The organism is Buttiauxella sp. A111 (assembly GCF_014189855.1).
Lineage (GTDB): Bacteria > Pseudomonadota > Gammaproteobacteria > Enterobacterales > Enterobacteriaceae > Buttiauxella > Buttiauxella selenatireducens.
Window position 1 is genome coordinate 115,344 of record NZ_BJFN01000002.1, and the last position, 57,671, is coordinate 173,014.

Sequence of the window (57,671 nt, forward strand, 5' to 3'; positions counted from 1 at the left end):
GAACACGCACGTGGTCATCATATTTCTCACCAAACAGAGCCATTGCACCTTTAGCTTTAGCCGATTCCAAATCCATTACATTGGTTTCGATAGGCAAGTTGCGACGAATCTGGGCGTTGACGATATCTTCAACTGCGCGAATTTCAGTCGGTTTCATACCTTCAAAATGCGAGAAGTCGAAACGCAGGCCTTTGTCGTTAACCAGAGAACCTTTCTGCGCAACATGCGTGCCCAGAACCTGGCGCAGTGCGGCGTGCAGCAAGTGAGTTGCGGAGTGGTTCAGACGAATGCGTGAACGACGCGCTTCATCAACTTCAGCTTTTACGCTGTCGCCTACTTTCACAACACCCGAGACGACTTTGCCCAGATGACCGATTGCCTGGCCATACTTCTGCGTATCACTTACGGCAAAGTCCACACAGTTGCCTTTGATTGCGCCTTTGTCACCAACCTGGCCACCAGATTCTGCATAGAATGGTGTTTCATTGAGCACCACAACAGCGTCCTGGCCTGCAGTCACTTGTTCAACGGCTTTACCATCAACAAACAGTGCGGTGACTTTAGCGTTCAAATCAGTGTGATCATAACCTTTGAAAGCGGTAGCTGAGTCTACGCGGATCATGCTGTTGTAGTCAGCGCCAAAACCGCTGGACTCACGTGCACGACGGCGTTGTTCTTCCATCGCAGCTTCAAAACCAGACTCGTCTACTTTCAGGTTACGCTCACGGCAAACATCAGCAGTCAGATCCACCGGGAAACCGTAAGTGTCGTACAGACGGAAAGCCGTTTCACCGTCCAGCGTATCGCCCTTCAGTTTCGCAAGTTCTTCATCCAACAGCGCTAAACCACGCTCAAGTGTACGAGCAAACTGTTCTTCTTCAGTTTTCAGAACCTGTTCAACCAGTGCTTGCTGACGTTGCAGCTCTTCACCCGCCGCACCCATGACGTCAACCAATGGGCCAACCAGTTTGTAGAAGAAGGTTTCTTTAGCACCCAGCATATTGCCGTGGCGAATTGCACGACGAATGATACGGCGCAGCACGTAGCCACGACCTTCATTGGACGGCGTCACACCATCAGCAACCAGGAATGCGCAAGAACGAATATGGTCAGCGATTACACGCAGCGATTTGCTGGTCAGATCGGTTGCGCCAGTGACTTTGGCAACAGACTTAATCAGTTGGCTGAACAGATCGATTTCGTAGTTGGAGTTAACGTGCTGCAGAACAGCTGCAATGCGCTCCAGACCCATACCAGTATCAACAGACGGCTTAGGCAATGGCAACATGGTGCCATCTTGCTGACGGTTGAACTGCATGAATACGATGTTCCAGATTTCGATATAACGGTCGCCATCTTCTTCAGCGCTACCCGGAGGTCCGCCCCAAATATGGTCGCCATGGTCGAAGAAGATTTCGGTGCATGGGCCGCATGGGCCAGTGTCACCCATCTGCCAGAAGTTATCAGATGCGTAAGCTGCACCTTTGTTATCACCGATGCGAATAATACGTTCGCGCGGGACACCAACTTCTTTTTCCCAGATTTCAAACGCTTCGTCGTCAGTCTCGTAAACCGTGACCCACAAACGATCTTTTGGCAGGTTAAACCACTGTTCGCCGGTCAATAATTCCCATGCGAAGTTGATGGCATCGTGTTTGAAATAGTCACCGAAGCTGAAGTTACCCAGCATTTCAAAGAAAGTGTGGTGACGTGCAGTGTAACCGACGTTCTCCAGATCGTTGTGCTTACCACCGGCGCGGACACAACGTTGAGACGTTGTTGCACGGGAATAGTTACGCTTGTCGAGACCAAGGAATACATCCTTGAATTGATTCATCCCGGCATTGGTAAACAGCAAAGTAGGATCGTTATTCGGAACCAGGGAGCTACTCGCTACAACCTGGTGACCTTTACTATGGAAAAAATCGAGAAACGCCTGACGGATCTCAGCGGTGCTCTTGCTCATAATTATCCTGAAATCAAGCTAACGAGGAGTTGCAAACCTGACATAGCCAATTTTAATGCTTTGGCCTTGACCTGTTTACCTGGAAAAAGTGGGAATAAGATAAGTTTTCTTATCAGGGAAGTAAAATTTCTCTTGTGCCTAATCGGTAAAATTTCAGGGGTTGCTCCGTATATACCCAAAATAATCGGAGTTGCATCACTAAAACGCCAAAGGTGTTTTAGAACAGCGCTTGCTCTGGCCCCAACGGGCGAAGCCGCAGGTCGAGTAACGGGGCAAACTCATTAATACCCAGGAGCTTAAGTGACTGGGGTAAGTGAGTGCAGCCAATGCAGATGCAGCTTCAAGTATGACGGGTATAAACGCTCTGGATATCTTCCATAAAGAACCCACGGTACAGCAGAAAACGCTGCACTTTAGCTCGTTCTTTCCATTCTGTAGGAAGTTGCTCACCAAATTTTCGCTCGGCGATTTCTCGAGCCATCTCTTGCCAGTCGATTTCACAATTGAACATTGCGGTTTCACTCGTATCGCGGGCAATGCCTTTGCTCTGTAATTCCTGGCGGATACGCTGCGGGCCATATCCTTTACGGGCACGGCTAGCAATGAAGCGTGACGCAAACTGCGCATCGTCCAGCCAATGGTGTTCATAACACCAGGCAATGACTTTTTCGATATCTTCTGGCGTGAAAGGATCTTCCTCAGATTTCGGCTTTCCAGGGAAAGTGGGTTGTGCGGACAGTTTACGGCGGAGTTCTTGTTCGCTGTGATCGCGCATCGCGAGGATACGAGTCGTTTTATCCAGCAAACGGGAGTAAGGGCTGCGACGAGGAGTAGAATCAGGCATAGCAGATAACCTGTTTGAGAGAAAAGTGGGGGAGCGCTGATATACGTATGAGCAATATTAACAAGGGCTGCCGTGGCAGCCCTTGTTGGGATTTAGAAGTCTTCGTTGGTTTCTGCGACGTCTTTGTCGTGATCGTCAACGACGAAATCTGGCGTACCGTCCTGATTGTTCAGCAGCATCTCGCGGAGTTTCTTCTCGATTTCCACGGACATCGGCTTGTTCTCTTTCAGGAAGTTACTGGCATTTGATTTACCCTGGCCAATCTTCTCACCGTTGTAACTGTACCAGGCGCCCGCTTTTTCAATCAGCTTGTGTTTCACGCCCAAATCAACCAGCTCACCGTAGAAGTTGATACCTTCGCCGTACATAATCTGGAATTCAGCTTGTTTAAACGGTGCAGCAATTTTGTTTTTGACCACTTTAACGCGGGTTTCACTACCCACCACGTTGTCGCCATCTTTAACCGCACCAATACGGCGGATATCAAGGCGGACAGAAGCGTAGAACTTCAGTGCGTTACCACCCGTAGTGGTTTCTGGGTTACCGAACATCACACCAATTTTCATACGAATCTGGTTAATGAAGATCAACAGCGTGTTCGACTGCTTGAGGTTACCCGCCAGTTTACGCATTGCCTGGCTCATCATACGTGCCGCAAGGCCCATATGAGAGTCACCGATTTCGCCTTCAATTTCAGCTTTCGGCGTCAGAGCGGCAACGGAGTCAACCACGATAACGTCAACGGCACCAGAACGTGCCAGCGCATCACAGATTTCCAGAGCTTGCTCGCCAGTATCAGGCTGGGAACACAGCAGGTTGTCGATATCGACGCCCAATTTTTTAGCGTAAATCGGATCCAGAGCATGCTCGGCATCGATAAACGCACATGTTTTACCTTCACGTTGAGCGGCGGCGATAACTTGCAAAGTCAACGTCGTTTTACCAGAAGATTCTGGTCCGTAGATTTCAACGATACGCCCCATTGGTAAGCCACCGGCTCCCAGAGCAATATCCAGTGAAAGTGAACCGGTAGAGATCGTTTCCACATCCATGGTACGGTCTTCACCCAGACGCATGATGGAGCCTTTACCGAATTGTTTTTCAATTTGGCCAAGTGCTGCCGCTAACGCCTTCTGTTTGTTTTCGTCGATAGCCATTTTTACTCCTGTCATGCAGGGTGATACACGAGTGCGCCACGCTGCTTACTATGCTGTTTTGTTGTGCCAATTATACTGTATGGTCATACAGTATCAAGCTTATTTTTGAGAAATTCTTCCCACAGGGTTTGCAGCGCATATTCAGTGGCCTGACGGCGAACGGCATCACGGTCACCGTCAAAAAGTTGATGGCGAGCGACAGTGCCATCAAGCTTTGAACTGAAACCAAACCACACAGTGCCAACAGGTTTTTCTTCGCTGCCACCATTTGGCCCCGCGATACCACTGACGGCAATCGCGTAATCTGCAGAAGCCGCATATAACGCCCCCTGCGCCATTTCACGCACCACAGCTTCGCTCACCGCGCCGTGGGTTTCTAGCGTGCCATTATCAACACCAATCATTTGGTGCTTAGCCTCATTACTGTAGGTAACAAAGCCGCGTTCAAACCAGGCGGAGCTACCTGAAACATCAGTAATCACCTTCGCAATCCAGCCGCCGGTGCAAGATTCCACCGTTGTGACGGTGGCTCCAAGTTGCCCAAGCGCCTCGCCCAACTGGTGGCTTAATTGACGCAATGTTTTCTCTGTCATACTGGCTCCGATTGTAGACATATCGCTGGGTGACACGATAGCACTTAACGACACTTTCAGAGGATTACATTAAATAACGCGAGGCGCTTCCAGAGAATAAAACGGCCAGCGAATGCTGGCCGACGACATCATTTCATGCTGTTGGCGATAGCTTCCACGTTATGCTTGAAAGCCATCTCGTAAGTGCTCGCGGGGCCGCTCGCGTCGGAAAGTGCCTCAGGGTACAACTCTCCACCCGGTTGTGCGCCACTTGCTGCTGCGATTTGTTTTACCAGACGAGGGTCCGTCTGGTTCTCAATAAAGTAAGTTTTGATGTGCTGACTTTTGAGCAGTTTAATGAGCCCTGCAACATCACTGGCATTCGCTTCAGCTTCGGTCGAGAAGCCCACGGGCGCCAGGAAAGTCACACCATATTGCTGGCCAAAATAACCGAATGCATCGTGGCTGGTAAGCACTTTACGGTGCGATTTGGGAATAGATTCAAAGCGTGTTTTTGCCCAGCTATCTAATAATTTCAGGCGCGTGACATACTCGGTGCCGCTGTCCTTTATTGCAGTGGCATCTTGAGGGTCCGCCGCTATCAGAGCCTTCATAATATTTTGTGCGTAGACTGCCCCATTTTCAGCACTGTTCCAGGCATGCGGGTCAGTAATTTGTTTACCATCATCGATCATACTGCGCGTGGAGATACCATCAGAGGCAACAATGATTTTGCCTTTATAACCTGAAGCACGCACCAGGCGGTCCATCCACCCTTCCATTCCCAACCCGCTTACGATTACCACATCAGCCTGGCTTAACGCCACGCTGTCTTGCGGCGATGGCTCAAAGCTATGTGGATCGCCGTTTGGCCCCACCAGGCTTTTTACCGTGACATGTTCACCGCCGACTTGTTTTGCCATATCGGCGAGCACCGTGAAACTTGTCACCACATTGAGGTTCTTCGCTAATGCCGCCTGGCTGGAACAAGCCAACACCAATGACATCATCATCCCAAAACGTTTCATTTAATCCCCTTGCTTGTTGTTATCCAGCCTCGACACAGGCTTCGAGCCAGCCCGCTGCGCGAACCGAAAATGATTGAGATAAAGAAGCCAACGCTCGCCGTCAGAACAATAGCAGGCCCTGCGGGTAGCGCGGCTGCAAAGGACCATGCCAGCCCAACCCATGCCGACAACAAACCACAGGCAACCGCAATGAATATCGCGCCGGGCAGAGTTTTCGCCCAGCAGCGCGCTGACACCGCCGGTAACATCATCAGTCCGACAGACATCAACGTGCCGAGAATTTGAAATCCAGCGACAAGGTTAAGCACCAGCAGCGCGAGAAACACGCCGTGAATAAGATGTGGAGCGAAGCGGTTATTGACCTGTAAAAAGCTGCGGTCGAAGGTTTCCATCACCAGTCCGCGATAAAAAGCCGCCAGAATGAGTAACGTCACGCTGGCAATCACGCCGACAAAGATCGTTGCCTGACCATCGACAGCCAGGATTGAGCCAAATAAAAGGTGCAACAGGTCAACACTGGAACCACGGAGCGAAATGAGCGTGACGCCTAACGCCAGCGAGCCAAGATAGAATCCCGCGAAACTGGCATCTTCTTTAAGTTGGGTCCGAGAGCTCACCAGTCCGGAAATTAATGCAACCAGCACGCCCGCGACAAAGCCGCCGATACCCATCGCAACCAGTGACATTCCCGCCAATAAATAGCCCACTGCCACGCCAGGTAGGATAGCGTGGGAAAGCGCATCGCCAACCAGACTCATACGTCTTAGCAGCAAAAAGATCCCCAGCGGAGCGGTACTCAGTGAGAGTGCCAGGCATGCGACAAGCGCACGGCGCATAAAACCGTAATTGATAAACGGCTCAAAGAAGAAGTGATAAATCATGCGGATAACACCAGATGAGTACCAAATTGCGAATAGCGAGGTAACACTTCAGCAGTCTTTCCCCAATGGAAATGATCTTGTGCGAGCAATAACACCTGTGGGAAATGCCTGCTGACGCGTTCGTTATCATGCAGCACTGCCAGGACCGTTTGGCCTGTCTGATGCATTTGGCAGATTAGCGACATCAGGAAATCGCTGGTTTGCGAGTCGACTCCGGTAAACGGCTCATCAAGTAGAACCAATGGCGCGTTTTGCACCAGTAAACGTGCGAACAGCATTCTCTGAAACTGGCCACCAGAAAGCATTTCAATAGGCTGTTTGCTGTAGGCGCTCAAACCCACTCGCTCGATGGCATCAGCTATCCGCAGGCGGTTTTGGCGATTCAAGGCTGAAAACAGATTGCGGGCCGGCCACGCCCCCATACACACCACATCGTAAACTGTGGCAGGAAACTGTCTTTCCATTTCAGCAAGTTGTGGCAACCAGGCAATACGCGGGACGATACCGTCGGTAAACCGCAGCTGCCCCGACACCGGTGCCTGTAATTTCAGCAGCGTTTTGAGTAACGTCGATTTCCCTGTGCCGTTCGCACCAATAATGGCGGTCATACTCCCTTTTGCAATCTGACCCGTTAGTGCCGGTGTCACCGCCCTTCCCTGATATCCCAGCACCAATTGATTTAGCGTGATCATGCCAGTGCAATCGCCCAATGAATGGCCAGCCATAAACCGGCGAGCAGGATTAAGACGGCGCAAAACCGAACTGGCGCAGCCACAGTTAAAAGTGTCCGTAAAGGGAGCATTGCGGGGTAAACCCTTCAATTTGATTTGTTATAACATAACATAAATTAAATTGAAGACGATGTAAATTCCTGATCGACGATCAGGAAAAACCTTCATGACAAGTACCGGGGAAAGTAGACCCCGCCTCAGAACAAGGCGGGGAAAAGATTACTGAACGCGGGCCAGCGCTACAGCCTGACCTAACTGCCAGACAGCCATTGCATAATGCGTGCTGTGGTTATAACGGGTGATGGTGTAAAAGTTCGGTAAACCGTACCAGTACTGATAACGATCACCCATATCCAGGCGCAGCAAACTGGCTTCCTGATGGTTCCCCAGAGAAGCGGTCGGGCTTAAGCCTGATTCCGCCAGCGCGGAAACGGAGTACTTAGTCTTAAAGCCGTTTGCTAATCCCGGCACCTGGCCGTTAGCAGGAACAGCAACCAAATCACCTTTCACCCAACCGTGGCCTTTGAAATAATTTGCCACGCTGCCAATCGCGTCTTCGGGATCCCACAAATTCACATGGCCGTCGCCGTTGAAATCAACCGCGTATTCCTTGAATGCCGTAGGCATAAACTGACCGTAACCCATCGCCCCAGCAAAAGATCCTTTCAGCGCCAGCGGATCGTCACCTTCTTTGCGCGCCATCAGCAGGAAGGTTTCCAGTTCGCCAGAGAAGTATTGAGCACGGCGCGGATATGCGAAGGATAATGTCGCCAGAGCATCGATGATGCGTGTTTTGCCCATTACGCGACCCCAGCGAGTTTCCACGCCGATAATCCCAACAATGATTTCAGGAGGAACGCCGTAAACCTGGAAAGCCCGTTTCAACGCATCATCATATTGATTCCAGAACGCGACACCATTTTGCACATTATCCGGCGTGATAAATTTGCCACGATAGCGTAACCATGCGCCATTCGGGCCCGGAGGCGGCGCAGTTGTCGGTGCCTGTTGGTCCATTAAACGCAGCACATAATCCAACCTTTTGGCTTGAGACAGCACCTCATGCAATTGTTGACGGTCAAAACCATGCTCACTCACCATTTTATTGATGAATTTCTCAGCTTCAGGATTATTGGCAAAATCCCCCGTCTGCATAAACACATCATGCTGTGGCTGCAACAAGAAACCACCCGAAGGCGTGCCTGTTTGCTGTTGCTGAGTTTCAGTTTTCGGTTTACTGCTACACGCGGCAAGGAAAACAACAAGTGGAAGTAACGCGGCGGAGTAACGCATGTGTTGGGATGTCCATATGACTGACGACGAATGAGTATTCCTTATGGTAAATCAAATTTGTGCTTCTGAAAAAGAAGTCTGTTCTGCGGGAGATTATCGGTGTACATGATGGCAAAGGCTGACAAGGCAGCCATAAACGCAAGCTATTAAATATATGAACAAAAAAGGATGACTTGCCGTCGATGGCGACGTTTCCTCATAACCTCTACACTCCTGTCTCACCCTCCAAAACAGCTCCTGCACTTTAATGCCTTCGGGCAGAGGAATGCTCTTTGCCATTTTTGGACGGAGATAATCGCTAACCATCGCCCTTCCAGCAGCGTTTTCGCGAAAGGCTTCTGTATACCGGCCACTAAAGGAGGCCGGTATTTTAGTTAGCCAAATATATTAAAATATGCACTGAAAATTGAAACGACAATAATGCCGATAAGGATCCGCGATATTCGCATATTCTTACCCAGCAAATAATACATAACACCAAAAGCAGCCATAGGTAGCAGGCAAGGCATAATATCATTAAGGATATTTTGCAAAGGAACGGCGTATTCCCCCTCACCGATAACAAACGGAACCTTCAATGAAACCATCGTGGCCGTCATTCCTCCAATGACCATCAGGCCTAAAATGGCTGCTCCATAAGTAATTTTCTGCATCATTCCGGTTTCTTCTACTTTTTTGAAGAAATCAGCCCCCAACCTATATCCTCCGATCAGGCAGAAATAGCGAATGAAATAATGAGGAACGTTAAACACCAGTAAAAAAAGTAAAGGCCCAAGAATATTACCTGATGAAGCCAACGAAATGCCTAATCCAGCAGCAATGATCCGCAGCGTTCCCCAGAAGAAAGAGTCACCAATGCCCGCCAGTGGCCCCATCAGCGAAGCTTTTACAGCATTGATGGAGCTAGCATCGAAATCATCGTCAAGCATCCGCCTTTCTTCCATCGCTGAAGATATCCCCAAGGGCAGCGTAGACAGATGCGGTGTGGTATTAAAGAATTCCAAATGTCTGACCAATGCATCAGAGATCTCTTTATCCGTTTTGCACGTTTTACGAATAATGGGCACCATGGCAAAGGTATATCCCATGTGCATCATACGCTCGTAATTCCAGGAGGATTCCATGGTCAATGAACGGAAATAGACTTTCCACAAATCTTTTTTAGTTATGTTGCCATTAGAATTCGTTGTCATCGACGATCTCCTGTTTTTTGGATGAACTATTAACGAGTACAATCGCGAGGAATAAACCGAACAGCGCAATACCCACCAGAGGTAGCTTTAAATATGCCGCCAACAAGAAACCAAAGAAAAAGAAAGGGAAAACTTTTTTATTGATGATCATTCTGGCCAGCATGGCAAAGCCCAGAGCAGGAAGAATACCGGTCGCAATGGTCATCCCCGTCAAAATGGTTTCTGGGATCGCGTCCAGTATTGCACTGACTACCGGCGTGCCGACATAAAAAGCAAATCCGACGAGAATCGCAAAAGGAACCGAACAGGCAAGTGTCGAATAAATATGCATCCTGACTACGCCACTAATATTGGCTTGCAATGCATGTTTGTCTGCCTGACGGCAAAATATAGGCAGCACAAAGATATAGACCGCATTTTGCAATACCAGTACCAGGGTGGCGATTGGCACCGCTAACGCCACGGCAGTGGCCACATTTTGCCCCGAGGCAATAGCAAATGCCGTACCCAAAATACCACCCGAGGTGACATCAGGCGGATTGGAAGCACCAATCTGGAAAGCACCCAGCAGCACCAGCTCAATTGCCGCACCAATCATGATCCCTTTAGTGACATCCCCCATAATCAGACCGACTAAAGGCCCCATGACTATTGGACGTCGGAGCATCGCCGTACCAAAGATCGAATCCAGGTAACCTACGCATGACAACCCTCCGAGCAAGAAAGACTGCATCAAAAGACTCATATACGTTATCTCATCCCAGTAAGGTAATTGCTTTTAACCTGGCATCATTCGGCACTTGCCGAATTTCCAGTTCGACATTCTTTTGATCCAGAGTTCTTAATTCAGCCACATCTGTTTCAGTCACAAATATCGCTTTCGATATCTGACGCGCTCCCGGTATAGATTTAATTCCGCCCAGATTAATACTGGTTATCTTGTCACTTGCCATCGCCAGGCGATACGCATCGTGAATGGAAGCGACGACAATAAACAGGTTATATTTCTCAGTAACCCCACTATTGAGTGCATCAATAGAGTCCTGGATATTTTTTATCACCAGTTTTACGTTATTAGGCCGAGCCAATTTCATCGCGGTCATTTTTAATTCATCGCTGATGATTTCGTCATTGGCAATTAAGATGCAATCGGCTTGCAGAGAGGCTGTCCAGGCAAATGCCACCTGACCATGTAATAAACGATGATCAACCCGTAATAATTTAATCATGCTTTTTTAACCCTCATCATAATTTGTTCTACATGTTCCGCACACACATCTCCGCTATCTTTAAAAGTATCTTTAAAGTAGCTACCCACCACAGCACCTGAACTTAATCTTAGTTTTTGCTGGCAATTTTCAGCAGTGACTCCTGCACCAATAATCAACGGGAAGTCGCCAATAATGTCGCGAAACGCCTGAATTTTACTTTCATCTGTTTCTTGACCAGTGGCATCACCGGTCACCACAATTGCATCACATCGTTGCATTCCCAGCAGCAAGTCTTCTTCAAGGCTACGACCAGATTTATAGGGCTGATATTTGAAACGCACACCACCAAAAATAGCGACATCAGAATTTTTGCGATTCTCAGCAATAAAATCGGCAAAAGCTAAATCATCTTCTGGTGTTAAATGCCCTGCGACTGAATCCAATTGAATAAAACTTGCATGGTATTTTTTTGCCAGTTCAAACCCTTGGCGATCATCGTCTAATAAATTAACACCATACATAATATTTACCGCGTGGCTGTCGAGATATTGTAATACACGTTCAACTTGTTCAGGTGAACCGAAATAATTCTCAACAATAACAGCACTTACACCATTTTCACGGTAGATTTCAATTTCGCGAAGGGCTCGTTCAAAAACTTCCTGATCGTTATCACCTTTCAAATGCAGCATTGCGAGGATAAATTTTTCATCACCAAACATGGTCTGTATTTTATTGTTCATAACACCCTCCTGTTCTAGAAATCATCTACTTTCTGGTTATTATTCAACATTGTATCGTTATAATATTGAATAGTTTCCTTCGCATCCTGAAGTGCAATTCTTATCAATTCAGCAGTATCATTAATGTCCGGACTTTCGAGAATTAATGAAATCAGCAGTGGCAAATTAAGTCCGGTAACTAAGTGCAAACGAGGATCATTTAAATAGGTGATGAATTCATTATTCACACTGCCTTTGGAAATGTCAGTGATAACAACAACTTCATCGTGACAACCCAAACTAGCGAAATATTGTTGCACCCCGAGCTTTAAATCCGGCACATCATCGGTGTAAGCACATAGAGTAGAAATATGTTCATTTTTCCCAACGACCATTTCTAACGAGTCTCTGATTCCATCAGCAAACCGGCCATGACTGGCAAATAAAAACTTACGCATCTACGCTCACTCTCCTTATTGTTAGTAGCTGTATCGCCGTCGTTTTAATGATTGGTCTGATTGATAGTTAGCAGGAATCATGCCACTTAGTGTCAAACTAGTGGCAAAACTGGAGGAGTCATCTGGAGGAATCGATATAAACTTGTTTTAATACAATAGGTTAAATAAATTACTCTGCTGTGACAATATCGTATATATACCCTATTTCACTTAGTGGTATTGTGACACTATAGATATCTTCTATGACACTAAAAGCATTTTGAATCATACACAGTATTTCTTTTTGACACTCTTCCAGCAGCCCTTGCTCGGGATAACTTTCGATAGGGACCTGGCGAATCAACCGCTCCAACATGCAACTGACATGCACGTACAGATTGATTTTCTTCTGATTCTCAAGACGCTTTTTCAGCAGGATCTCCAACGTACCAATACAGCTATCCAGATGCTCAAGGATTTTCCCTGTATCGAGAATAGTCAATTGAGCAATCACGCGTTTCAACGAGAAATTATGCACTAACCGATCGTTGATAGTCTGTATCATTGCAGCATCGGCTAACCCACGGAATACCGTATCCAGCCGGATATCTCCTCGGCCACTGATTAAATCTTCCAGCGAGATATAGGGAATAAAAGGAATGCAGGGATCTGCGGTTCCGACGATAGCAATAATATCGTAAAACTGAAACAGCGAATGGCGTGACGATTCTGAAAGTAACAGGGAGTAATCATAGGCAATAACATCTACCCCAACTTCTTTAGGAATACTTTCTTCGAGAAGAGTTTGCAAATGATGTGCAGTTCCCATTCCAGTGTAGCAACTGGTAATAATAGTTGGTCGCTTGACCTGTTCGGAATAGATAATTTTACTATCATTCTTTTGATAAACTGTTACCGCCTCAACAATCTCTTCTAAAGATGTATTGTTTAGCAACAACTCTCCGACATGTAATGCCATAGCAGTAGAAACATTATTAATGATAGCGACGGGGAAATGAATATTTTTATTAAACTCAGTATAAATATCCGTTAATGACCCCATATCCACTAAAATAACCAACCCTCTGGACATATCATTGTCACTGATATACTGAAGAATATTATTGGCAATATCTTTAATAGAGGTATCGATAGGCATATCGAAAGAAGAGAAAATATTCTCACCCAGCAATCGATTGACAACATTGGAGATGCTGCTTGCTGTAGCATAACCGTGTGCCAGAATAACAGCTTTGGTTCTCGGAGAACTCAGCACCATTTTCATGCTTTTTAGGTATAATGAGAAAAAGATCTCATCTTCCATGCTGATACTAACATCCAGCCGATGCTCGATCAAAACGGATAGTTTTCGCGCAATCAGATTTTCTTCCACCATATTATGAATAATATAATGGTGTAACTTCTCCAGCACATGCTTTTGCTCCGAAATGATCTCACTACCTTGCTGATTTTTAAAAAATAGATACCACGCTAAACCATGCTCGCAGTTACCATTAAATTGTACAGAGTATCTACTTTCAATCTGTTGAATAATATCTTTTATAATACTTAGATTAAAATGAACAATGGGGTGGTTATTTTTTGTTGTCTGGCTAAAAATGATCTTATCAAATAATAACTCAATTTCCCTGAATGCTTCTGGCAAAAATAAATCAGCATCTTGCATATGAAACACAGTCAGTATTTTATGCCAAAATTCATTAATCGCGCTTGCCAGGGGTAAAGGAGTTTGAACTAATTGCGCCAGGGTTGTTGCAGGAGTAATAGTAACCGACTTTTCCTGTGTGACATATTCAGATAAAACACCTTGCGCAAAGAAATTCTCTGGCAAATCTTTTAAATGCACCGATATTGAACGGTCAGAAAAAAGCTTTGAATATATTCCAGCTGTCAGGCAGGTGATAGTATTTTTTAACTCTCCAATATTACCAGAATAAGTATGACGGACCAGTACTTCCAGCACTTGTGAGGAAAGCGTAATTTCTCGCTGTAATAATTTTGCTTCATGCATAAAAAAAGCGAAGATAAAATTCCGCTTTTCAGCAATTCCTCGCTCGTCCAGTGACGGGATAGCAATACTCAACGGGATACGACGCATGAATGTATCCAGAAAATGCGCTTTTGGGGTGGCTGTGGTGGCAAAAACCAGACGAACCTGAGCACTTAATTCCCGGCCGCTTTCCCCCATCCGACAAAACCGGCCTGTATCCATGAAAGTGAACAATTTTTCCTGATTTTCTGCGGGAAGCCGATGAACTTCATCAAGAAATAACACACCACCATCTGCTTTTTGTAGCATACCGTCAGTGGTTTTATCCGCACCAGTGAATGCTCCTTTCACATAACCAAATAAATTACTGGATAATAATTCAGGGTTGTTAGCATATTGCGCACAGTTAAAAGTCACGAACGGAGCATTTGCAGGCAGGATGTTGCGGCTCACCGCCTGCTTCCAGGCCAATTGTGCAAACATGCTTTTACCACTGCCCGTTGGGCCATACAACATCACCGATAACCCGTGCGGCGGATAGCAAATCGCAGTATTCAGCCTCTCTATTACCGGCTTTAAGCTGGTTTGTGCACCAATCAACTCGGCAAAAATATCCTGTTGTGCATGCTGATGCCCCTGGAGCTCCTGCAGGCTAGAAAACACAACCTGGCTAACGGCAAAAAAACGCGCTTCAAACACGGATTTATGTAAGAAATAAACGGGGCGGGTGTTGATTTTAATTAGCTGATTTTCTTCCACTAATTGATTTAAGTAGTGGCTTATAGTGTTGCGTTTCACATTGAAGTGCTGCGACATTGATTGAGAAGTATGAAATTCATCCAACATACTAAAAGCAAAATTTCGGGTTTCTTCAGCCAAAAACGCACAGATATCATGTTTTAACACAACAAGGCCTTTAAGTTAGCTCGCACTCATTTCAGGATTCAGTTTGCATGATACATGGAGTCGTAAGCGAACCGCAAAGCATCAATTCAACATATTGATATGTAATTATTTTTATGTTTATCTCAAGCCAAATTTTTGATGACTGATTAACATGATGGTTGAAGCTTTTATCATGTGAGCGACCTCTGACTGTGGGTTTATTGAAACTGGAAACCAGACTGCACTTTTGAATCGTTTAAGCTATTGCAACGTCATACCTGTGATTGCAAACCAGGTTTGCGAGGAGTTTCCAGATTTTAGCTGTGACAGCAGATTGGGCACTGGGCTAATATAGCGCCAGAAAAGGTATTTTTACCTATAGCCTTACAAGTGATACTTAACGAGAAAAATAAAATCACAAATAACCTTTAATTCAATGGATTAGATAGAAAAAACATTATGAGCACTACGGATAACTTTGACGGCCACACCCCGATGATGCAGCAGTACCTGCGCTTGAAAGCACAGCATCCTGAAATCCTGCTGTTCTATCGTATGGGTGACTTTTACGAACTTTTTTATGACGATGCGAAACGCGCGTCGCAGCTGCTCGACATATCCCTGACTAAGCGTGGAGCATCCGCTGGGGAACCCATTCCAATGGCAGGTGTGCCACATCACGCCGTCGAAAACTATTTAGCTAAGCTTGTGAACCTGGGTGAGTCGGCTGCCATCTGCGAACAGATTGGCGATCCAGCCACCAGTAAGGGGCCGGTTGAGCGTAAAGTGGTGCGCATTGTCACCCCCGGCACCATCAGCGATGAGGCTCTGTTACAAGAGCGCCAGGACAATCTGCTCGCGGCTATTTGGCAGGACGGAAAGGGTTTTGGCTATGCCACACTCGACATTAGTTCAGGTCGTTTTCGTCTGTCTGAGCCGGAAGATGTCGAAACGATGGCGGCAGAACTTCAACGCACAAATCCTGCCGAACTGCTGTATGCGGAAGATTTTGCAGAAACGCGCTTAATTGAAGGCCGTCGCGGTTTGCGCCGTCGCCCATTGTGGGAATTTGAAATTTCAACCGCACGCCAGCAGTTGAATATGCAATTTGGCACACGAGACCTGACCGGTTTTGGTGTCGAAAACGCCCATCATGCATTGTGCGCAGCCGGTTGCTTGCTGCAATACGTTAAAGATACGCAGCGCACATCTTTGCCGCATATTCGCTCCGTTACCATGGACCGCCAGCAAGACAGCATTATCATGGATGCGGCAACGCGACGTAATCTGGAAATTACCCAGAACCTTTCTGGTGGCTTTGAAAATACGCTGGCTTCGGTGTTGGACTGCACGGTTACACCGATGGGCAGCCGCATGCTGAAACGCTGGCTGCATATGCCTATCCGAAATGTCGATGTCCTGCAAAAACGCCAGCAGACCATTGCCGCGCTACAAGACAGAACCGCTGAAATCCAACCGGTGTTGCGTCAGGTGGGCGATCTGGAGCGTATTCTGGCACGTCTGGCATTGCGCACTGCACGCCCACGTGATTTAGCCCGTATGCGCTACGCCTTCCAGCACTTACCTGAACTGCGCGAACTGTTAAGCGATGTACCAACCGAATATGTCCAGACGCTGCGTGAGAATATGGGCGAGTTCACCGAGTTACGTGAGCTACTCGAACGCGCCGTGGTCGAAGCGCCACCCGTGCTGGTACGTGATGGCGGTGTTATCGCACCAGGCTATAACGAAGAGCTAGACGAATGGCGAGCACTGGCTGATGGTGCAACGGATTATCTCGACAGGCTGGAAATACGTGAGCGTGAAAAACTCGGTCTGGATACGCTGAAGGTTGGTTTCAATGGCGTACATGGTTATTACATCCAGATTAGTCGCAGCCAAAGCCATCACGCGCCGATTCATTATGTTCGCCGCCAGACGTTAAAAAACGCCGAACGCTATATCATTCCTGAGCTGAAAGAGTACGAAGACAAAGTGCTGACCTCAAAAGGGAAAGCGCTGGCATTGGAAAAGCAGCTCTACGATCAGTTGTTCGATGCGTTGTTACCCCATCTTGAAGCATTGCAGCAAAGTGCCACCGCCCTCGCAGAACTTGATGTGCTGGTAAACCTGGCTGAACGCGCTTATAGCCTGAATTACACTTGTCCACAATTGACGGATAAACCGGGAATTAAGGTGGTTGGCGGTCGTCATCCGGTTGTTGAGCAGGTTCTTAGCGAACCCTTTATCGCCAACCCGTTAAGCCTTGCACCCCAACGACGAATGTTGATTATTACCGGGCCGAACATGGGCGGTAAAAGTACTTATATGCGCCAGTCTGCGCTGATAGTGCTGCTGGCTTATATTGGCAGTTTTGTTCCTGCGCAGCAGGCTGAAATTGGCCCGATCGACCGTATATTCACCCGCGTCGGTGCGGCAGATGATCTGGCTTCCGGGCGTTCAACCTTCATGGTGGAAATGACCGAAACGGCAAATATTCTGCATAACGCCACTGAACACAGCCTGGTGCTGATGGATGAAATTGGTCGTGGGACTTCCACCTACGATGGACTGTCGCTCGCCTGGGCGTGTGCCGAAAGCCTGGCAAACCGCATCAAAGCGCTAACGCTTTTCGCCACGCACTATTTTGAGTTGACGACGCTTCCAGAAAAAATGGAAGGTGTGGCGAACGTGCATTTGGACGCAATTGAACACGGTGACACCATCGCGTTTATGCACAGCGTGCAGGACGGTGCAGCGAGCAAAAGTTATGGACTGGCCGTAGCAGCGCTGGCAGGCGTGCCAAAAGAGGTCATAAAGCGTGCGCGTCAGAAACTGCGTGAGCTTGAGACCGTTTCGAATAATACAGCGGCCACTCAGGTCGATGGTACTCAGATGTCGTTGCTGTCTGTTGCGGAGGAAACTTCACCTGCGGTAGAAGCGCTGGAAGCATTAGATCCCGACTCTCTGTCACCACGTCAGGCGCTGGAATGGATTTACCGGCTGAAGAGTCTGGTGTAGATTTCAGCATCAGACGCACTCACCCCAGTCCTCTCCCCCAGGAGAGGTAAAAACTGCAGAAAAAAAAGCGGTGGCCTGAATCCAGGTCACCGCTTTTTTACTTGATGAGTCGATTACTCGCGGAACAGAGCTTCGATATTCAGCCCTTGAGTCTGCAAAATCTCACGCAGACGACGTAGACCTTCAACCTGAATCTGACGAACACGTTCACGAGTCAGGCCGATTTCACGACCCACATCTTCCAGTGTTGCAGCTTCATAGCCTAACAGACCAAAACGACGAGCCAGCACTTCACGCTGTTTAGCGTTCAGTTCAAACAACCACTTAACGATACTTTGCTTCATATCATCGTCTTGTGTGGTGTCTTCCGGGCCGTTGTCTTTTTCGTCAGCCAGAATATCCAGCAGCGCTTTTTCTGAATCGCCACCCAACGGGGTGTCGACCGAGGTAATGCGCTCGTTGAGACGCAGCATACGGCTAACATCATCAACCGGTTTATCCAGTTGTTCGGCAATCTCTTCCGCACTCGGCTCATGGTCGAGCTTATGGGAGAGTTCACGCGCCGTACGCAGATAAACGTTCAGCTCTTTCACGATATGAATCGGTAAACGAATCGTACGGGTTTGGTTCATGATTGCCCGTTCGATGGTTTGACGAATCCACCATGTAGCATACGTTGAAAAACGGAACCCACGTTCTGGGTCAAACTTCTCAACGGCACGAATCAGCCCAAGATTCCCCTCTTCAATCAAGTCCAGCAGAGCCAGACCACGATTGCTATAACGACGGGCAATCTTTACCACCAGACGCAAGTTACTTTCAATCATGCGGCGGCGGGAAGCGATATCACCACGCAGAGCGCGGCGGGCAAAATACACCTCTTCCTCGGCTGTTAATAGTGGAGAGTAACCAATCTCCCCAAGATAAAGCTGAGTTGCGTCAAGCACACGCTGCGTGGCCCCCTGCGACAACAACTCCTCTTCGGCTATGTCGTTATCACTGGGTTCCTCTTCTACGAGGGCTTTCTCGTCAAAGACCTCAACTCCATTCTCATCATATTCCGCGTCTTCATTTAACTCGTTAACTTTCAGCGTATTCTGACTCATAAGGTGGCTCCTACCCGTGATCCCTGGGCAAAGCACCTTGCACTTCGTCTTTTAAGCGGTCTCTGCGTTGGCTGCCTTCGCTCACCCAGGTCACTTACTTTTGTAAGCTCCCAGGGATTCGCTCAGTTGCCGCCTTGATACCACTTAAACGACTTTGTGCATGAAAGTACTTTGCCGGCTTATCGCTGCGGTAAGTAACGCAGCGGGTTGACGGATTTCCCCTTGTAACGAATTTCAAAATGCAAACGTGTTGAACTGGTTCCGGTGCTACCCATGGTAGCTATCTTCTGCCCCGCCTTGATTTCTTCTTGTTCCCGGACCAGCATTGTATCGTTATGGGCGTAGGCACTCAGGTAATCATCATTATGTTTGAGGATGATTAGATTACCGTAACCACGCAGCGCGTTACCGGCATACACCACTCGCCCGGAGGCGGTAGCAACAACAGCCTGGCCTTTGCTGCCTGCGATATCGATCCCTTTATTGCCACCTTCAGTAGCAGAGAAGTTCTCAATAACCTTGCCTTCAGTCGGCCAGCGCCAGGTCGAAATTGGCGCGCTATCGGACGTGCTGCTGGCAGTTGGTACAGTAGTCGTAGAGCTAACCACAGGTGCCGTAACCGGTGCTGTGACGGTTGTCGCAGTACCTTTATTATTCGGCAACATTTTGTTAGCACTCTGTTCACCTGAATCCTCAGAATACGTAATTACTGGTTTAGAAGCAACCACTACGGCGGTTTTTTGCGCAGCGGTAGGCGTGACGCCTTGAGCACTCGCATCGGCCGCTGTCACAGCGTTTCCACCCGTAATTGGTGCGCCAGATGCATTACCAATTTGCAGGGTTTGGCCCACGTTCAAGCCATACGGCTCGGGGATGTTGTTGCGTTGGGCTAAGTCACGGAAGTCATTTCCGGTGATCCACGCAATATAGAAAAGAGTATCGCCACGTTTAACGGTGTATGTGCTACCGCCGGTATAGCTACCTTTCGGAATAGCGCCATATTTGCGGTTATAGACAATGCGCCCATTTTCAGTCTGTACCGGTTCGGAAACGACCGGCTGCGTTTGCACTGGCTGAATTTGTGGAGTCTGGCTTTGGGTGGACATTTTCGGTGGTGGAGTCACCAACATGCCACCGGAAGAATTGCTGTTGGCATTGCCGTTACCGCCCACCGAACTGATAGGCGCCTGGGTGTTATTGCTGGTACATCCCGCTAACCACAGGCTCACCAGCGACAAAGCTGCTATACGGCGTAAAGTAAAAGTTGGGCTTCCCGCGCTCATTTATCCCCCAAAAAAACAATCATATGCTTATGAAAATACGGCAGAACTGGCGCTTACGGCCAGATGTCAAAATCTCGTTGCGCGTAACGTTACGCCAAAACTCTTAGAAAAAAACAAGATAGTTCCAGGTTATGCCAATTCACCCTTAACTAAGGGTACAAAACGAACGGCTTCTACCGTATCAATGACAAATTCCCCACTCAGTCGACGAACGCGCTTCAGATACTGCCGATCTTCGCCAACCGGGAGGACTAAAATTCCACCTTCGTCCAGCTGCGACAATAATGCGCTGGGGATCTCCGGTGGTGCTGCCGTAACAATAATAGCGTCAAATGGACTGCGAGCATGCCAGCCAAGCCAACCATCACCATGACGGGTTGATATATTGTGCAGATCGAGCTGTTTTAAACGTCGCCTTGCGTGCCATTGCAGGCCTTTGATGCGTTCAACTGAACAAACATGATGCACCAAATGCGCCAGGATGGCGGTTTGATAACCCGAGCCGGTGCCGATTTCCAACACGCGAGATTCGGGCGTCAACTCAAGCAACTCGGTCATTCTTGCAACCATATAAGGTTGCGAGATAGTTTGGCCGGAGCCAATGGGTAATGCTGTGTTTTCCCAGGCTTTGTGCTCAAACGCCTCATCGACAAATTTTTCCCGTGGCACCTGCGCAATCGCATCAAGAACCTTCTCGTCCTTGATGCCTTGAGCGCGCAGTTGTGTGATAAGGGCTTCTACGCGTTTGCTTACCATTGCTCATCCACTCCTGATTTGCTCAACCAGTGACTGACCACCTCACGCGCGCTGTGAGCAGTAAGGTCAACATGCAATGGTGTTACCGAAACATAGCCTTCATCGACGGCCGCAAAATCGGTATCAGGGCCTGCATCAAATTTGTCGCCTGGCGGTCCAATCCAGTACAGCGTATTCCCGCGTGGATCTTCTTGTGGAATAACTTTGTCTGACGGATGGCGGCTACCGCAGCGCGTAACACGAATGCCCTTGATTTGATCAAGCGGCAAATCCGGTACGTTAATATTTAAAATACGGCCGGTGCGCAGCGGTTCACGCAATAAAGCGCGCAAAATTGAACAGGTCACAGCGGCCGCTGTTTCGTAATGTTCATAGCCGTTTAACGAAACAGCCAGTGCCGGAATGCCTAAGTGCCGCCCTTCCATCGCGGCCGCAACGGTGCCGGAATAGATAACATCATCGCCCAAGTTCGGCCCGGCATTAATACCAGAAACCACAACATCCGGGGCTGGGCGCATCAGTGCGTTAACGCCAAGATAGACACAGTCCGTTGGCGTGCCCATTTGCACGGAAATATCACCGTTCGAAAGCGTGAAAGTGCGCAATGAAGATTCGAGCGTCAGTGAGTTTGATGCCCCACTGCGATTACGGTCAGGGGCAACCACCTGCACATCAGCAAATTCCCTTAGTCGGGCCGCCAGAACTTGAATGCCCGGCGCATTGACCCCGTCATCGTTACTCAAAAGTATTCTCATAATGGATTTACAAAGCTTCTTTTTATATGAAAAAGATAAAACCACATGTTGGTTCCCGGCATAACGACTTTACGCGTTCTTTTAACCTTCAAAAATCTTCCCAACCTGTTGTTTTATCCCATTCTGCTGATTTTAGTGCACCCGTAATGAAATTGTTGCCGTTTTTGTAACATTCACTACAAAGGCCTGTCCAGGTAACACTATACAATCCAAAGTTGACTAAATCACCCTTTGCGGCCTGAGGTTAACTCAGTTAACAAAGCGTTACAGGTAAACCCAAGACATGAACCTGATCCTAATTTAGAGCAAAAAAAAGCGGGTATGATGATTACCCGCTGTGGAATGATTTTGCCGTTACTCTGCAATATCGACGTAATTGCCCGGTGCGTTCATCAATTCGCGCACCACGCTCGTCGCAAAACTCCCAGCAGGCAGCCAGAAAGTCAGCTCGACAGTGATGTCATCCCACCAGTTCCAGGTGAGATCTTTAGGCATCAGCAACATGGCTCGACGCGCCGCTTCGACTCGCTCACGCACCAACAGTGACTGCAAATCGGTTTGCCCGGCAACGCATTGCTGTTCAAACTCCAGAGCCGCATTTTGCGTACCCCAAGGACCATCACCGGGGAGTGGCGCAGTAATCAATAACTCACCGTCATCTACACGTTTTTGCAGAACAGGCAGCTCTTCTTGCGTTGCAACAAACCAACTGCCCCGCCCGGCTAACTGTAATGCATCACCCTCGATAACCTGGTTAAACTCTGGCTTCTTCAGTCGCTCGCTCACGACCTGGTTAAACATCGCGCTACGAGCTGCTGAAAGATAAAAGCTACGCTTATTGCGGTCACGAATGGGTGCATTGCTTTGCGCCCAGCGCACTGCCTGATGCAGGTTATTGCCACCCAACCCGAAACGTTGGCTGCCAAAGTAATTCGGCACACCATGATGAAGAACGGCATTAAGCCGTTGTTCCATCTCAGCGCGGTCGCTGACATCGCGCAGCACCAGCGTGAAACTGTTTCCCTTCAGCGCACCTAAACGCAATTTACGTTTATGGCGCGCGTATTCCAGAACCTGGCAGCCTTCAAGTTGGAACGCACTCATATCCGGCATTTCTTTGCCCGGAAGACGCACGCAAAACCACTGTTCTGTCACCGCATGCTTGTCTTTCTGACCGGCAAAGCTGACTTCGCGGGCATGCACTTTCAAAAACTTAGCCAGTGCATCGGCTACAAAGCGGGTGTTGCAGCCATTTTTCAGGATGCGTAACAGTAGATGTTCACCTTCACCATCCGGCCCAAAACCCAGGTCTTCAATGACCACGAAGTCTTCTGGATTAGCTTTGATTAAACCTGTGCCCTGCGGCTTACCATGCAGCCAGGTCAGATTATGCATGTCCATTATTTACGTGCCTTATGTAACAGCGCGACCGCTTCGCAAGCGATACCTTCACCACGCCCCGTAAAGCCGAGCTTTTCTGTCGTGGTCGCTTTAACGTTCACATCATCCATATGGCAGCCCAGATCTTCGGCAATAAACACGCGCATCTGCGGGATGTGCGGTGCCATTTTCGGAGCCTGCGCAATGATAGTCACATCGACGTTACCCAGCGTATACCCTTTCGCCTGGATACGGCGCCAGGCTTCACGCAGCAATTCGCGGCTGTCTGCGCCTTTAAATGCGGGGTCGGTATCCGGGAATAATTTACCAATATCTCCTAGTGCGGCAGCACCCAGCAGAGCATCAGTTAATGCGTGCAAAGCGACATCGCCATCAGAGTGGGCGAGCAGGCCTTGTTCGAACGGTACGCGCACACCGCCAATGATAATTGGGCCAACGCCACCAAAAGCGTGTACATCAAAACCATGTCCAATACGCATTACTTTTTCTCCGTTTGGGTTAACCGCGTGAGGTAAAACTCCGCCAACGCCAGGTCTTCAGGGCGAGTCACTTTTATATTATCGGCGCGGGCGCTAATTAATTCGGGATGGAAGCCACAATATTCGAGTGCCGAGGCTTCATCAGTGATTGAGGCATGTTCATCGAGTGCGCGTTGCAAGCAGCTGCGCAATAATTCCAGAGGGAACAGCTGAGGAGTTAACGCATGCCAAAGGTCTTCTCTGTCGACCGTGTGGGCAATCAGGCTTATCCCCGGCTCGCCACGCTTCATGGTGTCACGCACGGGAGCGGCCAGAATAGCGCCTATTTTGCTGGTCTGAGTAATCGCCAACAAACGCGTCAAGTCATCCAGATGTAAACAGGGGCGTGCCGCGTCGTGCACTAAAACCCACTGCGCGTTATGCACCACATTTAATCCAGCGAGTACTGAGTCAGCGCGCTGCGCGCCCCCCTGGATAACCGTTACATTGGGGTTTGAAGCGAGAGGCAATGAGGCAAACCAGCTATCAGTAGGGCTAATAGCAATGACGACATGAGCCACGCGTGGATGAGCCATCAGGCTTGCCACCGCGTGTTCAAGAATAGTTTTATCGCCGATTTTTAGATATTGCTTAGGACATTCCGTTTGCATGCGGCTGCCGATACCTGCTGCCGGCACCACGGCAATTACGTCCGGGGAGGAGTCTGCCATGTAGATTCACTTACGCGTTATTGTCGATTGTTCTGCCCTGCATTATTGCCCAGGCGCTTAGAGCTATCGGGAACCAGGCGGTAGAAGGTTTCACCCGGTTTGGTCATGCTTAATTCATTACGTGCGCGCTCTTCAATAGCTTCCTGGCCGCCATTAAGATCGTCAATTTCGGCAAACAGCTGATCGTTACGCGCTTTGAGTTTGGCATTCGTCGCCTGCTGTGCAGCAACGTCGTCATTCACTCGCGTCCAGTCATGCACACCGTTTTTTCCAAACCACAGCGAATACTGCAGCCAGACCAACAAGGCCAGCAATAGTAGCGTTAGTTTACCCATCCTGCCCCCTGAAAAACGGCACAATCATCGCACAAAATTTTAGCGGGCTCCGCTTTCGGTACAAAGCGAGCCTTCATATTTGCGGCAGAATTTATCACAGATTGCGACGACATGCGCGTTTGCAGGTGAGTTAGCGGCCTTGCAGTCATAAATAGTCTGTTACGGTTTGGTGATTATTTAAAAGTTAGCCCATTAGCCACAAGAAAAGCATGCCAAACATCAGGCCCACCGCTAACACGGTCACAATGCAGCTGATAAGCAAACGTCCACGCAACAGAGAGTGTAGAGCAATCCCCACGATGACAGCGACAGGTAAGAGTGCCAGGAAGAATGGCCACGTATACAGGAAGAAAAAGAGAGTATTTGGGCCATAGATCAGGAAGGGAATACCCAACGCAAGCAGCCACGCCAAAAAGCCGATGAACGCCCCAGTTAAAGACCAGGTCGTCTCTTCGGTACTGGGGCCAGGTTCAGCCGATGTAATAACCAGGTTGGTGCCATTGCGCATAACGAATCCGTAAACCCTGCAAGCCAGGCACATGAGGCGCCCGGCAATGTTCTAGGTTTTGATAATAACGTCACGACGCAACAGGTCTAATAATTGGGCAATCAAATTTGTTACCAATTGTTCGCCGTCTAAGTGTATTTCCGGGCGTTCTGGCACCTCATAAACCGAGTCAATTCCGGTGAAATTTCGTAGCTCTCCGGCACGGGCTTTTTTGTACAAACCTTTTGGGTCACGCGCTTCGCAGATAGAAAGTGGTGTATCAACAAATACTTCGATAAACCGCCCTTCACCCACACGGTCACGAACCATCTGGCGTTCTGCACGATGAGGCGAGATAAACGCAGTCAGTACCACCAACCCGGCATCTACCATTAAGTTGGCAACTTCGCCGACGCGACGGATATTTTCTTTACGATCGGCGTCGCTAAAACCGAGGTCACTGCACAAACCGTGGCGAACATTGTCGCCATCGAGTAAGTAGGTGCTCACACCAAGCGAGTGTAACGCTTCTTCCAGCGCGCCCGCGACGGTGGATTTTCCCGAGCCCGAAAGTCCGGTAAACCACAGCACGACACCACGGTGTTGGTGCAGCTTTTCACGTTGCTCCACCGTAACCGGATGCGCATGCCAGACGACGTTGTCGTCGTGCTCAGCCATTATTTGCCTCCCAGCAAATCACGCGCGCCCCAGTGAGGGAAATGACGACGCACCAGGGCATTGAGTTCTAGCTCAAAGGCGCTGAAAGCTGAAGGCTCTTGATAAACCTCTTGTTGTGGCTCGCGCACCATACCGGCACCGACCGTCACATTGGTCAGGCGGTCGATGAAAATCAGCCCGCCGGTAACCGGATTGTCCTGGTATTTATCCAGTACCAGAGGCTCGTCGAAAGTGAGATCGACGAGGCCGATACCATTCAGCGGCAAACTCTCAACAACGCGCTGCGTCAGGCTATTAATTTCAACCTGATAATGGATGTTGTCGACGCGCGCACGGGTCTTCTTGCCTGCAACTTTAATGTCATAGCTTTGGCCCGGCACCAGTGCTTGTTCAGCCATCCACACCACGTCAACTTTCGCCGTTTGTACCGCAGGCTGCACATCGCTGGCATCGACCAGCAAATCACCCCGGCTGATGTCGATTTCATCTTTCAATACTAAAGTGATGGCTTCGCCCGCAGCGGCTTGTTGCAAATCTCCATCAAAAGTCACAATTCTCGCAATGGCTGATTCGACGCCCGACGGCAGAACTTTAACGCGTTGCCCGACGGTCACCACGCCGGATGCCAGCGTTCCCGCATAACCCCGGAAATCCAGATTCGGGCGATTCACATACTGTACAGGAAAACGCATCGGCTGCTGTTCAACCACACGCTTAACTTCAACCGTTTCCAGAAGCTCCAACAACGTTGGGCCGCTGTACCAGGGCATACTGCTGCTTTGGGTCGCCACGTTATCGCCTTCAAGCGCCGACAGCGGCACAAAGCGAATATCCAGATCAGCAGGCAATTGCTCAGCAAAGGTCAGATAGTCTTGTTTGATCTGCTCAAATCTCTCTTCGCTGTATCCCACCAGATCCATTTTGTTGACCGCCACAACCAAATGCTTGATCCCCAACAGCGTGGAGATAAAACTGTGGCGACGCGTTTGATCCAGCACACTTTTGCGCGCATCGATCAATAAGATCGCCAGATCGCAGGTTGATGCACCTGTGGCCATGTTTCGGGTGTACTGCTCATGTCCCGGAGTATCAGCAATAATGAATTTGCGTTTTTCGGTAGAGAAATAGCGGTAAGCCACATCAATTGTGATGCCCTGTTCGCGCTCGGCTTGCAAACCGTCCACCAGCAAGGCCAGATCCAGTTTTTCACCCTGAGTACCGTGACGTTTGCTGTCGGTATGCAGCGATGAAAGCTGATCTTCATAAATTTGGCGCGTGTCATGCAGCAGACGGCCAATCAGCGTGCTTTTGCCGTCATCGACGCTGCCGCAGGTCAAAAAGCGCAGCAGGCTCTTGTTTTGCTGAGCGTGCAGATAGGCTTCTACACCACCCTCATCAGCAATTTGTTGTGCAATAGTCGTGTTCATCTGGCGGCTCCTTAGAAATAACCCTGGCGTTTTTTAAGCTCCATGGAGCCAGCCTGGTCGCGGTCAATTGCCCGCCCTTGACGTTCACTGGTGGTCGAAACCAGCATCTCTTCTATGATCTCCGGCAGCGTTTGCGCTTCGGATTCCACGGCACCGGTCAGTGGCCAGCAGCCCAGGGTACGGAAACGCACCATTTTCTGCTCAATCACTTCACCCGGCTGCAAATCGATACGGTCATCATCCACCATCAATAACATGCCATCGCGCTCCAGCACCGGACGCGGCGCGGCCAGATATAACGGAACGATGTCGATATTTTCCAGGAAGATGTATTGCCAAATATCCAGCTCGGTCCAGTTTGAAAGCGGGAACACGCGAATGCTTTCACCTTTATTAATCTGGCCGTTGTAGTTGTGCCACAGTTCAGGGCGCTGGTTTTTTGGGTCCCAGCGATGGAAACGGTCACGGAACGAATAGATACGTTCTTTGGCACGTGATTTTTCTTCATCCCGACGTGCGCCACCAAAAGCGGCGTCAAAACCGTACTTGCTCAGCGCCTGTTTCAGCCCTTCGGTTTTCATGATGTCAGTATGTTTGGCGCTACCGTGCACAAATGGGTTAATCCCCATCGCCACGCCTTCCGGGTTCTTATGAACCAACAATTCAAAGCCGTAATTCTTCGCGGTACGGTCACGGAAATCGTACATTTCGCGGAATTTCCAGCCGGTATCAACATGCAGCAGAGGGAACGGAAGTGTGCCTGGATAGAAGGCTTTACGGGCCAAGTGCAACATCACCGATGAGTCTTTACCGATGGAATACATCATAACCGGATTGGAAAATTCGGCGGCAACCTCACGGATGATATGGATGCTTTCTGCCTCCAGCTGCCGTAAGTGTGTGAGTCGTTTTTGGTCCATAACCATCCCTTAACCGAGGTTAGTACGGAGGGTCATGGCCCGCCGTTTAAAAATTCATGGGGAGACTATACGGCGGTGGTTTATTTGTTATGAAATTACGAATTGGAATGAGTTGTTCCACAAAGGAATAACGTTGCGGGAAAGTAAATTACAAAATGTGCTTAACCAACGTGATAGCGTGGGTTTCAGAGGATTTGAAATTGTGTAACGTCCATCACAGTTTCATACTATACGGGCAAAAAAATTTCCCATTTAAAAAGGACCCACTATGTTTTCCGCATTGCGCCAAACGCTTACCAGCCTGGCGTTAGGGATTTGCTGTACCTCACCGGCATTTGCAAACACTTCTCCACCAGGTGAAATCGCCGGACAACAAACGCGCCATATCGCCACAATGTTTCCCGGGAGAATGACAGGTAGCCCTGCGGAAATGATGGCCGCGGATTACCTCAATCAGCAATTTAGCCAGCTTGGCTACCAAAGTGATATCCGCCGTTTTAACACCCGTTATCTGTACACCACTAAAGATGGTCATCAGAGCTGGCATAACGTCAGCGCAAGCTCAGTGATTGCTGCACGGGAAGGTATTAAACCGCAGCAAATTATTATCATGGCGCATCTCGATACGTATTCGCCGCTCAACGATAACGATGTGAATAACAACCTTGGTGGTTTGACGCTACAGGGCGTGGATGACAATGCTTCAGGCCTTGGCGTGATGCTGGAACTCGCCACCCGCCTGAAAGATATCCCGACACGTTATGGCATCCGTTTTATCGCTACCAGCGGTGAAGAAATTGGCACCTTGGGTGCGGAAGATGTCCTGAAACGCATGACGGCCAGCGAGAAGAAAAATACGCTGCTGGTGATTAATCTCGATAACCTGATTGTCGGCGACAAACTCTATTTCAATAGCGGTAAATCGACGCCGGCGGCCGTCAGCAAACTCACGCGTGACCGTGCATTAGCGCTGGCGCGCCAGCTGCATGTTCAGGCGACGACCAATCCAGGCGCGAATGCCAAATACCCAAAAGGCACGGGCTGCTGTAGTGATGCAGACGTGTTTGATAAAGCTGGGATCCCGGTGCTATCGGTGGAAGCGACCAACTGGTCACTTGGCAAAAAAGATGGCTATCAGCAACGGGCAAAAAGTAAAGCGTTCCCTGATGGAAGCAGTTGGCATAATGCCTTGATTGATAACCAACAATATCTGGATAAATGGTTACCGCATCGCATCGAGAAACGCAGCCATGATGTCGTGCGCGTGATGCTGCCATTAGTAAAAGAGTTGGCGAAAGCGGGGAAATAAAGGGGGCGATTCCCGCAGTCAGGGGAATCGCATTAAATTACTCGTGCAGCCCACACTCGCGCTTCAACCCAAAGAAGCGCGTTTCTTCTTCCGCCATGCCTTCTTCCCACTTACGTGTGGTGTGGGTGTCGCCAACGGAGAGATAACCCTGATCCCACAACGGGTGATATTTCAGGCCATTAGCGGTCAGATACTGGTAAACCGTGCGGTTTTCCCAGTCGATGATCGGCAGAATTTTAAACACGTCACGTTGAATCGCCAGCACGGGTAAATTCGCACGACTACCCGATTGTTCACGGCGTAAACCCGCAAACCAGGTTTGCCCGTTCAATTCACGCAGTGCCCGGTTCATCGGCTCAACTTTGTTGATGTCATTGTATTTTTCAATGCCTTCAACACCTTGTTCCCACAATTTACCGTAGCGAGCTTCCTGCCAGGCCGCACTTTCCTTCGCACTGAATACTTTCAGGTTCAGCTTCAGCTTGTCGGTCAGTTCATCAATAAACTGGTAGGTTTCCGGGAACAGATAACCGGTGTCGGTCAGGATAACCGGAATATCCGGAAACTGGCGGGTGACCAAATGCAGACTTACCGCCGCCTGAATGCCAAAGCTTGAGGACAGCACAAACTCGCCAGGCAAGTTTTCCAGCGCCCAACTTACGCGCTGTTCGGCGGTGAGTTTTTCAAGCTGAGTGTTGGCCTCGGCCAACGCCATCACGCGTTCGACTTTGGGCAATTCGTTCAGCGCTTTTAAATCGAGTACCGACATACGTGCCTCGCTTGTTAATATTGACCCTCACCCCGGCCCTCTCCCTGAGGGAGAGGGGGAAAATCAAAACCATACACTGTTTAGTCCCCTCTCCTGGGGGAGAGGGTTAGGGTTAGGGTGAGGGCGAAGGGGAAAATTAGTCCCACAAATCCCGAGCCGGATCGAGCACCGGACGAATAATCCCAGCGCGAATGGTGAAATCACCAAAGCCTTCATTCGCTTCACGCTCTTTCGACCAGCGCCCAACCAGTTCATCAATAGATGCCAGAATCTCGGGTTCAGTAATATTTTCGCGGTACATACGCGGAATACGTGTGCCGATACGGTTACCCCCGATATGCAGGTTGTAGCGCCCAGGCGCTTTACCCACCAGGCCGATTTCTGCCAGCATCGCGCGTCCACAGCCGTTCGGGCAGCCAGTTACACGCGTCACAATGTGTTCATCTGGCACGTGGTGTTTTTCCAGCACTTCTTCAACTTTAGTCACAAACTGCGGCAAGAAACGTTCAGCTTCAGCCATTGCCAGTGGGCACGTCGGGAAGGCGACGCAGGCCATCGAGTTTTCACGTTGTGGCTTCACCGCGTTCATCAAGCCGCTTTCTTTCGCAATTTTCTCAATCGCAGCTTTCTCAGAAGCAGGAACCCCTGCGACGATCAGGTTCTGGTTGGCGGTCAGGCGGAAGTCACCTTTGTGGATCTTCGCGATCTCCATCAGCCCTGTTTTCAGCGGACGATCCGGATAATCCAGAATGCGACCATTTTCGATAAACAGCGTCAGATGCCATTTATCATCAATTCCTTTCACCCAACCAATGCGATCGCCACGTCCGGTAAATTCATACGGCCGAGTCGGCTCAAAGGTGATGCCCGCACGACGCTCAACTTCAGCTTTGAACACGTCAACGCCGACGCGCTCAAGGGTGTATTTAGTTTTTGCATTCTTACGGTCGGTACGGTTGCCCCAGTCGCGTTGCGTGGTGACAACGGCTTCCGCTACCGCCAGCGTGTGTTCCAGCGGAATGTAACCAAACTCGCTCGCGGTGCGCGCATACGTCGCTTTGTTACCGTGTTCAATAGACAAACCGCCGCCCACCAGCAGGTTGAAGCCCACCAGTTTGCCGTCTTTGGCAATCGCGATGAAGTTCATGTCATTGGCATGAAGATCGACATCATTCTGCGGTGGCACGACGACCGTGGTTTTAAACTTACGCGGTAAATAGGTTTCACCCAGTATTGGCTCTTCATCGGTGGTAGCGACTTTCTCTTGATCCCACCAAATTTCAGCGTAAGCACGGGTGCGCGGCAGCAAGTGTTCGGATAGCTTTTTCGCCCATTCGTACGCTTCCTGATGTAGTTCAGACTCCACCGGGTTTGAAGTACACAACACGTTGCGGTTAACGTCATTGGCGGTTGCCAGCGCATCCAGCCCGACTTCGTGCAGCATTTCGTGAGCCGGTTTCACGTTCTTTTTCAGAATGCCGTGGAACTGGAAAGTCTGGCGGTTAGTCAGACGAATGCTGCCGTAAATGGTTTTGTCTTCGGCAAATTTATCAATCGCGCGCCATTGCTCAGTGGTGATGATCCCACCCGGCAGACGGCAGCGCAGCATCATGGCGTGGCGCGGTTCGAGTTTCTGTTCAGCACGTTCAGCACGAATATCACGATCATCTTGCTGGTACATACCGTGGAAACGGATCAGCAAAAAGTTATCGCCTCTGAAGCCGCCAGTCAGCCCGTCCTGCAAATCCTCTTTAATAGTGCCGCGCAGATAATGACTTTCGCGTTTCAGACGCTCGGCGTCAGACAGCTTGCCTTCGACCACTAATGGTCCTGGGTGTTTTTCGCTCATTAGTAGACATCTCGCTGATAACGGCGCTCAACGCGCAGCTCACTTAAAAATTCATCGGCCGTTTCAGCGTCCATACCACCGAACTCGGCTACCACTTCCAGTAATGCATGCTCAACGTCTTTTGCCATGCGATTCGCATCGCCGCAGACGTAAATGTGGGCACCTTCTTTAATCCAGTTCCACAGTTCCGCGCCTTTTTCGCGCAGTTTATCTTGTACGTATATTTTGTGTTGCTGGTCGCGGGACCAGGCAAGATCGATGTTGGTCAGCAGGCCATCTTTGACGTAGCGCTGCCATTCCACCTGATAGAGGAAGTCGTCGGTAAAGTGTGGGTTACCGAAGAACAGCCAGTTTTTACCCGTTGCACCGTCGTTTTCACGCTGCTGCATAAAGGCGCGGAACGGGGCAATACCCGTACCTGGGCCAATCATAATGACCGGTGTTTCCGGGTTAGCTGGCAGGCGGAAGTTATCATTGTGTTCGATGAACACACGCACTTCGCCGTCTTCTGCAAGACGATCCGCCAGGAAACCGGATGCGCCACCGGTACGGGCACGGCCTTCGATGTCATAACGCACCACGCCAACGGTAATGTGAACTTCGCTTTCGGCTTCAACCTGTGAAGACGCGATGGAGTACAGACGCGGCGTCAGCGGGCGCAGCAAATCAATAAGCTGTTCGGCCGTTAATTCTGCCGGAGCGTAACGCACCATATCGACAATCGGTGTGCTTTGAGCGAAGTGTTGCAGTTTTGTTTTATCGCCCACCAAATCCAGCAGCGCCGTGTTGCGGGTAACCTGAGCGTATTTCTCAACGATATTCGCGGTATTGATGGTCAGCTCAAAGTGCCACTCCAGCGCTTCACTCAGCGGCAGCGTTTTGCCATCGACCGTGACGCTCTCGTCGCCTTTTAGCCACAGCAATTCAACCAGTTCTTTTACCAGTGCAGGATCGTTTTGATACCAGACGCCCAGTGCGTCGCCAGGCTGGTAGCGCAGGCCGGAATCGCCGAGGTCGATTTCAAAGTGGCGCACGTCTTTTTCTGAATCACGGCCCGTTATTTTCTGATTCACCGCCAGTGACGCAATCAGCGGCGCTTCTTTGGTGTATGGACTGGTGAAAACTTCGTTCACCGCGCCTGTCGAGGTCAACGCGGCTTGTGCCGGAGTTTCTGCAGGTACTCGGGATTTCAGAACATCGACAATTTTTGCACGCCATTGCGCTGCTGCGGGCTGGAACTCAACATCAGTATCCACGCGATCCAACAAGCGCTCACCACCGAGTTCCGCAAGTTTGGAGTCAAAGTCTTTACCGGACTGGCAGAAGAATTCGTAAGAAGTATCACCGAGGCTAAATACAGCAAACGCTGTACCGTTAAGTTTCGGGGCTTTTTTCGAGAACAGGAACTTGTGCAACGCAACCGCTTCTTCTGGTGGCTCACCTTCGCCCTGCGTTGACGTCACGACAATCAGCAGCTTTTCCTGGGCTATTTGTTTGAATTTATAGTCGCCCGCGTTCACCAGATTGACGTTCAGTTTAGCTGCCAGCAGATCATCTCGCAGTTGTTCGCTGACGCGGCGTGCGTTCCCGGTTTGGGAAGCTGAGATCAGTGTGATAACCGGTACTTCAGCCGCAGTTGGCGGTGCCGCAGCAACAGTGCCCGGTTGTTGATTGATCATTCCCCAGAAATAGCCCGATATCCAGGCCAGTTGAGTCTGCGAGAAATCTGTTGTCGCCGCCTGGAGGCGTGCCAGTTGCTCCGGGGTTAGCGGCAGCAATGCGGTCGGTGGAGCCTGAGTTGTCATGCGTTGTGGGTTCCAGTAGCAAAAGATCCGTTTTTAAACATCAACGGTAAAAAGCATTCATAGGGTAAGGTTAACCATCGGGATAATAACAATTAAAGAAGGGATAGAAATAACAAATAACAAAAACGACTAACCACTTTTACGGGTAATCCATAACGGCAAAAGTAATTAACTAACGTGTTGAAAATTAAAAATAAAAATAACAATTCTCGAAAATCATAATTTGAATTCGTCCTTCACTGTTTTAGCTAATACAGTAAAAACATACCCTATATCAATCGAGTTGCAGGTAGGCGGCAAGGGAGCAAATCCCCAGGAGCTTACTAAAGTAAGTGACTGGGGTTTGTGAGTGCAGCCAACACCCCTGCGACTTGAATGATGACGGGTATAGTCGTTTCCGGTACTATGCCGCGTTATTTTGAAAGAGACTCCATCATGTCCACTACCCTGTTTAAAGATTTTACCTTCGAAGCCGCTCACCGCCTGCCACATGTCCCTGAAGGCCACAAATGCGGTCGCTTACATGGGCATTCATTTATGGTGCGCCTGGAAATCACTGGCGAGGTTGATCCGTATACCGGCTGGATTATGGATTTTTCTGAGCTGAAAGCCGCGTTTAAACCGACTTATAACCGACTGGATCATTACTATCTGAATGATATTCCAGGTCTTGAGAATCCGACCAGCGAAGTACTGGCGAAATGGATTTGGGACGAAATGAAACCGATTGTGCCGCTGCTCAGCGCAGTAATGGTGAAAGAAACCTGTACCGCCGGTTGCGTGTATAAAGGTTAAAAGAAAGGCACCGTAAAGGTGCCTTTCTCGTTTTAAGCGATGTTCAAATACTTGTGCGTCTGCATTGAAAGCCGCCAGTTACGGGCGATACAGGTTTCGATACACAGGCGCGTCGCGTCTTCTTTCTGGCTGATAGGCTGCAGGGCGATAACACGTTTTTTATCATCCACCAGAGTTGCCAGCAATTCGTCGAGCGCTTCAATATCACGCAGTCGACCCACGGGATGCTTAATCTCGTCGGCACGTTCCAAAGCTTGAGAAAGCACGTCGTAGCCACCACGCATATTCACTTTCGGGGATACCGTTACCCAGGTTCCCGCAGTACAACGCACTTCGTGCGTGCCGCTTGTTTCAATCTGGCAGCTATAACCGTGGTGCTCAAACAACGCGGTAAGCGGAGTGAGATCGTGAATACACGGTTCTCCTCCGGTAATGACCACGTGGCGTGCGGTGTAATCCTGACGCTGGAATATCGCCAGCAAATCTTCTGCGCTGGCATTACCCCATTTATCGCTCTCTTTGGTTTTGGCGAGAATACTGAACAGAGAGACTTCACGATCTGCGAGTTTATCCCAGGTGTGTTTAGTATCGCACCACGCGCAGCCCACCGGGCAACCTTGCAGGCGAATGAAGATGGCGGGCACACCAGTAAAATAGCCCTCCCCTTGCAGGGTCTGGAACATCTCGTTAATCGGGTACTGCATAGTCATCTCTGATAATTGTTCTAAAAAGTAATTATCGCAGATGTAGCGGTTGAGATCATGCGTAACGGTGTAACGGGCCCAATCAGGGGGAGACTGGACCCGTTACGGCTACCACTAACTAACGGTCGCGATAGCGTTTACGAAGCGGCGCGTAATTTGTTGGGGACGCGTTATCGCCCCACCCACCACGACCGCATGAGCACCCAAAGTCAGGCAATGTGCAGCCATTTCAGGTGTTTCAACATTGCCTTCAGCAATCACTGGCACATCAACGGCTGCCAGAACATCCCGCAGGAACTGGCAATTATTATGCGCAAGAATTTGCCCTTTTGTTTCTGATGTATAGCCGTGGAGCGTCGTGCCGACACAATCAAAGCCGAGTTCAGCCGCTGTCCGTGCTTCCTCAACAGTAGCAATATCAGCCATTAACAAAAGATCGGGATACTTCTGGCGAATAGCGACGACCAGGCTCTGCAAATCATGTGCACCTGGACGCTCATGTCCTGTGGCATCCATCGCAATCATCGCCGGTTTTGCGGCCATCAGCTCATCCACTTCTTTGAGCGTGGCTGTGATGTAAACATCACTGCCCGGATAGTCACGCTTGATGATGGCAATAACAGGTAAATCAACGGTATCCATAATTGTCTGTACATCAATAAGACTGTTCGCTCGAATTGCCGCAGCCCCACCTTGCGCTGCCGCCAGCGCCATTCTCGACATGATGAACGCGCTATGTAACGGCTCGTTTTCCAGTGCCTGGCAGGAGACAATCAGTTTTCCCTGAATTTGTAACATCATGGATGGTTTCATAAGGCTAGCAGTTCCTCTACTTCGTTTTTAATGATGGTGACGTGCGGACCGTAAATAACCTGCACTCCATTACCGCGTTTAATAACGGCTCGGGCTCCTGTTTCTTTCAACAGAGCTTCGTTGATGAGTTCGCCATCGTGCAAAGTGACGCGCAAGCGTGTGGCGCAGCAATCAAGCTCAACAATGTTCTCTTTGCCACCGAGTGCCACGATAACTTGTGCAGGGCGTTCGCCTTCAGCAACCTGAACGTTGCTTTCACTACCTGCATCCTCACGGCCTGGCGTTTTGAAGTTAAAACGAGTAATCACAAAGCGGAACGTGAAGTAGTAGAGGAAGAACCACGGAATCCCCACCAGCGGCACGTATAACCAGTGAGTTTTTGCCTCACCCTGCAACACGCCAAACAAGATGAAATCAATGAAGCCGCCAGAGAATGTCTGACCGATGGTAATGTGCAGAATATGCGCCAGCATGAAAGCCAGGCCATCGAATACAGCGTGAATCACATACAGTACAGGTGCGATAAACAGGAAAGAGAACTCGATTGGCTCGGTAATGCCTGTTAAGAACGAGGTCAACGCAGCAGACAGCAGCAAACCAGCAACACGTTTGCGGTTTTCCGGTTTCGCGGTGTGGTACATCGCCAAACACGCACCAATCAGGCCGAACATCATCGTGATGAAGCGTCCGGACATAAAGCGTGACGTTCCGACATAAAACTGCTGAGTATTCGGATCGGCCAGCTGTGCGAAGAAGATGCGTTGCGTTCCTTCAACCAGGTGACCGCCAACAATCTCGGAACCACCCAGCGCTGTCGTCCAGAATGGCAAATAGAAAATATGGTGCAGGCCGAACGGGCCAAGCATGCGCAGCACGAAACCATAAATAAAGGTGCCCAGATAACCTGTGGCATCCACAAGCCCACCCATTCCAAAAATGAGCTTCTGGAAATGAGGCCAGATAATTGTCATCGCGGCGCCGACCAAAATGGCCACCAGAGAACTGATTATTGGCACAAACCGGGAACCGCCAAAGAACCCCAGGAATTGTGGCAGAGCAATTTTGTTATAGCGATTGTGCAAAAGGGAAGTGACAATCCCGATGACCACACCGCCAAATACCCCCGTTTCAAGGGTCTGAATACCCAACGCCATCCCCTGCCCAACGGCACCGGGGTTGGTTGCAGCCAATTTGCCACCCAGGGTAAGTAACGCATTGATGGTGGCATTCATCACCAGATAAGCCAGTAACGCCGCAAGCCCCGCAGTACCTTTATCGCCCTTCGCCAGGCCAACGGAAACCCCAACGGCAAACAGCACGGCCAGGTTGGCAAAAACAATTGACCCTGCGCTGGCCATGATCGTGAAAATGCCCTGTAACCAGGCAACATCTAAATAGGGATAAGCCGCTACGGTGTTCGGATTTGATAACGCCCCGCCAATCCCCAGCAAAAGCCCAGCAGCAGGAAGTACGGCAATGGGTAACATAAAGGACTTTCCGAAACGTTGCGCTTTTTCAAACCAGCCCCCTGACGAGGCTCCACTAAAAACTGACATAAATTTTCTTCCTGCTGAGTTGTTGTGGTGAAAATTATTACCACAACAAACAACAATCACTGAAAATTATTACCACCAGTAAGATCCAGCTCACAATTAATCGAATCTGCTAGTACTCCAGGGGGGCTTTACTCCACACTATGGGCAGTTTGAATCAGGTTGTGAGATGAGTCCGATGACAGAGAATGGGAATTTATTACTGCACTTGCGCCAGGGTTTGCCAGGCTTTAGCCCAACATTGCAAAAGTTGGGGGATTACATCCTTTCACAACCCCAGAAGGTGCTGTATCTGACCATCACCGAGCTTGCCCGGGAAAGCGAAACCAGCGAAGCCAGCGTCACTCGCCTGTGTCGCCATTTAGGCTGTAAGGGATATACCGAGTTCAAGATGGCCTTAGCGCTGGATGTTCAGCAACAACAGCCACCCGCTCCCGCAAGCGAAGACAGCATTGGTGAACTGGTGGAGGGGTCGGTGCAAGCACTCAGAGATACCGGAAAGCTCTTGAACCGAGATGTTCTGCATCAGGCGGGAATCGCCCTTCACGAGGCGGCTTCAGTGCAAATTTATGGCGTCGCAGCCAGCGCGATCATCGGTGATTATTTACACTACAAATTACTGCGAATGGGCAAATATGCGCAGCTGTATAGCGATATGCATCGTGCTGCGATGAACGCAACTACGCTTAGCGAGAGAGATTTTGTGGTGGTCATTTCCAGCTCGGGTTCCACCAAAGATTTGCTTCATGTAGTGAAGCTTGCCAAAAACCGTCATGCCCGCGTTCTGCTACTGAGCAATACTTTGCGCAGCCCACTTGCCGATCTCGCCGATTTACTGCTGGTTGCGGCAAAACCTGAAGGACCATTGAGCGCTGGGGCATTAGATGCCAAAGTGGGGGCCATGTTACTGGTGGAAGTGTTAGTCAGTGAGCTGGCAAACCACGATAGCCGGTACGCAGCCACCAGTCAGCAAACGGCCAGTGCAACACTGCCACTGCTTATCTAATTGTAGAAAACCCAATCCTGACAAGCGCAATAACCTGTTATTTGTAAAGGCTATTGTGCTTACCATCACAACAATCACCCTTCCCTTGTCAGTAAGTCACTCGGCTTGATCATCGTCATGTTGCCAATCATTTCCCGCTTTTAGCATCGGAGAGCAGCACTCTCTCACTGACATAAGGAAATGATTTATGGAAGGTTCTGTTGATCCCAAAAATGCACGTGTTGGACCTGGTGCCTATGTCGCTTTGCTCTTCGCGATGGTGTTCTTTTCCGGCCTATTGGGCGGTAAAGAGTGGTGGGGTGTGTTTGACTTCACCACGCTAAACGGCGCATTTGGCAAGGTAGTGACCGACGTCACTCCGCAAGGCGATACCGTTGAAGTCGCGAAATCAGCATTTCGCGGAAAAGGCGGACACGGCGCAATGGATGGTTTTCTGTTCGCTTTTGGTCTTATCCCGGCCGTTATGTTCGCTCTGGGCATGATAAACGTACTGGAACATTACGGCGCGCTGAACGCGGCCCGCAAACTGCTCACTCCTCTGTTACGCCCACTGCTCGGCATCCCTGGCTCTACCGGTCTTGCGCTGATTGGCAGCCTGCAAAGTACCGACGTTGGCGCTTCTTTGACGCGCGTATTAGCTGACGAAGGCCAAATCACGGAAAAAGAGAAAACGGTGTTCACGATGTTCCAGTTTTCTGCCGGTGCGATGATCACTAACTTTTTCTCATCAGGTGCGGTGCTGTTCACCTTGCTGGCCGTTGACGGAACACATGCCGTTCCAGCCTCAATTGGCTTGTGCGTTGCGGTGATGTTCATTATGAAAATTGTTGGCGCCAATCTGATGCGCCTGATTTTAACGCTCTCTGAACGTAAGCAAAGTGCCGAGGTGCAACATGGCTGAAACCACTAAACCGATGATCACCGATGTCTTTGTTGCCGGTGCTCGTAAAGGCTGGACCATCGCAACAACCAGCACTCTGCCTAACGTTCTGATGGCATTCATTATTATTTATGCGCTGGAGCTTACCGGTGCGTTAGCAGGCATGGCCTGGCTATTTGGCCCGGTCATGAAAGTCTTTGGGCTGCCGGGTGAAGCAGCAGCCGTGCTCATTGGCGGTTGGATGTCGATGGGCGGTGGAATCGGTGTTGCTATCAGTCTGTTTGAGAAAGGTATTCTCACCGGCAGCCATCTGGCCATTCTCGCTCCCGCCATCTACCTGATGGGTTCACAGGTGCAATACGCAGGACGCATTCTCGGCGTAGTAGGCATCCCAGCCAAACGCATTCCTTTAATGATTGCCCTTTCGGTGCTGAATGCTTTCGGTGCCATGTTAATCATGCGAATTATGATTTAGGAGTTAACCATGGAATTAAAACAGTACCTTCAAGAGCTAAAGAAGGTCGTTAATATCGACTGTGGAACAGCAACGATTGATGGTGTGGCTCAAGTAAGCCAGATATTTCAGCAATGGTACGAGGCCGAAGGTTGGCAATGTGACAGCATTCCTCTGGGCGATAAAGTCGGTCCAGGCCTGTTTGCCACCAACAAGCCGGATGCCACTCAATACGATGTGCTGCTTGTCGGCCATATGGATACCGTGTTCCCAGAGGGAACCGTTGCAGAGCGTCCGTTCAGTATTGAGGGAAATCGAGCCTTTGGCCCCGGTGTGTCAGATATGAAAAGCGGGTTGCTCAATATTCTTTGGGCGCTACGTGGAATGGATAAAGCCACACTGCAACGGCTGTCCATTGGTGTCGCCATGAATCCTGATGAGGAAACCGGTTCGGTGCACTCTCATCACTGGATTGGCGAACTGGCAAAACGTAGCCGCTGTGTGCTGGTCTGTGAAGCTGCAAGGGCTGACGGGTCTTTGGTGAAAGCGCGTAAAGGGATTGCAGGCTATAAACTGACGTTTAAAGGCGTCGCGGCGCATGCCGGTAATGACCCTGAATCAGGCCGCTCCGCTATTAAAGCATTGGCGCGTGCCGTTCTGGAAATCAGTGATCTGGCGGATATCACCAAAGGAACCACCATTAATACGGGTGTCATTTCCGGAGGCGTAGTGCCAAATATCGTGCCTGACCATGCGGAGATGATTGTTGATGTCCGCTTCCAGGATAACGATGAATATGCGCGCGTACATGCGGCAATTGAGGCATTCGGCAAACGCGAATTCGAGCGAGAAGTGAAAACCTTCGTTCAATTGCAGTCTCAAAAACCAGCCATGACGCCCTCTGCCGAAACAGAACAACTCATGCAACTGGTTGAACAAGCAGGGGCCGCAGAAGGTATCGACGTGCGCTGGAAGTCCGTCGGTGGCGGTTCCGATGCGAACCATACCGCAGCGTTGGGGATCCCTTCGCTGGACGGTTTCGGGCCAATAGGGGCTGGTTTCCACAGTGCGTCTGAGTATCTGGAACTGGACAGCATTGAGCCAAGGATCCGCTTACTCAAGCGGGTGATTCAGTCGCTATAAACGCAAATGGCCGGGATATCCCGGCCATTTTTAGTTAATCGCTAAGCTTACTTCTTGGTTTTAAAATCAATCACCATGCGGCCTTTGATTTTACCGTCTTCCATTTCTTTGAAAATAGCATTGATATCTTCAAGTGGGCGCATTGTGACTTTAGGCACCACTTTCCCTTCAGCAGCAAACTGGAAGGCTTCAGCTAAATCATGACGCGTTCCAACTAATGAACCTACCACTTCGATACCATCGAGTACCAGACGCGGAATATTCAGGCTCATTGACTCTGATGGCAAACCCACAGCAACAATACGTGCACCGGCACGAACGGCGTCTACCGCTGAGTTAAACGCCGCTTTCGCCACAGCAGTCACGACCGCTGCATGTGCGCCACCCACTTTTTCCTGGATGACTTTGGCTGCATCTTCATTGCGTGAGTTGATGACTAAATCCGCACCACACTCTTTGGCGAATTCCAGCTGAGCATCATTCACGTCGATGGCAATCACTTTGGCATTAAAGACATTTTTCGCGTATTGCAACGCGAGGTTGCCAAGGCCGCCCAAGCCGTAAATCGCAATCCACTGGCCCGGTTTAATGTGCGAGACTTTTACCGCTTTGTACGTAGTCACGCCCGCACAAGTCACGCTACTGGCAGCAGCAGACTCGAGGCCATCAGGTACTTTTACCGCGTAATCAGCAACAACGATGCACTCCTCAGCCATACCACCATCGGCGGTATAACCCGCGTTAGTGACGCTGCGACACAGAGTCTCGTTGCCGGTGTTACAGTATTCACAGTTTCCGCATCCACGGAAGAACCAGGCAACGCTTGCGCGATCCCCCACTTTCAGGGACGTCACGCCAGGGCCAACCGTCTTCACTACGCCAATGCCTTCATGCCCCAGCGTAATGCCTGTAACGTCACCAAAATCTCCATTTTTTACATGCAAATCGGTATGGCATACGCCACAACATTCCATCGTCAGCAATGCTTCGCCGTGTTTAAGGGCGCGAACGGGTTTATCAATGATCCCTACAGAGTGGTCTTTATTCACAACTGCTGCTTTCATGTCGGTCTCCTGACCTGTGAGTGAAAAGTCCCCGTAAGCCTGGTCGACAGGGGAGGAATCTGCAAACTCTACCCTCTAGCGGATACGTAAATTGTTCAGGGGCCGACAAAAATAGAAATAAAAAAACCCGCCGAAGCGGGTTTTTTGTAAGAATTTAAAGCAGTAACGAATTACTGACCTTTAACTTCTTTCAGACCGTTGAACGGAGCTGGTGTGCCCTGTGCAGCCAGTGCTTCTTCGATACGAATCAGCTGGTTGTACTTAGCAACACGGTCAGAACGGCTCATAGAACCAGTTTTGATCTGGCCTGCAGCAGTACCAACAGCCAGGTCAGCGATGGTAGCATCTTCAGTTTCGCCTGAACGGTGAGAGATAACTGCAGTGTAGCCAGCATCTTTCGCCATTTTGATCGCAGCCAGAGTTTCGGTCAGAGAACCGATCTGGTTGAATTTGATCAGGATGGAGTTAGCGATACCGTTGTCGATACCACGTTTCAGGATTTTGGTGTTAGTTACGAACAGATCGTCACCAACCAACTGGATTTTGTCGCCCAGAACTTTAGTCTGGTGCGCGAAGCCATCCCAATCAGACTCATCCAGACCGTCTTCGATAGAAACGATTGGGTACTGTTTGGTCAGATCTTCCAGGAATGCAGTGAATTCTTCAGAGGTGAAAGCTTTGTTGCCTTCGCCAGCCAGAACGTATTTACCGTCTTTGTAGAATTCAGAAGCAGCACAGTCCATAGCCAGAGTAATGTCTTTACCCAGCTCGTAACCTGCAGCTTTAACCGCTTCAGCGATTACAGCCAGTGCTTCAGCGTTGGAACCCAGGTTTGGCGCATAGCCACCTTCGTCACCAACAGCAGTACCCATGCCTTTAGATTTCAGAACTTTAGCCAGGGTGTGGAAAACTTCAGAACCCATACGGATGGCTTCTTTCAGAGTTTTCGCACCAACTGGTTGAATCATGAACTCTTGGATATCAACGTTGTTATCAGCGTGCTCGCCACCGTTGATGATGTTCATCATAGGCAGTGGCATAGAGAATTTGCCTGGAGTGCCGTTCAGTTCAGCGATGTGTGCATACAGCGGCAGGCCTTTAGAGGCAGCAGCAGCTTTAGCAGCAGCAAGAGAAACAGCCAGGATTGCGTTAGCGCCGAAGTTAGATTTGTTTTCGGTACCGTCCAGGTCGATCATGATCTTATCGATGTTTGCCTGGTCTTTCGCATCTTTACCAGTTACAGCCGCAGCGATCGGGCCATTAACTGCAGCAACGGCTTTCAGAACGCCTTTGCCCAGGTAGCGAGATTTGTCGCCATCGCGCAGTTCCAGCGCTTCGCGGGAACCAGTTGAAGCACCTGATGGTGCAGCAGCCATACCTACGAAACCGCCTTCCAGATGAACTTCAGCTTCAACAGTCGGGTTACCACGGGAGTCGATGATTTCACGACCGATGACTTTAACGATTTTGGACATTAGATTTTCCTCAGTACAAGTTAAACTAAAACTCCAGACAAACAACGCGCGAAACATTCGCGCGTTGTCGTTCTAACTTTCTGCTTACTTCGCCTGACGCTTTTGGTACTCACCGGCCGCTTTAACAAAGCCTGCAAACAGTGGGTGACCATCACGCGGGGTCGACGTAAATTCCGGGTGGAACTGGCAAGCAACAAACCACGGATGATTTGGCACTTCGATGATTTCTACCAGTTGGTCATCACCGGAACGGCCCGCAACGCGCAGACCTGCTGTTTCAATTTGCTTCAACAACATGTTGTTGACTTCATAACGATGGCGATGACGCTCAACGATTGTCGGTTCACCGTACATCTGGCGCACCAGACTACCATCGGTCAACTGACACTGCTGGCCGCCAAGACGCATAGTTCCGCCTAAGTCGCTCTTTTCAGTACGAACTTCAACGTTACCTTCTTCATCTCGCCACTCGGTGATTAAGGCGACCACCGGGTATTTACAGTCTGGCACAAATTCAGTTGAGTTGGCGTTAGCCATGCCCGCAACGTTTCGTGCAAACTCGATCAGCGCAACCTGCATACCTAAGCAAATACCCAGGTAAGGAATGTTCTGCTCACGAGCATAGCGCGCGGTAGCGATTTTGCCTTCCACACCACGGTAACCGAAACCGCCAGGGATAAGGATAGCATCCAATCCCTTCAGCATTTCTTCAGTACCGCGAGTTTCAACATCCTGCGAGTCAATCAGCTTGATGTTAACGGTCAGACGATTTTTCAAACCACCGTGTTTCAGCGCTTCAATCACAGATTTGTAGGCATCTGGCAGTTCAATGTACTTGCCGACCATACCAATCGTAACTTCGCTTGTCGGATTCGCTTCTTCGTAAATAACTTGTTCCCATTCGGACAAGTTAGCTTCAGGAACGTTCAAGCTGAATCGTTTACAAATATAATCGTCCAGACCCTGTGATTTCAACAGACCTGGAATTTTATAGATGGAATCGACATCTTTTAGAGAAATAACCGCTTTCTCCGGGACGTTACAGAACAATGCAATTTTTGCACGTTCGTTTGCCGGAACCACGCGGTCAGAACGGCAGATCAGCACATCTGGCTGAATACCGATAGAAAGCAGTTCTTTTACGGAGTGTTGAGTCGGTTTAGTTTTCACCTCACCAGCAGCCGCCATGTATGGCACCAGAGTCAGGTGCATATACAGCGTGTGCTCACGACCCACTTCTACAGCCATCTGACGAATCGCTTCGAGGAACGGCAGAGATTCGATATCACCTACTGTACCGCCGATTTCTACCAGTACGACATCGTAGCCTTCGCCACCTTCAAGGATGCGTTCTTTGATAGCGTTCGTGATGTGTGGAATAACCTGGACAGTCGCACCCAGATAGTCGCCACGGCGTTCTTTACGCAGAACTTCTGAGTAGATACGGCCAGTAGTGAAGTTGTTACGACGCGTCATTTTGTTGCGAATGAAACGCTCGTAGTGACCTAAATCCAGGTCGGTTTCAGCGCCGTCTTCTGTAACGAACACTTCCCCATGTTGAATAGGGCTCATGGTACCCGGATCGACGTTGATGTACGGATCGAGTTTCATGATGGATACGTTGAGGCCACGGGCTTCGAGAATAGCTGCGAGGGAGGCTGCGGCAATGCCTTTACCCAGAGAGGAAACGACCCCGCCGGTCACAAAAATATAGTTCGTTGTCATGCTGAACCTGAAGAGTTAGGTTTAAAGACGATGGAAGTACCAGGACGGGAAAGTAGTATACCCGAACAGTATCGGCGTCACAAACTTTCATTCTGTCTGCAAAGCCCTGACCTCGCACTTTGTCAGGGCACTGAAAATAGCCCGTTTGGCATAAATGTTTTTGACGTAAATCAAGCGCTTGTTAAATTGAAATTGCCATAACGTGCACCTGATCCAAAAAACACGTTAGATATCAGAATCCTTGCGTTTAACTTGTTGCCAGGCATTTTCCATCTGATCGAGTGTGGCTTGCTCCATTTTCAACCCTTGCGCGGCAATAATTTGTTCCACTTCGCGGAAACGGCGCTCGAATTTCAAGTTAGCTTTTTGTAATGCTGTCTCAGCTTTCGTGCCTAAATGGCGTGCAAGATTAACGGTGGCGAACAATAAATCGCCGACTTCTTCTTCCAGTTTCGCCTCGTCAACAACGACCTGTTTAGCTTCAAACATCACTTCGTCGATCTCTTCGTAGACTTTGTCTAACACGGGACCCAGCGTCGTCCAGTCAAAACCAACCGCTGAACAACGTTTCTGGATTTTGTGCGCACGCATTAAAGCAGGCAAAGCATGAGGAATATCATCAATTGCGGAATGCTGAGCTTTTTCAGCACGTTCATCGCTCTTAATTTGTTCCCAACGAGCCAGTACTTCGGTGCTGTTTTCAGCAGTAGCATCGCCAAAGATATGCGGATGGCGACGTTCAAGTTTGTCGCTTATCGCTTCGCAGATATCGTCGAAATTAAAGCGATCTTCTTCCTGAGCCATCTGTGCGTAAAACACGACCTGGAACAGTAAATCTCCCAGTTCACCGCGCAAATCATCAAAATCTTCACGGTTGATGGCATCAAGCACTTCGTAAGTCTCTTCCAGGGTATAGGGAGCGATAGTCGCGAAGGTTTGCTCTTTATCCCATGGGCAACCTGTTTCGGGGTCACGCAGGCGCTTCATGATGCCCAGAAGGCGGGTAATTTGGTCCATATTCAATCCTTGTAGAATTTTTCCCCTCACCCTGGCCCTCTCCCACAGGGAGAGGGGATTAATCGAGTTCAAGGCGAATTTCGGTTTCACCCTCGCCCTTTCAGGGAGAGGGGATTGATCGAGTTCAAGATGAACTTCGGTTTTCCCCCTCGCCCTTTTAGGGAGAGGGTCGGGGTGAGGGGTAATCAACTAACCGTGTAATCGCTTCGCATCGATTATATCCGGCACCTGATTCAATTTGCCCAGCACGCGGCCCAGCACCTGAAGGTTGTAGATTTCGATATTCATATCAATCGTCGCCAACTGCTGCTTAGTATCACTACGACTCGCAACCCCCAGCACGTTGACTTTTTCGTTTGCCAGAATAGTGGTGATGTCACGCAATAAACCGCTACGGTCATTGGCTGTCACACGCACCACCAGCGAATAGCCACTGGAATAGCTTTCGCCCCACACGGCATCAACGATACGTTCAGGCGCATGTGATTGCAGTTCAGCAAGCTGATCGCAGTCAGCACGGTGAATAGAAATCCCACGCCCTTGAGTGATGAAACCGACAATCTCGTCGCCAGGAATTGGTTGGCAGCACCGCGCAATGTGGTGCATCAGATTGCCAACCCCTTCCACCACGACGCGACCATTGTCTTTGCTACGCGATTGCGGCGCGTGCGTTTTTTGCTTCAGTTGGCGAAGCGCTTGTTCATCCTGTTCTGCCGCAGTCGGCTTGTTAAACTGCGCTTGCAGGTAGTTACTCATCTGGTTAAGACGAATATCTCCGCCGCCAATTGCCGCCAGTAACTCTTCAACTTCATTGAAGTTATAACGTGGCAGCAGCGACTTCTCAGCCTCTTTCAGGCTGATACCCAGATGCTCAATTTCATCATCAAGAATTTGGCGTCCGGCCAGAATATTCTTGTCACGGTCCTGTTTACGGAACCAGTTGTGAATTTTGGCGCGCCCGCGGCTTGTGGTGATGTAGCCCAAGTTTGGGTTCAGCCAGTCACGGCTCGGGTTCGGCTGTTTCTGGGTGATAACTTCAATCTGATCGCCCATTTGCAGTTGATACGTGAACGGCACAATGCGCCCACCTATTTTCGCGCCGATGCAACGGTGCCCAACATCACTGTGAATGTGGTAAGCAAAGTCCAGCGGTGTAGAGCCTGCTGGCAAGTCCACCACATCGCCTTTTGGGGTAAAAACATACACGCGGTCGTCAAACACCTGGCTGCGGACTTCATCTAACAATTCGCCAGAATCAGCCATCTCTTCTTGCCAGGCGATCAACTTACGCAGCCACGCGATACGGTCTTCGTGGCCTGAACTGCCGCTCTTCGCATTGCCTTCTTTGTATTTCCAGTGGGCGGCGACCCCCAGCTCTGACTCTTCGTGCATCTGCTTAGTACGAATCTGAATTTCGATCGTTTTGCCGTTTGGCCCCAGCACCACGGTATGAATCGACTGATAACCGTTGGGTTTCGGGTTGGCAACGTAATCATCAAACTCGTCAGGCATATGGCGATAATGCGTGTGTACGATGCCTAGTGCCGCGTAGCAATCCTGCAAGCGTTCAGCCACAACGCGCACCGCACGCACATCAAACAGCTCATCAAAGGCTAGGGATTTTTTCTGCATCTTGCGCCAGATGCTATAGATGTGTTTCGGGCGGCCATACACTTCAGCCTTCACACCCTCTTCTTTCATCGATTTGCGCAGCGCACTGACAAACTCGTCGATGTAATGCTCACGGTCGATACGACGCTCGTGCAGCAATTTTGCGATGCGTTTGTATTCAGCAGGATGCAGGTAGCGGAAGCAGTAATCTTCCAGCTCCCATTTTAGCTGGCCAATGCCCAGACGGTTGGCGAGCGGCGCGTAGATATTGGTACACTCTTTTGCCGCCAGAACGCGTTCGTCTTCCGGCGCGTCTTTTACTTCTCGCAAATGAGCGATGCGCTCTGCAAGTTTGATCACCACGCAGCGGAAATCATCGACCATCGCCAACAACATGCGACGAACGTTATCGACCTGTTCAGCAGAGACAGAATCGGTATGCGCGGCTTTAAGCTGTCGGATTGCTGCCATGTCACGCACACCGTGAATCAGCGTGACGACCTGGCTATCAATGCTTTCGCGCATCACCTCTTCGGTGACCACGCCCGCATCGGCAAGAGGGAACAGTAATGCGGCTCGCAGGGTATCGTTGTCCATACTCAGCATCGACAGGATTTCCACCATTTCGACGCCGCGCCACAACAGCAGTTCCGCGTCTGGATGGCCTTTGGTCTGTTGCTCGCAATACCGCCAGGTTTCGGCTAAGCGTTCACATGACTGCTGGTTGGTGATCCCGAGGCTAGCAATCCATCTATCGGGCGCAAATTCGCCAGCTTTATTGAGATGTGCACTTCTTACCGCAACCATTGTTCTCTCCTGTATACCCTTCATCTTTCAAGACGCAGATGCGTTGGCTGCTCTCGTTTGCCGCCTTCCTGCCTCTTGAAATCTATTGGGTATTAATCAAATCACCCGGTCTGAGCTAACCACTTAAACGCGCTCAAAGAGCGCCATTGACTCAAGGTGCCCAGTGTGGGGAAACATATCGAGCATTGCTAGCCGCTGAATCTGGTAACCCGCAGCCAGCAATGCCTCGCTATCACGGGCAAGCGTTGTTGGGTTGCATGAAACATAGACCACTCGCTTTGGAGCAAGCGTAATCACATGTTGCATAACACCCGGCGCACCCGCTCGTGCGGGGTCGAGCAATATTTTGTCAAACCCTTGAGCAGCCCAGGGTTGGCGAGTCACATCTTCTTCCAGGTTTTCATGAAAGAATGTGACGTTTTTCAGCAAATTATACCCTGCATTATATTCACCTTTCGCCACCAGCGCAGCAACGCCTTCCACCCCAACGACACTTTCAGCGCGTGTCGCCAGTGGGAGCGTAAAGTTTCCCATTCCGCAGAACAGATCCAGCACGCGATCCGTTGGCTGGATATCCAGCCACTCAATGGCACGCGCGACCATTTGCTGATTCACGCCGTCATTCACCTGAATGAAATCGCGCGGACTGAACGTTAAGCGTAGCCCGTCTGAGTGATAGCAGGGCTCATCGTCGCCCACTGCCGTGAGTGTCTCACTGTCCGGGGCTAAATACAGCGCGACGCCTGTAGAATGCGAAAAGCGTTCCAGTTTTTGCCTATCGTCGTCATGAAGAGCATCTAAATGGCGCAACACCATCAGCGGGCCATTATCTGCCAGTACCAGTTCAACATGACCTAAACGACGAACGGCTTTTAATTCAGAAAGACATTGGCGCAAAGGTTCCAGTAATGCCTCAAGTTGAGGCGCCAGAACCGGGCAGTGGTGAATATTGACCAGTTCGCTGTCGTGAGATTTGCGAAAACCCATCTGTAAGGTCTGTGTCTTAGGGAGATAATTCAACCCTAAACGTGCCCGGCGACGATAACCCCATGGCGAACCAGAAATGATTTCGTCCACCACCGCAGGAGCCTCACGCGTGCCCATCATGCGAGCCAGCGCACGGGATTTTGCTTGCTGCTGCAATTCGATGCTGGCATGTTGCTGTTGGCAGCCCCCGCAAACGCCATAATGTGGACAACGCGGAGCCACACGCTGCGGGCTATCATTTAAACGTCGTTTCACTCGAGCCTGGGAAAAGTTGCGTTTGTCCTCGGTAATCGTGACGTCAACTTGTTCACCAGGCAGTGCATCCTGGATAAAAAGCGCTTTACCGTTATGGCGTGCGACGCCCTGACCAAACGGATCAAGGTCATTAACGTTCACGGTTATGATTTGACGAGTCGTAACCCGTCGCTTTGCAGAGTAGAATTGCGCCATGAGCCAGAGTGCTCTCTCAAAAAATATTAACTATTGCTTCAATTGTCCCATATCGGAACCCCATGACCAACTACAGCCTGCGTGCACGCATGATGATCCTGATTCTGGCACCGACATTAATGATCGGTTTATTGCTCAGTATCTTTTTTGTCGTTCATCGTTACAACGACCTGCAGCGTCAGCTCGAAGACTCGGGTACCAACATTATCGAACCGCTGGCTGTCGCCAGCGAATATGGCATGAGTTTTCACAGTCGTGAGTCCATACGCCAGTTGGTCAGCGTGTTACACCGCCGCCATTCCGATATTGTGCGGGCGATTTCGGTATTTGATGAGAACAACAAGCTGTTTGTCACCTCCAATTATCAGCTCAATGCTTCAGCCTTGAAGTTACCAAACAATGAAAAACCGCCGCACAGTTTAAGTATTACGCGGCACGGCGATTCGATAATTCTGCGTACCCCGATTATTTCCGAGAGCTATTCCCCGGACGAGTCAGAAGTGACCGATGCGAAACCAGCGGGCAATTCACTCGGCTACGTCGCGATTGAGCTCGACTTAAAATCGGTGCGTTTGCAGCAATACCGAGAAATTTTTATCTCAACGTTGATGATGCTGTTCTGTGTCGGCATTGCGATGCTGTTTGCCTATCGTCTGATGCGCGATGTCACTGGGCCAATCCGTAATATGGTGAATACGGTTGACCGGATACGTCGCGGCCAACTTGATAGCCGCGTAGAAGGTTTCATGCTCGGTGAATTAGATATGCTGAAAAACGGTATCAATTCGATGGCGATGTCGTTGACCGCCTATCACGAGGAGATGCAGCATAATATTGACCAGGCGACGTCCGACTTGCGCGAAACACTTGAACAGATGGAAATCCAGAACGTTGAGCTGGATCTCGCTAAGAAACGCGCTCAGGAAGCCGCACGTATTAAGTCTGAGTTCCTCGCCAATATGTCCCACGAGCTGCGCACACCGCTCAACGGGGTGATTGGATTTACCCGTCTGACGCTGAAAACAGATTTGAATCCCACGCAGCGCGATCATCTGTATACCATTGAACGTTCAGCCAATAACCTGCTAACCATTATCAATGACGTGCTGGACTTCTCTAAACTGGAAGCAGGCAAACTGATTCTGGAAAGCATTCCCTTCCCGCTGCGTAATACGCTCGATGAAGTGGTGACGTTGCTGGCGCATTCGGCCCATGACAAAGGGCTGGAGCTGACGTTAAACATTAAAAACGATGTTCCGGATAACGTGATTGGCGATCCACTCCGTTTGCAGCAAGTCGTAACCAATCTGGTGGGGAATGCGATTAAGTTTACCGAGAGCGGCAATATTGATTTGGTCGTCGAGAAGCGCTCGCAAGGCAACAACAAAGTCCAGGTTGAGATGCGGATTCATGATACCGGCATTGGCATTCCTGAGCAGGAACAGTCGCGTCTGTTCCAGGCATTTCGTCAGGCAGATGCCAGTATTTCACGGCGTCACGGTGGCACTGGGTTGGGGCTGGTGATCACCCAAAAATTGGTCAGCGAAATGGGTGGGGATATCTCGTTCCATAGCCAGCCAAATCAAGGTTCGACTTTCTGGTTCTACATCAATCTGGATCTGAATCCTAACGCGGTTCTTGACGGTTATTCGACTGAGAATCTGGCAGGCAAGCGCATTGCGTATATCGAGCAAAATGCTTCCGCTGCCCAAAGCACGCTCAATATTTTGGCCAATACGCCGCTTGAAGTGGTGTATAGCCCAACGTTCACGGCCCTCGCCGAAGCACACTACGATATTATGTTGCTCGGAATGCCGGTCACGTTCCGCGATACGCTCTCCATTACAAATCCAAAACTGGCAAAAGCCGTCACGATGACAGACTGCCTGATTCTGGCGCTGCCAAGCCATTGCCAGATCGATGCGGAATCACTTAAAAAAGAAGGTGTTGCCGCTTGTTTATTGAAACCTGTCACCGCACCACGTCTGCTGCCACTGCTGGCTGAACACATCTTCCACGCGCATCCAGCACTGGCCGATAACGTTGAAAACAAAAAGCTGCCGCTCACTGTAATGGCCGTTGATGACAACCCGGCCAACCTGAAACTGATTGGCGCATTGCTTGAAGATCATGTGCAAAACGTTGAGCTGTGCGGAAGCGGTTTACAAGCTATTGAGCGGGCGAAACAGATGCAAATAGACATCATCCTGATGGATATTCAGATGCCTGGAATGGATGGTATCCGCGCCTGTGAGGTCATTCGCCAGATGCCACACCACCAGCAAACTCCGGTTATCGCGGTGACGGCACACGCCATGGCGGGGCAAAAAGAGAAGCTGCTGAGTGCAGGTATGAATGACTATCTTGCCAAACCTATTGAAGAGAAAAAGCTGTATAGCCTGCTGCTACGGTATCAGCCGGGTGCCATCACCGCGCTCGCTCAACCATTAAACATAGAAATGACAACGCAAACCAGTCACCAAAACCAGACTCTGGATTGGTCGCTGGCACTCCAACAGGCGGCTAATAAGCCTGATCTGGCGCGTGATTTGCTGCAAATGCTGTTGGCGTTCTTACCTGAAGTTCGCAACACCGTTGAAGAACAACTGGTCGGGGAAAACCCGGAGAAGTTGGTTGATATCATTCATAAACTTCACGGCAGTTGTAGCTACAGCGGTGTGCCTCGGTTGAAAAACCTATGCCTGACACTGGAGCAACAACTGCGCAATGGCGTGAAGCCGGAAGATCTGGAACCCGAACTTTTTGAGCTGCTTGATGAGATGAATAATGTCTCAAAAGAAGCACAACGTATGTTTGGTTAACGCTGCAAAGTTATCTGTCGGGAAACTTATTTCTCCCGACAGAACAACCGATAGCAATTGTCGCCGCAATGTTGCGCGAAGCCATGCGCAGATTATCTCCGGCATTTTCCAGCGCTTCTTCCAGCGTACAGATACTGTACAGCACGCTGAAAACCGCATCCAGACCATGTTCATGCACCACACCCACATCTGGCGTTAAACTTCCGGCAATACCAATCACCGGAATGTTGTAACGTTTCGCCACTTTCGCCACACCAATCGGCACTTTGCCATGAATCGACTGGCTGTCGATGCGCCCTTCTCCGGTAATCACCAGATCTGCATCGCGCACCAGCTCATCAAGTTTTAACGCGCGGGTAATTATCTCAATACCGGGTCGCAGTTCTGCACCGCAGAAGGCATAAAGTGCAGCCCCCATGCCACCCGCAGCACCGCCACCGGAAAGCTCCAGCACGTTGATATTGAGATCGCGGGCAATAATTTTTGCGTAGTGCTCCAGAGCACGATCGAGTTCGTTGACCATCTCCGGCGTCGCACCTTTTTGTGGGCCAAAAACTGCCGATGCCCCTTCTTTACCGGTCAGCACGTTAGTGACATCACACGCGACTTCAATGCGGCACGCTTTCAGCCGTGTATCCAGCCCGGAAATATCAATCGACGCCAGTCTTGCGACTTCGCCGCCGCCCAGCCCCAGCGGCTCGCCATCGCTATCCAACAAACGCGCACCAAGCGCCTGCATCATGCCTATGCCGCCGTCGTTGGTCGCGCTGCCGCCAATGCCAATCAGGACGCTGTTTACACCGCTATCCAGCGCGTAACGAATCAGTTCACCCGTTCCCCACGACGTGGTTTTTAACGGGTTACGGAATTCAGGCGGGACTTGTTCCAGGCCACTCGCCGCCGCCATTTCAATAAAGGCCTGCTGCTTGTCGCCTGATATTCCGTAGAACGCCTGAACAGGCTCACCCAACGGCCCGGTGACCCCCACTTCGATGATGTCACCGTCCGTTGCCGCCACCATCGCGTCGACGGTTCCCTCGCCCCCATCAGCAACGGGCAGCTTCACATAGCAGGCATTCGGAAACACTTCCCGAAAACCGGCTTCGATTTGTGTCGCCACCTCGAGAGCGCTAAGGCTCTCTTTGTATGAATCTGGTGCGATGATAATTTTCATATGCCGTCCGTCGCGATGTGGGTCATCATAATATTTACCCTAAATAATTGAAGTTGCATCACTAAAACGCCAAGGGCGTTTTAGAACAGCGCTTGCGCTGGCCCCTTGGGGCGAGGCCGCAGGCCGAGTAACGCGGCAAGAGAACGCAGCCAACACAGATGCAGCTTCAAGTATGACGGGTAAATTAGCGCACCATGCATGGTCGCTTATTATTAAACGTCCAGTCTGGGATCAAATACTGCATCGCCATCGCATCATCGCGTGCGCCCAGTCCGTGCTGCTGATAAAGCTCATGTGCTTTCATCACTTGATCCATATCCAACTCAACGCCCAGCCCTGGTGTTTTCGGCACCTGCACCATGCCGCCTTTGATTTCGAACGGCTGTTTGGTCAGGCGTTGATTGCCTTCCTGCCAAATCCAGTGCGTGTCGATGGCGGTGACTTTCCCTGGTGCTGCGGCTGCAACGTGGGTAAACATCGCCAGAGAGATATCAAAGTGGTTGTTGGAATGCGATCCCCACGTCAGGCCAAACTCGTGGCACATTTGCGCGACGCGAACCGAACCTTGCATGGTCCAGAAATGCGGATCGGCGAGCGGGATATCGACCGATTGCAGCGAAAGCGTATGGCCCATCTGACGCCAGTCGGTAGCAATCATATTGGTCGCGGTTGGCAAGCCAGTCGCACGACGGAATTCCGCCATAATTTCACGGCCTGAATAACCCTGTTCCGCGCCACACGGATCTTCGGCATACGCCAGTACGCCACGTAATTGCTTACCAATGCTAATCGCTTCATCAAGCGACCAGGCTCCGTTCGGGTCAAGCGTAACGCGAGCCTGTGGGAAGCGTTTTGCCAGTGCCGTCACCGCTTCGGCTTCTTCGCTTCCAGCTAATACACCGCCTTTCAGTTTGAAGTCGTTAAAGCCATATTTCTCGTAAGCCGCTTCTGCCAGACGCACAACAGAATCTGGCGTCATCGCTTCGTCGTGGCGAATGCGATACCAGTCGCATTTCTCATCAGGCTGGCTCTGATAAGGCAGCGGAGTCTGTTTGCGATTACCGACGAAGAACAGATAGCCGAGCATTTCGACTTCACTGCGCTGTTGCCCATCACCCAGCAAAGAAGCGACGTTTACGCCCAGGTGCTGACCAAGTAAGTCCAACATGGCCGACTCAATACCGGTTACAACATGAATAGTGGTGCGCAAATCAAAGGTCTGCAAACCGCGCCCGCCGGAGTCACGGTCAGCAAATTCGGCACGTACCAGGTTCAGAATGTTTTTGTATTCGCCCAGCGTTTTGCCAATGACCAACGCTGCCGCTTCTTCAAGTGTCTGGCGGATCTTTTCACCACCGGGGATTTCCCCCACACCTGTGTGGCCAGAGTTATCCTTGATAATCACAATATTACGGGTGAAAAACGGCGAGTGTGCCCCACTCAAATTCATCAGCATACTGTCGTGGCCCGCAACGGGAATAACCTGCATCGCAGTGACTACTGGAGTAGAAGTAAATGTGCTCATCGTTAATTCCTTTTCAGCAAGAATGTTTTATCCACGGCCAAATGCCGGACGTTTACGATCGAATTGCCAGCCCGGCACCAGGTATTGCATGGCCGTGGCGTCATTGCGCGACCCACCCGGAAGGGATTTATACACTTCATGGGCTTTCTGCACCTGTTCCCAGTCAAGTTCCACGCCTAAGCCTGGCGCATCCGGCACCGCGATTTTGCCGTTAACGATTTGTAGCGGATTTTTCGTCAGTCGCTGGTCGCCTTCCTGCCAAATCCAGTGGGTGTCGATAGCCGTGGGTTTGCCCGGTGCCGCAGCCCCCACATGGGTGAACATCGCCAGGGAAATGTCGAAATGGTTATTGGAATGACAACCCCACGTCAGGCCCCATTCGTCGCACATTTGCGCGACACGAACCGCGCCGCTAAGCGTCCAGAAATGTGGGTCGGCTAACGGAATATCGACGGCGTTGAGCATGATGGCGTGGTTCATCTCGCGCCAGTTTGTAGCAATCATATTGGTCGCTACCGGTAAGCCCGTTGCACGGCGGAATTCAGCCATCACTTCGCGCCCTGAATAACCTTGTTCCGCGCCGCAAGGGTCTTCGGCATACGTCAGGACATCACCCATTCCCTTACACAACGCGATAGCTTCATCCAGCAGCCAGGCGCCGTTCGGATCGACGGTGATACGCGCATCCGGGAAGCTTTTTTTCAGTGCGCGAGCGGCATCCAGCTCTTGCTCACCGGGTAAAACTCCGCCTTTGAGTTTGAAATCTTTAAAGCCATAACGATCTTGCGCCGCTTCAGCTAGCCGCACGATCGAGTCGCTGCTTAGCGCTTCTTGATGGCGTAAATCGTACCAGGCGTGGCCGGTATTTTTACCCTCAAGGTAAGGCAAATCCGTTTTCTGGCGATCGCCGATATAAAACAGATAACCCAACACGGTGACATCATCGCGCTGTTTCCCCGGACCCAATAGCTCGCAGACAGGGACGTTTAGCGCCTTGCCGAGTAAATCAAGCAGTGCGGCTTCCAGTGCTGCGACCGCATTAACACGTAATTCAAAGGTCCATGCACCTTTACCGAAGGTATCAAAATCTGCTGACTGATTACCTTTATGGACGTTTTGCACCACGCGATTCATGCGCGCAATTTCCTGGCCGACAACCTGCGGGATTGAATCGACCAGCGTCTGATAAATCACGTCGCCACCCGGCGCTTCACCTACGCCGGTATGCCCGGCGCTATCGGTTAATACAACAATGTTGCGAGTGAAAAAAGCACCGTGGGCACCACCAATATTCAGCAGCATGCTGTCATTCCCCGCCACGGGAATCACTTTCATATCAGTAATAATCGGGCTTGCCTGAGTATTCATCATTAGCGTCCTGTGGCTGCGGGTTTGAGTTCAACACGTTTAATGTCGCCGACAATCACCAGATAGCTCAGTACCGCGATAACAGCATGCACCCCAACGTAAATCAGCGCGCCGTTGAACGAGCCTGATGTCCCAACGATGTAACCGATGGCAATTGGCGTCACGATACCGGAGACGTTACCGAACATATTGAACAAGCCACCGCTCAGGCCGCTTATCTCTTTCGGCGCGGTATCAGCCATCACCGCCCAGCCCAGCGCACCAATGCCTTTCCCGA

50 protein-coding genes (2 of these 50 cut by a window edge) are annotated in these 57,671 nt (G+C 50.1%); 8 read left to right on the top strand and 42 right to left on the bottom strand.

Annotation, left to right across the window (positions count from 1 at the left end; all coding sequences use genetic code 11):
• From alaS to BSPA111_RS06780, 14 genes are all read right to left on the bottom strand, one after another.
• On the bottom strand, window positions 1–1,966 hold the 5' portion of the coding sequence (gene alaS, locus BSPA111_RS06715) for an alanine--tRNA ligase (RefSeq protein WP_183270406.1). 662 nt of this gene lie to the left of the window's left edge; the window shows 1,966 of its 2,628 coding nt (coding positions 1–1,966); its start codon is at window positions 1,964–1,966; the stop codon falls past the left edge of the window.
• A gap of 340 nt (window positions 1,967–2,306) precedes the next feature.
• Entirely contained in the window at window positions 2,307–2,810 is a 504-nt protein-coding gene (locus BSPA111_RS06720) for a regulatory protein RecX (protein ID WP_183270407.1), read from the bottom strand.
• Between the two features lie 92 nt (window positions 2,811–2,902).
• Window positions 2,903–3,967 carry a recombinase RecA gene (gene recA, locus BSPA111_RS06725; RefSeq protein ID WP_183270408.1) on the bottom strand — a complete coding sequence of 355 codons (1,065 nt, stop codon included), beginning with the start codon at window positions 3,965–3,967 and terminating at the stop codon, window positions 2,903–2,905.
• An 83-nt stretch (window positions 3,968–4,050) separates the two neighbouring features.
• Window positions 4,051–4,560, bottom strand: coding sequence for a nicotinamide-nucleotide amidase (gene pncC / locus BSPA111_RS06730; protein WP_183270409.1), 510 nt, complete (start codon window positions 4,558–4,560; stop codon window positions 4,051–4,053).
• A gap of 128 nt (window positions 4,561–4,688) precedes the next feature.
• The gene (locus BSPA111_RS06735; RefSeq protein WP_183270410.1) at window positions 4,689–5,567 is read right to left on the bottom strand and encodes a metal ABC transporter substrate-binding protein; all 879 of its coding nucleotides are present in this window, start codon (window positions 5,565–5,567) and stop codon (window positions 4,689–4,691) included.
• On the bottom strand, window positions 5,564–6,448 hold the full coding sequence (locus BSPA111_RS06740; RefSeq protein WP_183270411.1) for a metal ABC transporter permease: 885 nt from the start codon (window positions 6,446–6,448) through the stop codon (window positions 5,564–5,566). Before BSPA111_RS06740 ends, BSPA111_RS06735 begins: the two co-directional genes overlap by 4 nt.
• Complete coding sequence (locus BSPA111_RS06745) at window positions 6,445–7,140, bottom strand: metal ABC transporter ATP-binding protein (RefSeq protein WP_183270412.1); 696 nt, start codon at window positions 7,138–7,140, stop codon at window positions 6,445–6,447. Before BSPA111_RS06745 ends, BSPA111_RS06740 begins: the two co-directional genes overlap by 4 nt.
• A gap of 258 nt (window positions 7,141–7,398) precedes the next feature.
• Window positions 7,399–8,472 carry a lytic murein transglycosylase B gene (mltB, locus tag BSPA111_RS06750; RefSeq protein ID WP_183270413.1) on the bottom strand — a complete coding sequence of 358 codons (1,074 nt, stop codon included), beginning with the start codon at window positions 8,470–8,472 and terminating at the stop codon, window positions 7,399–7,401.
• Window positions 8,473–8,846: 374 nt separating this feature from the next.
• Entirely contained in the window at window positions 8,847–9,665 is an 819-nt protein-coding gene (locus tag BSPA111_RS06755) for a PTS system mannose/fructose/sorbose family transporter subunit IID (RefSeq protein ID WP_183270414.1), read from the bottom strand.
• A complete protein-coding gene (locus tag BSPA111_RS06760; RefSeq protein WP_183270415.1) occupies window positions 9,649–10,410 on the bottom strand; it encodes a PTS sugar transporter subunit IIC in 762 nt (253 codons plus the stop codon). The genes BSPA111_RS06755 and BSPA111_RS06760 overlap by 17 nt, the downstream gene beginning before the upstream one ends.
• Before the next feature lie 10 nt (window positions 10,411–10,420).
• The gene (locus BSPA111_RS06765; RefSeq protein ID WP_183270416.1) at window positions 10,421–10,894 is read right to left on the bottom strand and encodes a PTS sugar transporter subunit IIB; all 474 of its coding nucleotides are present in this window, start codon (window positions 10,892–10,894) and stop codon (window positions 10,421–10,423) included.
• On the bottom strand, window positions 10,891–11,619 hold the full coding sequence (locus BSPA111_RS06770; protein WP_183270417.1) for a BtpA/SgcQ family protein: 729 nt from the start codon (window positions 11,617–11,619) through the stop codon (window positions 10,891–10,893). The genes BSPA111_RS06765 and BSPA111_RS06770 overlap by 4 nt, the downstream gene beginning before the upstream one ends.
• 14 nt (window positions 11,620–11,633) lie before the next feature.
• Window positions 11,634–12,056: a PTS sugar transporter subunit IIA gene (locus tag BSPA111_RS06775; RefSeq protein ID WP_183270418.1), complete on the bottom strand. Its 423-nt coding sequence runs from the start codon at window positions 12,054–12,056 to the stop codon at window positions 11,634–11,636.
• Between the two features lie 169 nt (window positions 12,057–12,225).
• Entirely contained in the window at window positions 12,226–14,952 is a 2,727-nt protein-coding gene (locus tag BSPA111_RS06780) for a sigma 54-interacting transcriptional regulator (RefSeq protein WP_183270419.1), read from the bottom strand.
• Between the two features lie 438 nt (window positions 14,953–15,390).
• Between BSPA111_RS06780 and mutS the strand changes: the two genes are divergently transcribed.
• On the top strand, window positions 15,391–17,952 hold the full coding sequence (gene mutS, locus BSPA111_RS06785; protein ID WP_183270420.1) for a DNA mismatch repair protein MutS: 2,562 nt from the start codon (window positions 15,391–15,393) through the stop codon (window positions 17,950–17,952).
• 113 nt (window positions 17,953–18,065) lie between these two features.
• On the opposite strand, the gene rpoS is transcribed toward mutS, so the two are convergent.
• The 12 genes from rpoS to cysD form a co-directional block, all read right to left on the bottom strand.
• Entirely contained in the window at window positions 18,066–19,058 is a 993-nt protein-coding gene (gene rpoS / locus BSPA111_RS06790) for an RNA polymerase sigma factor RpoS (RefSeq protein ID WP_034497934.1), read from the bottom strand.
• Between the two features lie 179 nt (window positions 19,059–19,237).
• Complete coding sequence (nlpD, locus tag BSPA111_RS06795) at window positions 19,238–20,341, bottom strand: murein hydrolase activator NlpD (protein WP_183270421.1); 1,104 nt, start codon at window positions 20,339–20,341, stop codon at window positions 19,238–19,240.
• A 129-nt stretch (window positions 20,342–20,470) separates the two neighbouring features.
• Complete coding sequence (locus BSPA111_RS06800; RefSeq protein ID WP_183270422.1) at window positions 20,471–21,097, bottom strand: protein-L-isoaspartate(D-aspartate) O-methyltransferase; 627 nt, start codon at window positions 21,095–21,097, stop codon at window positions 20,471–20,473.
• Complete coding sequence (surE, locus tag BSPA111_RS06805) at window positions 21,091–21,852, bottom strand: 5'/3'-nucleotidase SurE (RefSeq protein ID WP_183270423.1); 762 nt, start codon at window positions 21,850–21,852, stop codon at window positions 21,091–21,093. Before surE ends, BSPA111_RS06800 begins: the two co-directional genes overlap by 7 nt.
• 354 nt (window positions 21,853–22,206) lie before the next feature.
• Window positions 22,207–23,256 carry a tRNA pseudouridine(13) synthase TruD gene (gene truD, locus BSPA111_RS06810; protein WP_183270865.1) on the bottom strand — a complete coding sequence of 350 codons (1,050 nt, stop codon included), beginning with the start codon at window positions 23,254–23,256 and terminating at the stop codon, window positions 22,207–22,209.
• On the bottom strand, window positions 23,253–23,732 hold the full coding sequence (gene ispF / locus BSPA111_RS06815) for a 2-C-methyl-D-erythritol 2,4-cyclodiphosphate synthase (protein ID WP_064543903.1): 480 nt from the start codon (window positions 23,730–23,732) through the stop codon (window positions 23,253–23,255). The genes truD and ispF overlap by 4 nt, the downstream gene beginning before the upstream one ends.
• Window positions 23,732–24,442: a 2-C-methyl-D-erythritol 4-phosphate cytidylyltransferase gene (gene ispD / locus BSPA111_RS06820; protein ID WP_183270424.1), complete on the bottom strand. Its 711-nt coding sequence runs from the start codon at window positions 24,440–24,442 to the stop codon at window positions 23,732–23,734. The genes ispF and ispD overlap by 1 nt, the downstream gene beginning before the upstream one ends.
• A 17-nt stretch (window positions 24,443–24,459) precedes the next feature.
• Window positions 24,460–24,777 (bottom strand): cell division protein FtsB, encoded by a 318-nt coding sequence (gene ftsB / locus BSPA111_RS06825; protein WP_183270425.1) that lies wholly within the window; start codon window positions 24,775–24,777, stop codon window positions 24,460–24,462.
• Between the two features lie 184 nt (window positions 24,778–24,961).
• Window positions 24,962–25,285, bottom strand: a complete 324-nt coding sequence (locus tag BSPA111_RS06830; RefSeq protein WP_183270426.1) for a DUF3561 family protein — start codon at window positions 25,283–25,285, stop codon at window positions 24,962–24,964.
• Window positions 25,286–25,336: 51 nt separating this feature from the next.
• Complete coding sequence (cysC, locus tag BSPA111_RS06835) at window positions 25,337–25,942, bottom strand: adenylyl-sulfate kinase (RefSeq protein WP_183270427.1); 606 nt, start codon at window positions 25,940–25,942, stop codon at window positions 25,337–25,339.
• The gene (gene cysN, locus BSPA111_RS06840) at window positions 25,942–27,369 is read right to left on the bottom strand and encodes a sulfate adenylyltransferase subunit CysN (protein WP_183270428.1); all 1,428 of its coding nucleotides are present in this window, start codon (window positions 27,367–27,369) and stop codon (window positions 25,942–25,944) included. The genes cysC and cysN overlap by 1 nt, the downstream gene beginning before the upstream one ends.
• 11 nt (window positions 27,370–27,380) lie before the next feature.
• The gene (cysD, locus tag BSPA111_RS06845) at window positions 27,381–28,289 is read right to left on the bottom strand and encodes a sulfate adenylyltransferase subunit CysD (protein ID WP_183270429.1); all 909 of its coding nucleotides are present in this window, start codon (window positions 28,287–28,289) and stop codon (window positions 27,381–27,383) included.
• A gap of 268 nt (window positions 28,290–28,557) precedes the next feature.
• Here cysD and BSPA111_RS06850 point away from each other — a divergent pair, with 268 nt between their 5' ends.
• Window positions 28,558–29,598: an aminopeptidase gene (locus BSPA111_RS06850; protein ID WP_183270430.1), complete on the top strand. Its 1,041-nt coding sequence runs from the start codon at window positions 28,558–28,560 to the stop codon at window positions 29,596–29,598.
• Window positions 29,599–29,635: 37 nt separating this feature from the next.
• On the opposite strand, the gene cysH is transcribed toward BSPA111_RS06850, so the two are convergent.
• The 3 genes from cysH to cysJ form a co-directional block, all read right to left on the bottom strand.
• Window positions 29,636–30,367, bottom strand: coding sequence for a phosphoadenosine phosphosulfate reductase (cysH, locus tag BSPA111_RS06855; protein ID WP_183270431.1), 732 nt, complete (start codon window positions 30,365–30,367; stop codon window positions 29,636–29,638).
• Window positions 30,368–30,503: 136 nt separating this feature from the next.
• Window positions 30,504–32,216: an assimilatory sulfite reductase (NADPH) hemoprotein subunit gene (cysI, locus tag BSPA111_RS06860; RefSeq protein WP_183270432.1), complete on the bottom strand. Its 1,713-nt coding sequence runs from the start codon at window positions 32,214–32,216 to the stop codon at window positions 30,504–30,506.
• Entirely contained in the window at window positions 32,216–34,021 is a 1,806-nt protein-coding gene (gene cysJ / locus BSPA111_RS06865; RefSeq protein WP_183270433.1) for an NADPH-dependent assimilatory sulfite reductase flavoprotein subunit, read from the bottom strand. The genes cysI and cysJ overlap by 1 nt, the downstream gene beginning before the upstream one ends.
• 435 nt (window positions 34,022–34,456) lie before the next feature.
• Here cysJ and queD point away from each other — a divergent pair, with 435 nt between their 5' ends.
• Window positions 34,457–34,816, top strand: a complete 360-nt coding sequence (gene queD, locus BSPA111_RS06870) for a 6-carboxytetrahydropterin synthase QueD (protein ID WP_183270434.1) — start codon at window positions 34,457–34,459, stop codon at window positions 34,814–34,816.
• Between the two features lie 32 nt (window positions 34,817–34,848).
• Here the strand turns inward: queD and queE are convergent, their stop codons facing one another.
• From queE to BSPA111_RS06885, 3 genes are all read right to left on the bottom strand, one after another.
• Entirely contained in the window at window positions 34,849–35,520 is a 672-nt protein-coding gene (gene queE / locus BSPA111_RS06875; RefSeq protein ID WP_183270435.1) for a 7-carboxy-7-deazaguanine synthase QueE, read from the bottom strand.
• A gap of 114 nt (window positions 35,521–35,634) precedes the next feature.
• On the bottom strand, window positions 35,635–36,333 hold the full coding sequence (locus BSPA111_RS06880) for an N-acetylmannosamine-6-phosphate 2-epimerase (RefSeq protein WP_183270436.1): 699 nt from the start codon (window positions 36,331–36,333) through the stop codon (window positions 35,635–35,637).
• Complete coding sequence (locus BSPA111_RS06885; RefSeq protein ID WP_183270437.1) at window positions 36,330–37,889, bottom strand: PTS transporter subunit EIIC; 1,560 nt, start codon at window positions 37,887–37,889, stop codon at window positions 36,330–36,332. Before BSPA111_RS06885 ends, BSPA111_RS06880 begins: the two co-directional genes overlap by 4 nt.
• Before the next feature lie 175 nt (window positions 37,890–38,064).
• Here BSPA111_RS06885 and BSPA111_RS06890 point away from each other — a divergent pair, with 175 nt between their 5' ends.
• The 4 genes from BSPA111_RS06890 to BSPA111_RS06905 all read left to right on the top strand — a co-directional run bounded on the left by BSPA111_RS06890 (window position 38,065) and on the right by BSPA111_RS06905 (window position 41,369).
• Window positions 38,065–38,892 (top strand): MurR/RpiR family transcriptional regulator, encoded by an 828-nt coding sequence (locus BSPA111_RS06890; protein ID WP_183270866.1) that lies wholly within the window; start codon window positions 38,065–38,067, stop codon window positions 38,890–38,892.
• A 187-nt stretch (window positions 38,893–39,079) separates the two neighbouring features.
• Window positions 39,080–39,793, top strand: a complete 714-nt coding sequence (locus tag BSPA111_RS06895; protein ID WP_183270438.1) for a nucleoside recognition domain-containing protein — start codon at window positions 39,080–39,082, stop codon at window positions 39,791–39,793.
• Window positions 39,786–40,247 (top strand): YjiG family protein, encoded by a 462-nt coding sequence (locus tag BSPA111_RS06900; protein WP_183270439.1) that lies wholly within the window; start codon window positions 39,786–39,788, stop codon window positions 40,245–40,247. Before BSPA111_RS06895 ends, BSPA111_RS06900 begins: the two co-directional genes overlap by 8 nt.
• Before the next feature lie 9 nt (window positions 40,248–40,256).
• A complete protein-coding gene (locus BSPA111_RS06905) occupies window positions 40,257–41,369 on the top strand; it encodes a M20 family metallopeptidase (protein ID WP_183270440.1) in 1,113 nt (370 codons plus the stop codon).
• 47 nt (window positions 41,370–41,416) lie between these two features.
• Here the strand turns inward: BSPA111_RS06905 and adhP are convergent, their stop codons facing one another.
• The 6 genes from adhP to rlmD all read right to left on the bottom strand — a co-directional run bounded on the left by adhP (window position 41,417) and on the right by rlmD (window position 50,505).
• The gene (gene adhP, locus BSPA111_RS06910) at window positions 41,417–42,433 is read right to left on the bottom strand and encodes an alcohol dehydrogenase AdhP (RefSeq protein ID WP_064543872.1); all 1,017 of its coding nucleotides are present in this window, start codon (window positions 42,431–42,433) and stop codon (window positions 41,417–41,419) included.
• 170 nt (window positions 42,434–42,603) lie between these two features.
• Window positions 42,604–43,908 (bottom strand): phosphopyruvate hydratase, encoded by a 1,305-nt coding sequence (gene eno / locus BSPA111_RS06915; protein ID WP_183270441.1) that lies wholly within the window; start codon window positions 43,906–43,908, stop codon window positions 42,604–42,606.
• 84 nt (window positions 43,909–43,992) lie between these two features.
• Window positions 43,993–45,633, bottom strand: coding sequence for a glutamine hydrolyzing CTP synthase (gene pyrG, locus BSPA111_RS06920; RefSeq protein ID WP_183270442.1), 1,641 nt, complete (start codon window positions 45,631–45,633; stop codon window positions 43,993–43,995).
• A 225-nt stretch (window positions 45,634–45,858) separates the two neighbouring features.
• A complete protein-coding gene (mazG, locus tag BSPA111_RS06925) occupies window positions 45,859–46,650 on the bottom strand; it encodes a nucleoside triphosphate pyrophosphohydrolase (RefSeq protein WP_183270443.1) in 792 nt (263 codons plus the stop codon).
• A 189-nt stretch (window positions 46,651–46,839) separates the two neighbouring features.
• Window positions 46,840–49,068 carry a GTP diphosphokinase gene (gene relA / locus BSPA111_RS06930; protein WP_183270444.1) on the bottom strand — a complete coding sequence of 743 codons (2,229 nt, stop codon included), beginning with the start codon at window positions 49,066–49,068 and terminating at the stop codon, window positions 46,840–46,842.
• Between the two features lie 123 nt (window positions 49,069–49,191).
• Entirely contained in the window at window positions 49,192–50,505 is a 1,314-nt protein-coding gene (rlmD, locus tag BSPA111_RS06935) for a 23S rRNA (uracil(1939)-C(5))-methyltransferase RlmD (RefSeq protein WP_183270445.1), read from the bottom strand.
• Between the two features lie 62 nt (window positions 50,506–50,567).
• Between rlmD and barA the strand changes: the two genes are divergently transcribed.
• Window positions 50,568–53,327 carry a two-component sensor histidine kinase BarA gene (gene barA / locus BSPA111_RS06940; RefSeq protein WP_183270446.1) on the top strand — a complete coding sequence of 920 codons (2,760 nt, stop codon included), beginning with the start codon at window positions 50,568–50,570 and terminating at the stop codon, window positions 53,325–53,327.
• Window positions 53,328–53,337: 10 nt separating this feature from the next.
• Here barA and BSPA111_RS06945 read toward each other — a convergent pair whose 3' ends face one another.
• From BSPA111_RS06945 to BSPA111_RS06960, 4 genes are all read right to left on the bottom strand, one after another.
• Window positions 53,338–54,501: a glycerate kinase gene (locus tag BSPA111_RS06945; protein ID WP_183270447.1), complete on the bottom strand. Its 1,164-nt coding sequence runs from the start codon at window positions 54,499–54,501 to the stop codon at window positions 53,338–53,340.
• 184 nt (window positions 54,502–54,685) lie between these two features.
• The gene (gene gudD, locus BSPA111_RS06950; protein ID WP_183270448.1) at window positions 54,686–56,026 is read right to left on the bottom strand and encodes a glucarate dehydratase; all 1,341 of its coding nucleotides are present in this window, start codon (window positions 56,024–56,026) and stop codon (window positions 54,686–54,688) included.
• A 27-nt stretch (window positions 56,027–56,053) separates the two neighbouring features.
• On the bottom strand, window positions 56,054–57,394 hold the full coding sequence (locus tag BSPA111_RS06955) for an enolase C-terminal domain-like protein (RefSeq protein WP_183270867.1): 1,341 nt from the start codon (window positions 57,392–57,394) through the stop codon (window positions 56,054–56,056).
• 2 nt (window positions 57,395–57,396) lie between these two features.
• Window positions 57,397–57,671, bottom strand: the end of a protein-coding gene (locus BSPA111_RS06960; RefSeq protein WP_183270449.1) for an MFS transporter. Its footprint extends 1,081 nt past the window's final position; only the last 275 of its 1,356 coding nucleotides appear in the window; the start codon falls outside the window, past its right edge; the stop codon is at window positions 57,397–57,399.

Bases quoted from the DNA above. Each gene is read 5' to 3' on its own strand.
- queE (WP_183270435.1), bottom strand. From the start codon at position 35,520: ATGCAGTACCCGATTAACGAGATGTTCCAGACCCTGCAAGGGGAGGGC.
- surE (WP_183270423.1), bottom strand. From the start codon at position 21,852: ATGAGAATACTTTTGAGTAACGATGACGGGGTCAATGCGCCGGGCATT.
- BSPA111_RS06945 (WP_183270447.1), bottom strand. From the start codon at position 54,501: ATGAAAATTATCATCGCACCAGATTCATACAAAGAGAGCCTTAGCGCT.
- BSPA111_RS06745 (WP_183270412.1), bottom strand. From the start codon at position 7,140: ATGATCACGCTAAATCAATTGGTGCTGGGATATCAGGGAAGGGCGGTG.
- BSPA111_RS06740 (WP_183270411.1), bottom strand. From the start codon at position 6,448: ATGATTTATCACTTCTTCTTTGAGCCGTTTATCAATTACGGTTTTATG.
- cysJ (WP_183270433.1), bottom strand. From the start codon at position 34,021: ATGACAACTCAGGCTCCACCGACCGCATTGCTGCCGCTAACCCCGGAG.
- BSPA111_RS06850 (WP_183270430.1), top strand. From the start codon at position 28,558: ATGTTTTCCGCATTGCGCCAAACGCTTACCAGCCTGGCGTTAGGGATT.
- cysC (WP_183270427.1), bottom strand. From the start codon at position 25,942: ATGGCTGAGCACGACGACAACGTCGTCTGGCATGCGCATCCGGTTACG.
- BSPA111_RS06755 (WP_183270414.1), bottom strand. From the start codon at position 9,665: ATGACAACGAATTCTAATGGCAACATAACTAAAAAAGATTTGTGGAAA.
- nlpD (WP_183270421.1), bottom strand. From the start codon at position 20,341: ATGAGCGCGGGAAGCCCAACTTTTACTTTACGCCGTATAGCAGCTTTG.
- BSPA111_RS06905 (WP_183270440.1), top strand. From the start codon at position 40,257: ATGGAATTAAAACAGTACCTTCAAGAGCTAAAGAAGGTCGTTAATATC.
- BSPA111_RS06770 (WP_183270417.1), bottom strand. From the start codon at position 11,619: ATGAACAATAAAATACAGACCATGTTTGGTGATGAAAAATTTATCCTC.
- relA (WP_183270444.1), bottom strand. From the start codon at position 49,068: ATGGTTGCGGTAAGAAGTGCACATCTCAATAAAGCTGGCGAATTTGCG.
- BSPA111_RS06765 (WP_183270416.1), bottom strand. From the start codon at position 10,894: ATGATTAAATTATTACGGGTTGATCATCGTTTATTACATGGTCAGGTG.
- BSPA111_RS06760 (WP_183270415.1), bottom strand. From the start codon at position 10,410: ATGAGTCTTTTGATGCAGTCTTTCTTGCTCGGAGGGTTGTCATGCGTA.
- BSPA111_RS06955 (WP_183270867.1), bottom strand. From the start codon at position 57,394: ATGAATACTCAGGCAAGCCCGATTATTACTGATATGAAAGTGATTCCC.
- pncC (WP_183270409.1), bottom strand. From the start codon at position 4,560: ATGACAGAGAAAACATTGCGTCAATTAAGCCACCAGTTGGGCGAGGCG.
- mutS (WP_183270420.1), top strand. From the start codon at position 15,391: ATGAGCACTACGGATAACTTTGACGGCCACACCCCGATGATGCAGCAG.
- BSPA111_RS06880 (WP_183270436.1), bottom strand. From the start codon at position 36,333: ATGAAACCATCCATGATGTTACAAATTCAGGGAAAACTGATTGTCTCC.
- queD (WP_183270434.1), top strand. From the start codon at position 34,457: ATGTCCACTACCCTGTTTAAAGATTTTACCTTCGAAGCCGCTCACCGC.
- cysD (WP_183270429.1), bottom strand. From the start codon at position 28,289: ATGGACCAAAAACGACTCACACACTTACGGCAGCTGGAGGCAGAAAGC.
- BSPA111_RS06900 (WP_183270439.1), top strand. From the start codon at position 39,786: ATGGCTGAAACCACTAAACCGATGATCACCGATGTCTTTGTTGCCGGT.
- ftsB (WP_183270425.1), bottom strand. From the start codon at position 24,777: ATGGGTAAACTAACGCTACTATTGCTGGCCTTGTTGGTCTGGCTGCAG.
- cysI (WP_183270432.1), bottom strand. From the start codon at position 32,216: ATGAGCGAAAAACACCCAGGACCATTAGTGGTCGAAGGCAAGCTGTCT.
- BSPA111_RS06830 (WP_183270426.1), bottom strand. From the start codon at position 25,285: ATGCGCAATGGCACCAACCTGGTTATTACATCGGCTGAACCTGGCCCC.
- BSPA111_RS06800 (WP_183270422.1), bottom strand. From the start codon at position 21,097: ATGGTAAGCAAACGCGTAGAAGCCCTTATCACACAACTGCGCGCTCAA.
- cysN (WP_183270428.1), bottom strand. From the start codon at position 27,369: ATGAACACGACTATTGCACAACAAATTGCTGATGAGGGTGGTGTAGAA.
- rlmD (WP_183270445.1), bottom strand. From the start codon at position 50,505: ATGGCGCAATTCTACTCTGCAAAGCGACGGGTTACGACTCGTCAAATC.
- cysH (WP_183270431.1), bottom strand. From the start codon at position 30,367: ATGTCGGTACTCGATTTAAAAGCGCTGAACGAATTGCCCAAAGTCGAA.
- BSPA111_RS06885 (WP_183270437.1), bottom strand. From the start codon at position 37,889: ATGTCAGTTTTTAGTGGAGCCTCGTCAGGGGGCTGGTTTGAAAAAGCG.
- mazG (WP_183270443.1), bottom strand. From the start codon at position 46,650: ATGGACCAAATTACCCGCCTTCTGGGCATCATGAAGCGCCTGCGTGAC.
- adhP (WP_064543872.1), bottom strand. From the start codon at position 42,433: ATGAAAGCAGCAGTTGTGAATAAAGACCACTCTGTAGGGATCATTGAT.
- pyrG (WP_183270442.1), bottom strand. From the start codon at position 45,633: ATGACAACGAACTATATTTTTGTGACCGGCGGGGTCGTTTCCTCTCTG.
- eno (WP_183270441.1), bottom strand. From the start codon at position 43,908: ATGTCCAAAATCGTTAAAGTCATCGGTCGTGAAATCATCGACTCCCGT.
- mltB (WP_183270413.1), bottom strand. From the start codon at position 8,472: ATGCGTTACTCCGCCGCGTTACTTCCACTTGTTGTTTTCCTTGCCGCG.
- ispF (WP_064543903.1), bottom strand. From the start codon at position 23,732: ATGCGTATTGGACATGGTTTTGATGTACACGCTTTTGGTGGCGTTGGC.
- BSPA111_RS06735 (WP_183270410.1), bottom strand. From the start codon at position 5,567: ATGAAACGTTTTGGGATGATGATGTCATTGGTGTTGGCTTGTTCCAGC.
- recA (WP_183270408.1), bottom strand. From the start codon at position 3,967: ATGGCTATCGACGAAAACAAACAGAAGGCGTTAGCGGCAGCACTTGGC.
- BSPA111_RS06890 (WP_183270866.1), top strand. From the start codon at position 38,065: ATGACAGAGAATGGGAATTTATTACTGCACTTGCGCCAGGGTTTGCCA.
- BSPA111_RS06720 (WP_183270407.1), bottom strand. From the start codon at position 2,810: ATGCCTGATTCTACTCCTCGTCGCAGCCCTTACTCCCGTTTGCTGGAT.
- barA (WP_183270446.1), top strand. From the start codon at position 50,568: ATGACCAACTACAGCCTGCGTGCACGCATGATGATCCTGATTCTGGCA.
- BSPA111_RS06895 (WP_183270438.1), top strand. From the start codon at position 39,080: ATGGAAGGTTCTGTTGATCCCAAAAATGCACGTGTTGGACCTGGTGCC.
- rpoS (WP_034497934.1), bottom strand. From the start codon at position 19,058: ATGAGTCAGAATACGCTGAAAGTTAACGAGTTAAATGAAGACGCGGAA.
- BSPA111_RS06775 (WP_183270418.1), bottom strand. From the start codon at position 12,056: ATGCGTAAGTTTTTATTTGCCAGTCATGGCCGGTTTGCTGATGGAATC.
- gudD (WP_183270448.1), bottom strand. From the start codon at position 56,026: ATGAGCACATTTACTTCTACTCCAGTAGTCACTGCGATGCAGGTTATT.
- ispD (WP_183270424.1), bottom strand. From the start codon at position 24,442: ATGGCAGACTCCTCCCCGGACGTAATTGCCGTGGTGCCGGCAGCAGGT.